Below are 57,147 nucleotides of genomic sequence, written 5' to 3' on the forward strand. Positions count from 1 at the left end.
TCGAAGACGCCCAATCGACGCTGGACGATGCCAAGCGGGAGGAACTGCTGCGTTCGGCCGTGGCGCAGGTCCAGAAGGATGACGGTTACGTGCCGCTCTATCACGAGTTCGGCGTCTGGGGTGTCCGCAATGGCGTCCGCTACGAGGCCAATACCAACCTGACCAACATCTTCTATACCGCCCGTCCGGAATGAGGCGCGATATCGGCAAGGTCGGGATCCCAAACCGGCCTTGCCGCCAATTTCATGAAAGCAAGGCATAAGATGGGTGCTGAATTCAATGACGCTCTGACGTCGCAATACGACTATCGGGGGCTGCGGGACGCATTCGCACCCACGGCGATGTACCAGGCATTTCTCGATGTCGAACGCGCGGTCGCGCTGGCACAGGGGGAACTGCTGATGATCCCGGCGGCGTCGGCCAAGGTGATCGCCGACAATTGCCGGTGCGAGCTGCTCGACTTGCAGCGCCTCGACGCGGGTTATCGAACCACGCGTCACCCGCTGATGCCGCTCATCAACGAACTCGTCCGGCTCTCGGGACCTGAACACGGTGGCTACGTTCATTGGGGCATCACCACCCAGAACGTCATCCAGACCGGGCTGCTTTTGCTTGCCAAACGCGCCCAGGTCGTCATCGACGGGTTTCTCAACGATATCGTTCGTCATCTCGGCGGCCATGCCCGCGTCCATGCCAACACGATCATGGCCGGGCGCACCCATTATCGGCATGCCGTGCCGATCACCTTCGGTTTCAAGGTCGCCGTGTGGATCGAAGAATTCCTGCAGGCCATGGATCGGCTGAAAGAAGCGGAAGCACGGGCCTTCGCAGTCATGAGCGGTGGAGCGGTCGGCTGCTTCTCGGCGCTCGGCAGGCAGGGGCCGGTTTTCCAGTCACGGGTGGCGGCTCTGCTCGGCATGAGTGAAATGGCCATTCCCTCGCGGGCGATCCGCACGCATATCTGCGAATACGTCAATGCCCTGACGCTGATGGCGTCGATCTGCCACAAGATCGCGGAAGAGGTCTATCTGAGCTCGTCGGAGGAATATGGCGAGGTCAGCGAGGGCCGCGTGGAAGGCTCGATCGGCTCGTCCACCATGCCGCAAAAGATCAACCCGATCCTCTGCTACGGCATCATCGCCAACAGCAACAAGCTCTATTCCAGTGCCGGCATGCTCATGGCGAGCGCCCATCGCCCGTTCGAGTCGGATGGCAGCGCTAACCAGATGTTCGAGGACGGACTGGTCGAGGTGATCGCGGCCGTCTCCGAGATAGTCGTGCGTACGGAGCTTCTGGTGCGTGACCTGATCATCGATAAGGAGCGAATGCGGGTGAACCTGGACCTGTCCGGTGGCGCCATCTTCGGCGAGTTTGCCATGATGCAGCTGGGCGGCCTCATCGGCAAGCACAGGGGCCATGAACTCGTGCATGAGGCAGCCATGGCAGCTGCGAGCGGCGCTGCGCCGTTCATGGAAGAATTGGCGCGCCTGCCGGGCGGCGAAACGGTGCGCGCCGCCATAGAAGACCGTCTGGCGGCCGGCAGCGCGGGAGGAATCTGCGTCGAATACGCCTTGCATTTCGGTGCGCTTGTCCGGGATATCGGCAGCGGTCCCCTCCCGACACCCGAGCAGCGCCATATCAACGTCTATCTGAAGGCCGAAAGCTGATGCTGTCCTTCGTGCTGCAGCGGCTGTTCCAGAGCGTCATCGTCGTCCTGATCATGTCGATCGTCCTGTTCGTCGGCGTCCGCCTGATCGGTAATCCAGTGGATATCCTGATCTCGTCGGAGGCTTCCGAGGCCGACCGGGTGGCGGCCATCACAGCGCTTGGCCTCGACAAACCGCTCTGGGAACAATACGCAATCTTCCTCGGCAATGCCGTGCAAGGCGACTGGGGCGCATCCTTTGTCTATAAGGAACCGGTCGTGGGCATCCTGTTGCAGCGCCTGCCGGCCAGCCTGGAGCTCGGCCTCGTCGCCTTCATTCTTGCCGTCGGCATTTCCATTCCTGCCGGCCTTTATGCCGGGTTGCGGCCGCAATCGCTGCCCGGGCGCGGCATCATGGCCTTCTCATTGATCGGGGTCAGCATCCCGACCTTCTGGCAGGGCATGCTGTTGATCGTCGCATTCGGCATCGCCCTGCCGATCCTGCCCGTGGGCGATCGCGGTGAACTGGCAACCCATTTCGGCATCACCTCCAGCCTCTGGACGCTCGACGGCTGGTCGCATGTCATCATGCCGGCCTTCAGCCTGGCGCTCCTGAAAATGTCCCTGCTGATGCGCGTGACGCGGGCCGCGACCATGGAGATCTGTCGGCTCGACTTCGTCAAGTTCGCCTATGCCAAGGGCGTGCGAAGCAGGTCGGTGGTGGTCGGCCACATTCTCCGCAACGCGCTGGTGCCGCTCGTTACTGTGACCGGCATCGAACTCGGCAATCTGCTCGCCTATGGCGTCATCACCGAGACGGTGTTCTCCTGGCCGGGCTTGGGCAAGCTGCTCATCAATTCCATCAAAGTGCTCGACCGGCCGATGATCGTAGCCCAGCTTACCTATACGGCGCTGCTCTTTATCGCCATCAACTTCATCGTCGATATCCTGCACATGATCATCGATCCCCGCGTCAAATCCGTTCTGAGGCGGCGTGCGGCATGAGTATCGCGAGTTTTCAGGATTTCGCGCGGCGCTTTGCCGAAAGCCGTTCCGCTGTCATCAGTCTGACGGTGAGCCTCGTCTTCGTGTTCTGCGCCATCTTCGCGCCGTTACTTGCGCCGACCGACCCGTATGACCTGACGCATCTGCAGCTTTCCGACGCATTGAAGCCGACTGGCTCGAAGCGGATGCTTCCGGGAGAGGAGGTCCGCGTCAATATCCGCGTCAACAATGGAGCGATCACCGTCCAGCCTGCCTCACCGACGAAGACCCGGCTTTCTCTGGCGGCCTCTTCGTGCGGTCCGAACTGTCTGACTGTCAGCGTCGAACCCACGGCCGCCAGGCTCGGGAGCCTGCAGGTCCGCAACCTGCCGAACGGTGCGACGATCGAGGGTGCGAAGAAACATCCGATCCAGCCTTGGTGGACGATCGACGATCCCAAGAGCAGTGAGGTCAGGATCACCTCCGCGACCTCCTTGCCTGCAAGCTTCACGCTGCTCGCGATCGCCAAATCGCTCGATCAGGAAACCGATTTCGTCTTTCGGCTCGGCACGGACAATTTCGGCCGCGACATGCTCTCGGCCATCCTTTACGGCATCCGCATCAGCGTCGTGGTCGGGCTGGTGGCCGCGGGTGCGGCCATGGTGCTCGGGACCGCACTCGGCTTGTTCGCCGCCTGGCGGCGCGGGGTGACGGACGCCATCATCATGCGCGCCGTGGACTTCATGCTCGGCCTGCCGGCGCTGCTCATCGGCCTCGCGATCCTCGCCATTCTCGGCAATGGCGTCAGCAAGGTCGTGCTCGCCATCGTCATCGTGCAATGGTCCTATTATGCCCGCACGGCGCGCTCCTTCGCCATGAGCGAACTCGGCAAGGAATATGTCGAGGCGGCCCGCTGCCTGCGTCTTTCGCCGGTGCGCATCATGCTGCGCCACGTACTGCCGAACTGTATGCCGCAGATCATCGTGCTGTTTACCTTGAACATTGCCGCGGCGATATCGATGGAGTCCTCGCTGAGCTTCCTCGGCGTCGGCCTGCCCCTGACGCGGCCCTCGCTCGGCATGCTGATCGCCAGCGGCTATGAGTTCATCTTTTCGCAGAAATACTGGATCAGCATTTATCCCGGCGTCGTGCTCCTGGTGATGATCGTTGCCATGAACCTGCTCGGCGACCGTCTGCGCGATCTCAACAATCCGCGGCTCGACCGCTAGAGGAAAGCCGGACAGTGAGCGACACTTTTTTCTTCCAGGTCGATGGCCTCAATACCTGGTTCTTCACCCGCAAGGGCACCATCAAGTCGGTACGTGATATTTCCTTCGAAGTCGCCCGCGGCGAGGTTCTCGGCATCGTTGGCGAATCCGGGTCTGGCAAATCGGTGACGGGGATGTCGATCATGGGCCAGATCGACGAGCCCGGTCGCATCATATCGGGTTCGATCAGCCTCGACGGCCAGGAACTGACCGGCCTCGATTTCGAGGAAATGCGCCATTATCGCGGCAACCGCATCGCCATGGTCTTCCAAAACCCGCTGATGACGCTGAACCCGCTGATGCGGGTGCGCGACCAGATGTACGAGGCGATCAGCGCCCATGAAAGCGTACCCCGCAAGGAAATGTACGATCGCTGCATTGAGGCGCTGCGATCAGTCGGCATCCCATCGCCCGAAGAACGGCTCAACGCCTATCCACACGAGATGTCGGGCGGCATGCGCCAGCGTGTGGTGATCGCCATTGCGCTTCTTCTCGGGCCGGACCTGATCATTGCCGACGAACCGACCACGGCGCTCGACGTGACGATCCAGGCGCAGATTATCTACCAGATCCGCCGCCAGATCGACGAGCGAGGGCTCGGCATGATCTGGATAACTCACGATCTTTCGACGCTTTCCGAACTCGCCGATCGGATCATGGTCATGTATGCCGGCGCCATGATGGAGATCGGCACGACCGAGGAGATCATCGGCGCCGCCCGTCATCCCTATACCCGAAAGCTGCTCGAGTCAGTTCCCTCCCGCAACGCGCCGGGAGAAAAACTGAAGCAGATCCCCGGCAACATGCCATCCCTTCTGACGCTCGGCGAAGGCTGTCCGTTCGCGAACCGCTGCGAGCGCATGACGGACATCTGCCGCCAGCCGGTGCAGGCGAGGCAATTGTCTGAGACGCACCGCATCTGGTGCTATCACCCATTCGAGGATTGATGCCGTGAACGAGATGATTTTCGAAGCAAAAGACCTGTCGCGCAGCTTTGCCGTCGGAAGCTCACCGTTACAGGACTTCGCGGACCATTTCCTGCGCAACCGGCAGCCGGCCGTCCTGCGCGCGGTGGACAATGTTTCGATGACGTTGAACGAGGGCGAGACGCTAGGCGTCGTCGGCGAGTCCGGCTGCGGCAAGTCGACGCTCGCCCGGATGATCGCCGGGATTCTTCCAGCCTCTTCGGGTGAACGGCGCTTTCGCGGCGAAGATTACGACAGCTTCCTGAGGCGCAAGCGGGACGCGCTGAAAGTCCAGATGGTTTTCCAGGACCCGATGTCCTCACTCAATCCGCGCCTGCGCGTCGGGGAGATCGTCGGCGAAGCGGCGGTCCTGCACGGACTGGTGCCGCGCTCGCGTGTGAAGGATTATGTGGTCGACATCCTTGCGCGCGTCGGCCTCCCGGCGGACAGCGTCGGCCGCTACCCTCATCAATTTTCCGGCGGCCAGCGTCAGCGCGTCGGCATCGCCCGGGCGCTGGCTGTGAAGCCCGACATGCTGATCTGTGATGAGGCGGTGGCCGCGCTCGACGTGTCTGTTCAGGCGCAGATCATCAATCTTCTGCTGGACATTAGGCGTGATAGCGGCCTGGCGATGATCTTCATCAGCCATGACCTCGGCGTCATCCGCCATCTCTGCGATCGCGTGGCCGTCATGTATCTTGGTCGCGTGGTGGAGCTTGCCAAAACGTCGGAACTTTTCGCATCGCCGACGCATCCCTATACGCGCATGCTGCTGGACGGGATGCCGAAAATCTCGGCGCAACGCCGGCGGTTCATGCCGATCCAGGGCGAGATACCCTCTCCGCTCAATCCGCCATCCGGCTGTCACTTCCATCCGCGTTGTCCGATGGTGACCGACCATTGCCATCGGATCCGGCCCGAGTTGCGAGAAATCGAACCCGGGCATGTCCATGCGTGCCTAAATGTGGAGCCGCATTCCAAGAGATTGTAAACAGAGAAGCTTGCCGCGCAGGGCTTGCGATCGGAGGTGACGATCGAAGAAGCAAAACGCTTTGCCATGCCAGCACTTCGGAAAAGAACACCCTGATCGATGATATCGACTCTCCCGGGCTGCCAAGCCGGCATGGAATGGGTGAACAGGCAACCGCAAGCAGGCTCAAAGCTTCGTCGGCCGAACGCTCATAAAGATTGACGCTCCACCTTGCTTGTCGACACTCCACACATCGAATGACGCTACCGCCGGATTGTCGCCCATTCCAAGTGATCCCACGGGCATACCCGGTACTGCGAGGCCAAGGATATCCGGAACATCGTTGAGCAGTCTCTCAACGGCTTCCAGCGGGACATGCCCCTCGATGAAGTATTTGCCGATGATCGCCGTATGGCAGCCTTCCAGATTTTTCGGCACTCGGTATCTCCGCTTTACCGAGTCAAGATCGTCGACCTCCTGAACGTCGACGGCGATATCGGCCTGCGTTATGGCGTTAGCCCACGCGCCGCAACAGCCGCAGGTCGGGTCTTTATAGACCGTCATTCTCGTTTGCGACGCGCGCGCTGGGGCCGTGCTGGCAACTGCGACGGTCGCGACTGCGGAGCATATGAATTGTCTCCTGTTCATGCGGTAACTCCTTCTATTTGTGGTCCTTGGGGATGGTGAGGCTGTTCAACCCGGGCTTCCGGAAGACGCCAGCCCTTGACCAGGGCATAGACTGCGGGAATGACGACGAGCGTTAGGATGGTCGACGAAACCATTCCACCGATCATTGGAACAGCAATTCGCTGCATGATTTCCGAGCCGGTCCCGGTACTCCAGAGGATCGGGATCAAACCAGCCATGATGGCGACAACCGTCATCATCTTTGGCCTCACTCGTTCGACCGCGCCGACCATGATTGCGTCTCGGAGGTCTGCTTTCGTCAGAGGCCTCCCCTCGGTCAAGCAGACCTCGCGTCTCTCCTTGAGGGCGTGATCGAGGTAGATGAGCATGATCACCCCAGTTTCGGCGGCGACGCCCGCCAGAGCAATGAATCCGACCGCGACTGCAACAGATGCATTGAAACCAAGCCACCACATCAGCCATATGCCGCCAACCAACGCGAATGGCAGGGAGAGCATGACGATGAATGTCTCGGTCAGAGCCCGGAAATTCAGGTAGAGAAGCAGGAAGATAAGCGCCAAGGTCAGCGGAACGACCACGGATAGTCTTGCTTTGGCGCGTTCCAGATATTCGAATTGGCCACTCCAGGCTACCGAATAGCCGGGTGGCATTTCCACGCTTCTATCGACTGCCTCGCGTGCCTCCGCGACGTAGCCGCCGAGGTCCCTTCCGGCGATGTCGACGAAGATGTAGACGGCCAGCTGACCGTTCTCCGTGCGGATGCTCGTCGCGCCCCGGCTCAGGCCGATCTGGGCGACCTGCCCAAGGGGGACCGATCCTCCTCCCGGGATGGCGACTTGCACCTCACGCGCAATCGCCTGCGGATCGCTCCTAAAGGCACGGGGGTAGCGCACCGCCACTCCGTATCGTTCGCGACCTTCCACCGTGGAGGTCACTACTTCTGAACCGAGCGCCATGCCGACGACGTCCTGCACGTCGTCTACCGTCAGTCCGTACCGTCCAAGCGCGATCCGGTCTGGGACGATATCCAGGTAGTAGCCGCCGATGACCCTTTCCGCGTAGGCACTGGACGTTCCCGGGACCGTCTTCAGGACCGTCTCGATGTCGCGCGCGACCCGCTCCATCTCCTTCAGGTCTGTCCCGAAAACTTTAACTCCCACGGGTGTCCTGATGCCCGTCGAGAGCATGTCGATCCGGGCACGGATCGGCATCGTCCAGGCGTTTGAGACTCCTGGAAACTGCAGTGCAGCATCCATTTCCAGCTTCAGGTTGTCTATCGTCACTCCCGGCCGCCATTCCGATTTCGGCTTCAGCGTGATGATTGTCTCGAACATTTCCGTGGGCGCGGGATCGGTTGCGGTCAGCGCCCGCCCGGCTTTGCCGAAAACCGTCTCGACCTCGGGAAACGACTTGATGATCCTGTCCTGGGTTTGCATCAGTTCCGCTGCCTTGGTGACAGACAGGCCGGGCAATGTCGTCGGCATGTACATCAGCGTGCCCTCGTTCAAGGTGGGCATAAACTCGGTTCCAACCTGTCGGGCGGGCCAAACTGTTGCTGCAAGTGCCGCAATAGCCAAGAGGATGGTCAGAACCTTCGCTCGCAGTACCCCCTTTATGACCGGGCGGTAGGCCCAGATCAGGAATCGATTGAGCGGGTTACGATGTTCAGGGATGATCCTCCCCCGGACGAATATGACCATGAGAGCTGGCACAAGCGTCACCGAAAGCAGCGCGGCCGCCGCCATTGCGAAAGTCTTTGTGAAGGCAAGTGGCCCGAACAAGCGTCCTTCCTGGGATTCGAGAGTGAAGATCGGCAGAAACGACACCGTGATGATCAGCAAGCTAAAGAACAGGGCCGGGCCAACCTCGCTTGCCGCTTCGATGATGACTAGCGATCTCTTCTTGTCGGGTGGCGCGCGTTCGAGATGCTTATGTGCATTCTCGATCATGACGATGGCTGCATCGATCATCGCGCCGATGGCGATGGCGATCCCGCCCAGGCTCATGATGTTGGCCCCGATGTCGAGTGCCCGCATCGCTACGAAGGCCATGAGAATGCCGACCGGCAGCATGATGATCGCAACAAGCGCGCTCCTGACGTGAAGCAGGAAAGCGACCGTTACCAGGGCAACGACGATGGACTCCTCGACAAGCGTTCCTTTCAAGGTTTCGATAGCCGCCTCGATCAGCTGTGATCGGTCGTAGACCGGTATGATCTGTGTGCCCTCAGGGAGGCTTTTTCTTACGTTCGCCAGGCTTTCTTTGACGCCCTCGATGACCGTCAACGCGTTCGACCCGAAACGCTGGAGGACGATCCCACTCGCAACTTCGCCTTCGCCGTTCAGTTCGGTGATGCCCCTTCGCTCGTCCGGAACGGTCTCGACTCTCGCAACGTCTCTGAGCCGAAGTGGAGCGCCTCCCTCCGATATCAGGGCGATGTTTTCGATATCAGCGATGCCCTTCAAATAACCCTTGCCTCGGACCATGAACTCGAACTCAGACAGTTCGACGGTACGTCCACCAACATCTCGGTTGCTGGCGCGAACCGCGTCGGTAATCTGTTTGAGCGTGATGTTTTGAGCCCGAAGCCGGATGGGATCGACAACCACCGAATATTGCTTCACGAACCCGCCGACGCTGGCTACCTCGGAAACGCCATCGGCCCTCGCGACACCAAAACGAACGACCCAATCCTGAAGCGACCGCAGTTCCGCAAGCGAAAGCTCCTTTGCTACCAGCGCATACTGATAGACCCAGCCAACACCGGTTGCGTCGGGACCAAGGCTTGGTGCGACTCCGTTCGGCAGACGGCTGGTGGCGGTATTCAGATATTCCAGGACACGGCTTCGAGCCCAGTAAGGATCGGTACCATCTTCGAAAATGACGTAGACGAACGATACGCCGAAGAACGAGAAACCACGCACCACCTTTGAGCGCGGGACGGTCAACATAGACGTGGTGAGAGGATAGGTAACCTGATCCTCAACGACCTGCGGAGCTTGTCCAGGGTAATCGGTGTAAACGATAACCTGGACATCCGACAGATCGGGTATCGCGTCCAGCGGAAGGGTTCGGATCGAATAGATACCCGCCGCTACCGCCAAGGCGGCACCAACGAAGATCAACACAAGGTTCCTGGAAGACCAGGCAATCACCCCGGCGATCATGGCTTGGTCTCCTGTGGAGTAACGGCGTTAAGGGCTGACGTGAGGTTGCCCTCCGCATCGAGCAGAAAATTCCCGGAGCTGACGACCGTATCCCCTGGCGCTATCCCTTCCTTGATTTCTGTTAAGTCGGCACCCCGAGCACCAAGTTTCACGTCCCGCGCTTCGAAACGCCCCTCGCCTTTGTCGAGGAAGACGATCTGGCGGCTGCCGGTATCAATAATGGAGGAACTGGGTACCGCGACGACCGGAGCCGCCCCGCCGACGTCGATCTCCACCTCCGCGAACATGTCGGCAAGCAGACTACCGTCGGAGTTGGGCACTTCTATTCGAATCTTCGCCGTTCTGGTCTGTGCTTGAAGGCCGGGATAAACCAGCCCGACTTTTCCTTGAACCTCCCGCCCGGGAAAATTTGGAAAGCTGACTCTAGCAGGCTGATTGATCTTGACTGCCGAAAGATCGTACTCAGGCACGTCGGCAATGACCCAGATCGACGAGTTGTCAACGATCCTGAACAGCGCGTCTCCGGCTTCGGCCATCATGCCTGGGAGCGCAGGACGTTCGAGAATAACCCCGTCAATGGGGGAGACATATTGTAGCGACCTTGGAACAGACCGCTCCCTCGCGATGCCCTTGATCGTTTCGTCCGGCACGCCGAGATTGCGCAGCTGAAGCCCGACCCCATTGCCGAGATCACCACCGATCCCGTTCCTGATGGATGCGGCAAACTCGGCTGCTGCGCGCGCGATTTCGCCCGAGTAAAAGGAAAATAGCCGGTCACCTTTTTTGATCTGGTCGCCGGTCGTTACATTGGCAACTTCATCGATGAACGCGTCAGTCCGCATGGAGACGACCTGGATGCGCCTTTCATCGAACTGAACAACGCCTGGGACCCTGATCTTCTGTTCAATCGCTTGCCGTTCAACCTTGGCGGTCCTGACGCCGGACCTTTGGAGCTTCCCAAGCGGTACGCGCAACTCGCCCGGTTCCGGTTGCTCGCCTGCGTAGACCGGAAGGTAGTCCATTCCCATCGAATCCTTCTTGGGGACCGGCGATGTGTCGGGCAGCCCCATCGGGTTTCGGTAGTACAAGACCTTCCGTTGACCCACCGCCTCAGCTTTTTCTGGTTCGGGTCGAACGGGATCGAAGGTGATGTCCTCGCTTTCCCGGACTTCCAGAAACGGTCGGCCGTCCGACGTCTGCTTTGGACCAGGAGAGTATTCCGGCACACCATCCGGATGCCGATAGTAGATCACTTTGCCGGTTGGCGCTTTGTGTTGGGCTAAGGACGCGGTGGGTATCGGAAAGAACTGAGCCAGATAATCCCGTCCCACTCCGCGATCCCCGGCCGCATAGCTTCCTGCCCCAACGGCAGCAATCACCGTTGTGACGAGAATGAACGTGCCCCGCTTCATGGCTGTGCCTGCACGACGAGTTCGCCCTGAACAGTCTCGGGCTCGCCTTGAACCTTCATCGCGAGCTTGAACCGCCAGCCGCCTTCCATGGAAAGGTTTGCCTTGAAGCGGTAGATGCCGGGCTCTTCTAAAGACAGTGGCTCTACGCGGGTGGTCATGGCCTCCATACCCTCTGGAGCCATATCCAGTCGCGTTGCGAAGATGACGGCGTTGGAAACTGGCTTGTCTGTGCGTTTGTCGGTCAACCGCACGGCGATGACGGCATCAGGTCCCTGGCCAACAGCCGCCTTGACAAGCTGAAGTTCGTAGTCTGCCGCGCCGGCGTACGCGGCCACGGGAAAGCTGAGAGCGAGCGCCATGGCGACTCGAAACGTCGTTTGATGGGAATGAACCATTGATGTCTCACCAGAGCGTACGCTGAGCGCCGCTCCTCAATACGGAAAACAAGCAGCTCCGTTCAGGAGTGCCGGTTCAAAGAGATTGGGGTGAGATCAGGCCTTCGGGGGACGCGCAGGCGGTTCGGGTGTCGCCGAACGATGCTGGTTTTCCCTCGGAGGCGGGAAAGAAAGGCTGCTGAGGCGCAAGGAGACAGACCAACTCACGCTTGCGCCGAAATTACCCAGCAGGTTGGTCGAGCAGATCAATGCAAGCGGGCACGGCTTTCCGCAATCCGCCTTCTGTACTGGCTGCTCTTCGGGGCAGCACGGCATGTCGCCGTCCATAACCATCTCAACTTGCGATACGGAAGCCGTCATTGCCGCCGTGGCCGTGCCGATGCTGGCTGGGGCTACGAGTAGCCCCAGGACAGAAAACAGCAGAAGGAAGCGCCGGAACGCGTTGATTGCGACCATGCGTAGATGTTCGCATAGAGCGAGCAAACTGTGAAGAGGACTATTTCTTCCGCTGCCGCGACGGAGTATCGCAGATTTTTCTTAGTGCCTCTTGACCCTCCCATGCGGTCCGCTGCATTTTTTCGAACAGCTCCTGCGCGAGTTCCAGTTGCGACGGTGTCAGAGCGAGCTCCTGCCTCATTGCCAGAACATGACTGGGCCCAATCGGAACCTCAAGTGGTTGACGATAAAGGGATGAGCTACCCGCCGCTCGGCTTCGGGTACCGTCGACATTCAAGCGCCAGCACACCTCCATCGGGCTTTCGTGCAGCTATCGGTAACGACGAACTGGGTGGGATTATCGCCGAACTCGGACAGTGCACATCTTCCGCTCCCGTTTCCCAGTGGAAGACGCGGGCGCGAATTGAGCAATCGGCTCGGGAGCATCATGAGATGGTTGATCTTCTGCAGGCGCGCGACAAGACACATCCGACAAAGCGTATTCACCAACCTCCTTCCCCGCCTGCTCAACCCGGAAGAAGCATAATGCGGTGGATTGTTTCCCGGGCGATGCGGGCTTCGCTGTAGAGGAGCGGCACGTATTCGCCTTTCGACCAAATACTAGCCAGGTCCCCGTAATGACGCGAACGGGGATCGCCGGACTGGCCGGGTGTGTTGATGCAAACGCTGTTGTCCCAGTCGCCGACATCCATGACGAGGCGGACCGAGGCGCCGGCGTTGACGCCGAAATCGCCCATCCGATAGCCTGCATGCATGGGCGTCGAACGGCTGCCGCCGACGGGCAGCGGGCCGACATTCCAGTCGGTGGCATCTTCGGTCTTGATGCGGCTGGTCGCGTGTTCGAAGAGCGCGCGGTGCAGGTCGCCCCAGCGCCAGGCTTCCGGCTCGGCACCGAGCCTGTTTTCGCAATCTGCAAAGCCGCCGGAAAGCGTCGATAGCAGCATGGCGTCGCGTTCGGCGGCATCCCAGTGCGTGCCGGGTTCGCTGAGCAGCACCAGCATGCGGTCGACATCGCCGGGCAGCAGCAACTGGCGGACGGTCGGGTTCGGTGCGAACCTTGCCAGCAGTGCCGGCCGCAGGTGCTTCATCCACCAGACTTCGAAGAGCGCTGCCGCCGCACTCCCCGCTTCGAGACGATAATCCCAGCCGTTGAAAAGCTCTGTGGCATGTTCCTGCCGGTCATCCAGCGTTTGGCGGCTGGCAGCTTGTTGAAGCACGGCGCAGATGGTCGCAGCCGGCCGGGAATACACATCGGTCTGCAAAGCCATCGAGGCTTTCAACGTATGTTTGGGATCGACGCGCAGGACCGACTTGATGCGCTGGGCACGGCTGACCTCCGCCCATTCGTGGCCGATCGATGGAGCGCTTGGGTCGCGGTCGGCCGGCAGGTTCATCTCGTTGGCCGAGGCAACGAAACCTTCGGAGGGATTGTACTTGCGCGGAAGCTCCCCGGCGGACAGGAAACCGTCCCATTCGTGGGAGCTGTCGCCGGGCACGGGCAAAAGGCCTTCCCAATTTCGTCGCACCGGCGTGAAGCCGGCGGTGAACCAGCCGATATTGCCGTCAACATCTGCACTGACGTGATTGACCGAAGGCGTGCCCCAGGATCCGAGCGTCTGCGAAAATGCCTGGACGGAGCCGCTGCGCATATAGGACAGGCTGCCGAGATAGGCGGCCGAACCGGGCGCCAGCCAGACAGTGCGCATGGCGATCACCTGGCGGATCTTCCGGTTCTCGTGGAGGATCGGGCCGTGGCGGGTGAACGAAAGCGTCAGGGTCTGGTCGGGATAGCCCTTGACCGGGAAACTCTCCTCGATGCGGGTGATCTTCTCCCAGCCATCGGCGTAACGATACTGTTCCGGATCGCCGTCCTTGGTCTCGTAGACATAGACGTCTTCCTGGTCCGCGCCGAAGATGGTGAGGCCGAAGGCGGTGCGGTCGTTATGGCCGAGCGAGACACCGGGCGCGGTCGGTTCGCCGGTGCCGATGACATTGAGGCCGGGAGCCTCGAGATGGACGAGATAACGCAACGACGGCACGGCATGGGCTCGGTGCGGATCGGTTGCAAGGATGGGCCGGCCGGTCTCGGTGCGGGAGCCGTGGACCGCCCAATTGTTGGACCCCTCCTCCGCGATCGCCTGGACGATATCGCCGAGATCGGTGACCTCGGTCCATTTCCAGACATCGTCGAGCGTTGCGGCAAGCCTTGCCTTGTCGAAGGTGACGGCGGCTGTGGCGAGCTTGAACAGACGCGTCGCGACGAGCGGGATATCGGCGAGTGAAATCCCCTCCTCCGGCGTCGGCGAGACCGGGGGATCGAGCTCGAAGCGCAGCAGGTCGGTCTCTGCGTCCGCAAGCGCCATGATGTTGGCGCGCAGGATTTCCGAAATGCCGTTACGGGTCAGCGCATGGCTGCGGATTCGCACCACGTCCGCCGGCTGCCAGCGTGACGGCCTGGTGCCGAAAACAGCGAATTCTGGCGGCAAGCGAGCCGGCTCCGCCTCGCAAAGCGCGACATAGGCATTGATGCCGGCGGCAAAGGCGGTGCAGATCGCCTGCGTGTCCGGCGCGTAGGACGTCCATTCGGGGGCCATGTCTCCGCGATAGAGAAAATGCCGGGCGGCGTGGTCCTGCGCCAGGTAACCGGGGCCGAAGTCGGCGGCGAGAAGACCGAGGCCGCGCTTGCGCCACAGGTCAAGCTGCCACAGCCGGTCCCGGGCGGCATTGAAACCCTGGACGAAGAACAGGTCCTTTTCGCTCGCCGCCTTGATATGCGGGATGCCCCAGCGGTCGATGCGGATTTCTGCCTGGACATCGAGGCCAGCCAGCCGGAGGGTTTCGTGTGCCTGGGCGTCAGTCATGTCAGTCTCTCATGCGCGATGGCTTCTTAGGCGTGGTGACAAGCGACGCGCGCGCCATCGGCACGCGGCGTCAGTTCCGGCCGCTCTTTCGAGCAGATTTCGGTCGCCAGCGGGCAGCGCGTATGGAATGCGCAGCCGGACGGGATGTTTGAAGGACTTGGCAGTTCGCCGCTGAGGATAAAGCGCTGCTTGGCGCGCTGCACCTCCGGGTCGGCTTCCGGCACGGCCGACATCAGCGCCTTGGTATAGGGATGTTTCGGATTGGCGAAGAAGGTGTCGCGATCGGCCATCTCGACGAAGCGGCCGAGATACATGACGACGACCCGGTCGCAGATATGCCGCACCACGCCGAGGTCATGGCTGACGAAGAGATAGGAAACGCCGGTGCGCTTCTGCAGCGCCACCAGCAGGTTGAGGATCTGGGCGCGAACAGAAACGTCGAGCGCCGAGACCGGCTCATCGCAGATCAGCAGATCCGGCTCCAGCGCCAAGGCTCTTGCGATCACCACGCGCTGCCGCTGGCCGCCGGAAAACTGGTGCGGGTAGCGGTCCGCGTGTTCGGGCCGCAGGCCCACCTGCTGCAGCAGCGTCGCGACCCGTTCCTTCAGTGCCCTCCCCCTGGCGACGCCGCGCACGATCAGCGGCTCGCCGATCGTCGCGCCAACGGTCGAGCGCGGATCGAGAGACAGCGCCGGATCCTGAAAAATCATCTGCACCTTGCGGCGGATGTCGTTGAGCTCGCGGCGATTGGCGCCGACCACTTCGTCGCCGCTGATCCGCACGCTTCCCGAAATGGGAGCCTGCAGGCCGACAATGGTATTGGAAAGCGTCGACTTGCCGCAGCCGGATTCGCCGACCAGCGCCACCGTCTCGCCGCGGGCGATATCGAGGTCGACGCCATTGACGGCCTTGACCACCGGGCCCGACTTGCCGAGCAGTCCGCCGCGGCCGCCGAAATGGACCGCGACGTCGTGGATTTCGAGTGCGTTCTGTTGCTCGCTCATGCCGCCACCTCGCGGATTTCCGCCATGCGGTCGATATGCCAGCAGGCGGAACGATGGCCTCCGCCGCAATCGAAAAGCGGTGGCTGTTCGGTGCGACACTTGTCGGTCGCCAGCGGACAGCGTTCGGTGAAACGGCAACCCACGCCGAATTCGTTCGGCGTGGGTACCGTCCCCTCGATGGTCGCGAGGTCCGCCTTCGGCGCATCATCGAGCTTAGGCACGCTGGCAAGCAGCAGGGCTGTGTACGGATGCTTCGGCTGCCGGAAGAGATCGTGCACCGGCGCGATTTCAGCGATGCGGCCGGCATACATGACCGCCACGTCGTCGGCGATGTCGGCAACCACGCCCATGTCGTGGGTGATCAGCACGATCGCGGTGCCGCGGTCGGCGACCAGCTTCTTCATCAGGTCGAGGATCTGCGCCTGGATGGTCACGTCGAGCGCGGTGGTCGGCTCGTCGGCGACCAGCACGCGCGGGCCGCAGATCAGCGCGATCGAGATCATGATGCGCTGGCACATGCCGCCGGAGAGTTCGAACGGATATTGATCCAGCCGCCGGGTCGGGTCGGGAATGCCGACATCGACCAGCATCTGCCGCGCCTTCTCATAGGCTTCCGCTTTAGATACGCTATGGTGGACCCGGTAGGCCTCGGCAATCTGCGAACCGACCGTCGTCAGCGGGTCGAGCGAAGCACTCGGTTCCTGGAAGATGATCGAGATGTCTTTTCCCCGTGCCTTGCGGAACTGCCGTTCCGAGAGGGCTGCAAGGTCGGTGTTTTCGAGCATGATCCGGCCGGCGGTGCGTCTCGCAGCCGGCGGCAGCAGGCCGAGCATTGCATAGGAGGTCAGCGACTTGCCGCAGCCGGACTCGCCCACCAGCGCCATGACCTTGCCGGGCGCGACGGTGAAGGAGATGTCGTCGACGACGTTGGCGCCACCGATATCGATGGTCAGCCTGTCGACGGAAAGCAGCGGATTGGCGGCGGCGTCCATCATTTCTCCTCAGCCTGCCGTCTTCGCCCGTTCGGGGCGCTTGTAATTGCCGATCGAATTGCCGCCATCGACGCTGATCACGGCGCCGGTGATGAAGGCGGCCTTGTCCGAGCAGAGATAGGCGATCGCGCCCGGCGCATCCTCGGGGCCACTGGCGCGGCCGAGCGGAATGTTCTTCAGCATGTTGCTGACGTATTCGTCGGAAAGCTCGCTGACTTCGCTGCCCGGCGCGAAGCCCGGCTCGACGACATTGACGCGGATACCGTATTCGGCGAGCTCCATAGCAAACCCCTTAGACAGGCGTTCGATGGCTGTCTTCGACGTGCAATAGGGGACGGAATTCTGGTTCATCTTGCGGGCGGCACCCGAGGAGATGTTGACGATCGAGCCGGCCTTGCCCTCCGCGATCATCAGCCTGGCGAACTCGCGTGACAGCACGAAAGGCGCACGCAGGTTGACGCCGAAGACGCGGTCCCAGTCGGAGAATTCCATCTCCAACAGGCTGAAACGGGTATAGATGCCGGCGTTGTTGACGAGAATGTCGGGCGCCTTCCATTCGCGCTTCACGAGATCGACGAGTTCGAGCATCGAGACGTCGCTGATCAGCTCGGTCGCATGCAGCAGCACTTTGGAGCGGTCGAGCCCGAGCTCGGAGACCGCCTTTTCCAGCCCGTCCATGCGGACGTCGCTGAGGCAGAGCGTGGCGCCTTGCGCGGCGAAATAGGCGGCGATCCAGCGGCCGAAAATCCCGGCGGCGCCGGTGATGACGATGGTCTTGTTTTCGAATTCCATGACTTAAAACCTCAACGCGCCAAAAGACTCAACGGGTACGGGAACGTGGGTCGAGCTGGTCTCGCAACCAGTCGCCAAGCACGTTGACGGAAAAGACGAGCAGGAAGAGACAGGCGCCCGGAAAGGCGACGATCCACCAGGCCCGCTCGATGTATTGACGACCGACGCTCATAATCGAGCCCCAGCTCGAGGCCGGCGGCTGGATGCCGAGGCCGAGGAAGGAAAGGCCCGCTTCCATCAGGATCATCAGGCCGAACTCGGCGGTGGCAACGATCAGCACCGGGCCGGCGATATTCGGCAGGATATGATGGAAGAGAATGCGTGTCGCCCCTGCCCCCGCAAGCTCGGAGGCCTTGATGAACGGCAGGTTCGCCACCTGCAGTGTCTGGGCATAGGCGACGCGGGTATAACGCGGCCAGCGGGTCAGGCCGAGCACCAGGACCAGTTTCAGGAAGCCCGGGCCGAGTACCGCGACGGTGAGCACCGCCAGCAGGATCGCCGGGATCGACATCATGATGTCGACGAGGCGCATGATCAGGATCTCGATCTTGCCGCGGAACCAGCCGGCGATCATGCCGAGCGTGACGCCGACCAGCGACGAGACGACCACCGACAGCACCGCGACCGACAGCGAGACCCCTGCCCCATAGAGCGTGCGAGACAGCAGATCGCGGCCGAGGTCGTCGGTACCGAGCCAGTAGGTGATGCCGCGTATCTCGAAGCCCGGCGGTTTCAGGCGGCCGAGCAGGTTCTGCCGGTTGGGATCGGCTGGCGCCACCCAGGGCGCGAAGATCGCCAGCAGCACGATCACCAGGAAGATGACCGATACGACGATGACCGAGAGAGGGACCCGGCGAAGGCGCTGGCTAAGGGCGAGGACGGCGGTGCTCAAAGCCTTCTCCTTATCGGACCAGACGGATGCGCGGATCGACGAGCGCGTAGACGAAATCCGCGATCACGCTGGTCAGCACATAAACGAAGGAAATCAGCAGCACGATCACCTGGACGACCAGGAAGTCGCGCGACTGGATGGATTGGATGGCGAGCTGGCCGATGCCCGGCCAGGCGAATACCGTCTCGACGATGACAGCACCGGCAAGCAGGTTGCCGATTTCGAGTGCGGCAATAGTGATGACCGGGATCGCGGCATTGCGCAGCACATGGCGGAACACAACGGAGCCGAGCGACAGGCCGCGGGCGCGCCCTGCCCTGACATAATCCTTGCCGAGTTCGTCGATGATCGAAATGCGGGTCATGCGGGCAAAGGTCGACATCGAGATCGCGCCGAGCGCTAGCGACGGCATGACCAGCGAGGCGAAATCGCCGGAGCCGGAGGTCGGCAGCCAGCGCAGCGTCACGCCGAAGAGGAAGATCAGCACGATGCCGGAGAGGAAGGTCGGCACGCTCTGGCCGGTGACCACGATCGCCGTCAGAAGCCGTTCGAGCCAGCCGCCGCGCCTGGTCGCCATGATGATGCCAGCCGGAATGCCCATGCCAATCGCCACCACCAGCGCGCCGGCGGCAAGCATCGCCGTATAGGGCACACGCGAAACGACGATATCGAATGCCGGCACCCGCTGAACGACGGAAATGCCGAAGTCAAAATGCGCAAGGCCGCCCAGATATTCGAGATATTGCACCCAGATCGGCCGGTCGAAACCGAGTTGGCTGCGCAACTGGGCGATCATCTCGGCCGATGCGTCCTGCGGCACCAGCAACAGGGTGGGGTCGCCCGAGAGATGCATAACGACGAAGACGATGGTGAGAACGCCGAAGATCGCAATGATCGCCTGTATCAAACGCTCGACGGCGTATCTCAACATGATCTCGTTACCTGTCTTTTACTGCTGCCAGCTCATGTCCATGACGAACATGGCTTCATTGGCGGTCGGCTGCCACTTCAGCTTTTTGGCGGCTCCGTAGAGCGCATAGGCCTGATAGAGGCCCATGCCCGGAACGTCGTCCTTCAGGACTTGGTAGGCCTGTTCGTAGAGCTTCAGACGCTCCTTCTGGTCGAGGATGACGCGTGCCTTGTCTACCGCTTCATCGAACTTCGGGTTCGAGTACTTTGCCCAGATGCTGCCGGTGCGGAACAGCGGGAAGATCACGCCATCGACGTCCTGGCAGGCGCAGGACCAGGCGCCGAAGGCAAGACCGCCGGCATTGGCGGGATCGCCCTGGCGGCGCTTCAGGAAGGTCGCCTGGTCGCTGGACGAGATCTCCACCTTGAGGCCGGCTTCGTTGACCATCTGCTGAATGGCTTCGACGGTGGCGCGGCTATAAGCGGGAGAGGTCAGGAATTCGACGGTCGCGCCTTCCGCGCCGGCGGCCTTCACCAGTTCCTTCGCCTTGTCGAGGTTGTATTCATAACCCTTGATCTTGTCGGTGTAGCCGAAGACCGGCTCGGCGCCGAGGACTTCGACCGGCTTGCCGTATCCTTCGAGCAGCGCCTCGACGAGCGCCTGGCGGTCGATCGCATAGGCAATCGCCTGGCGGACGCGGACGTCCTTGGTAACGCCGCCCTGGGCATTGATGAAGAGATAGCCGATGCGCTCGGTCGGAACCGACAGGACCTGCGAATTGCTGTCGCTCTTGATGCTTTCGGCCTGATCCGGCGGCACGTCGCGGACGAGGTCGGCCTTGCCGGTCTTGAGGTCGGCGATACGGGTCGAGACGTCCGGAACGGTGCGGAAGACCACCTTCTGGAACGGCGGCTTGGCGCGCCAGTAGCTGCCATAGGCCTCGAGCTCGGTCTGCACGCCCTTCTGCCACTTTGCCATCCTGTAGGGGCCGGAGCCGAGCGGCTTCAGGTTGAATTCCTGGTCGCCGACCTTCTCGACATAGGCCTTGGGCACAATCGAAAGCTTGACCAGCTGGGCGAGCAGCGCTGGATAGGGTGACTTGGTGGTCATCTTGACGACGGTCGGGCTCACCGCCTCGGCCTTGGCGATCTGGTCGAACTGCGAAAGCTGCGGGCTCTTCAGCTTCGGGTCGATGATGCGGTTGATAGAAAACGCAACATCCTCAGCTGTCAGTTTCGTACCGTCCTGGAAGGTCACGTCGTCGCGGATCTGAAATTCGATCGTCTTGTCGTCGAGGTATTTCCAGGACTTGGCGATCTGCGGGACGATCTCGCCCTTCACATCGCGCGTCAGCAAGTTGTCGAAGATATTGCGGTAGATCGAATAACTGTCGGTGTTCCACTGCAGATGCGGATCAAGCGTGGCCGCATCGTTCGGCAGGTCGATGGTCAGCGTTTCCTTGGTTTGCGCAAGCGCAGTCGACGCGGTGAGCGCCAGTAGCACGGCGGCTATGGATGCGAATTTGGCAGACATTCCCTTACCCTCATTGTTGTTGCTGCTGTATTCAAGAACTGTTTACGCCGCCTTCGCGCCGGTCTTGAGCCCGGCCTCGTCGGCACAGTAGCGCGCCAGTTCCGCATGGGTGCAGAACCAGACGTCGCCCTTCGACTTGGCGAGCCGAATGATCTCTTCCAGAATGAAGATGCGTGAACGGTGCCCGATATGATGCGGGTGCATGGTGAGCTGGAACAGCCCGCCCTCTTCCCAGGCGACTTCGAGCTCGCGGGCGAAGATGTCGAAAACCATGGCCGGGCCGCCGTAAGGTCGCGCGCCGGTCATCCGGTCCATCGCCACGTAAGGTGCGTCGTCGCGGATCCACTCGACGGGGATCTCGACCACGCCGGTCGGCTCGCCGTCCTCCAGAAGCTCGTAAGGCTCCTCGTCGGCCATCAGCGAGGAATCGTAGAGCAGGCCCATCTCGCGGGCGATCTTCAGCGTATAGGGGCTGAAATCCCAGGACGCGGTGCGCATGCCGACGGGGCGGATGCCGGACAGGCGTTCGAGCGTGTCGGAGGCGCGTAGCGCCAGGTCGCGTTCGGTCACCTCGTCAAGGCGGGAATTGAATTCGTGGATCCAGCTATGGATTCCGAGCTCGTGGCCGGCAGAGACGACGGTCTTCACTTCCTCAGCGTTGATCATCGCCGAGACGGCCGGCATGAAGAAGGAGGCGGGAACGGAGTACTTTTCCAGAAAGCGCAGAATGCGCGGCATGCCGGAGCGTGCACCATACTGGCCCTGACTCATCTTGCCAAAGGATATGCCGCCATTCTTCAGTTCCATCGTCTCGTGATCGGAATCGAAGGACAATGCGACTGCCATGCGTGCGCCGTTTTTCCATTTCGCAGGCTTAAGGGAACGCCCGGCGCGTACCTTCTGAACCTTCTGCTGCCAGACACTATCCGGCCAGGTCCAGGGTTCGGAGACATCATTTTGCTTATTCGGCGCATTCATGAGATCGTTCATCCTATCAGCGCGACACTCGAAAATGCGAGTGGCTGCTTTCTAGGCAGAATTGTTATGAGCCGATCCGATAACCATCAATGGGGGTTTCGTTCACATATATGAACTCCGAAATCAAAAGCGCCGGCCGGATTCTCGATCTGCTGGAATATATGGCCTCCCGGCGGGAGGCGGTGCCGCTCACCCAGATCGTGCGCGATCTTTCTTTCCCCAAAAGCAGCGCGCACGGCCTCGTCCAGACGTTGGCTGCCCGTGGCCACGTGGTCCGGGACGATGCCGGCCGCTATATGCTGGTCGAGGCGAGCCGGCACGGCTTTCCGTTCAGGCGCCATGAAGAGCCGCTGGTCGTGGTGGCAAAACCGTTCATGGAAAAGCTGCGCGACGAGTCCGGCGAGACCATCCTGCTGGCGACGATGAACGCCCATTGCGACATCAGGCGGCTGGCGAAATGCGTCAGCCGCCATCGTGTACGCTACGACGTCAACCTCGATGCGGCGATCGCAGCCTATTGCACCGCGACCGGTCGCGTGTTGCTCGCCTTCACGCCGAAGGAGGCGCTGGAACACTATCTTTCCCGTGTCCAACTGCTCTCCTATACCCGCTACACCGTCACCGATATCGAGCGCATTCGCGAGATGCTCGTGAAGATCCGCCGGGATGGCTATGCACTGAACGACCAGGAATTCGTCACCGGCTCGACCGGCATTGCCGCGCCGATCTTCGATGGCAACGGCGCGGTCGTCGCCGCCCTCAATCTCGGCGTTCCGACGGTGCGCTACAACGAGCAGCGCGAGGGCTTTCTGCTGATGGTCCGCAGTGCAGCCGACGATATCAGCCGGGCGCTTGGCTACCGCCGCTGAGGCTCATTCCTGACGCGGATGATGGAACCGATGCGGCTGCGGCGTGATTTGGAAAGCTACACTCTTTCCTGCCGGCATTTTGGAACAAACTGCGTCGGCCTGCAATCTTGAAGCGGCTATATCCTTCTTGACGACACGGATCCGGAGTTTTCAATGGCCGCTCCTTGCTTTTGGCCCAGCGTGGGCAGCGGATCGCCGGAAGAACAGGCAGGTTTCCGCGAAATACTCTATAACTGAGAGGCGACCCAAGCGGCCGCTTGATCGGGCCGGCTTTGAAGTCCCGATCGCTGCAGAAACAACAATTCAAGGGAGCTGAAACATGAGCCTTCGTATCAACGACATAGCACCGGATTTCACCGCCGAGACCACCCAGGGCACGATCCATTTCCACGACTGGATCGGCAGCGGCTGGGCCGTGCTGTTTTCCCATCCGAAGAACTTCACGCCGGTCTGCACGACCGAGCTCGGCGCCATGGCCGGCCTTGAGGGCGAATTCAAAAAGCGCGGCGTCAAGATCATTGGCATCTCCGTCGATCCGGTCGAAAGCCACGGCAAGTGGAAGGACGACATCAAGACGGCGACCGGTTTCGAGGTGGAATATCCGCTGATCGGCGACCGCGACCTCAAGGTCGCCAAGCTCTACGACATGCTGCCGGCCGCAGCCGGCGAAAGTTCGGAGGGCCGCACGCCTGCCGACAATGCGACGGTGCGCTCGGTCTACGTGATCGGCCCGGACAAGAAGATCAAGCTGATCCTCACCTATCCGATGACCACCGGCCGCAACTTCAACGAGATCCTGCGGGCGATCGACTCGATCCAGCTCACTGCCAAGCACCAGGTAGCGACGCCGGCCAACTGGAAGCAGGGTGAGGATGTGATCATCACCGCCGCCGTTTCCAACGAGGATGCAATCACCCGCTTCGGTTCGTTCGATACGGTCCTGCCCTATCTGCGCAAGACCAAGCAGCCCACGGCCTGATATCGGCTGGTCTGTTCAAACATAAAAAGGCCGGCGGAGCGGATCGCTTCGCCGGCCTTTTCGCGTAGTCCGGATAACGGCCTCCGAAGGCCGGTCTCAATAGACGGGATACATGCCCCAGAAGAAGCTCTCCGAATGTTCGCGATCGGGATCGCGAAGTTCCTCACGATCCTTTTCGAAGGTCTTGCGTTCAGTGCTGTCCACACCCGCCCTGCCCGGCGCGCGCCGGGCCAGTCCGAACAGATCAAATCCAAACAGGGATAAGCCACAAGCGATCATCGTCAGCCTCCAGTCGGTTGAGCGTAATATCTCCCCACTTTCAGGCCAAATACCGTTTCGGTCAATGTAGTCTATCAAAACCCTATACTAATTCGTTGACACATTTGAAATTGTTATGTCCAAAATGTGGCAGTCGACGAAATAGCGATCCCAGCTCGCTTGCGGTTGCGTTCCCTCAGGCAAAGAAGCGGTTGGCCGGCCGCGGCAGGCCGAGATGTTCGCGCAGCGTCGATCCTTCATAGTCGTGGCGGAAGATGCCGCGGCGCTGCAATTCCGGAATGACCCTTTGCGTCACGTCGTCCAGACCCTGCGGCAGGTAGGGGAAAACGACAGTAAATCCGTCGCTCGCCTCTTCCGAAAGCCAGGCCTGCATCTCGTCGGCGATGGTTTCCGGGGTTCCGACAAAGGCGAGGCCCGAATAACCGCCGTAACGCTGGGCAAGCTGGCGCACCGTCAGTTTTTCCTGCTCGGCGAGTTTGAGGACCTGGGCGCGGCCGGACTTGCTGGCGTTGGTCTCCGGAATTTCCGGCAACGGACCGTCCGGATCGAAACCGGAAGCATCGTGGCCAAGCGCGATCGACAGCGAGGCGATGGCGCTATCGTAATGCACCAGGCTGTCGAGTTTCGCCCGCTTCGCCTTCGCTTCCTCGATGGTATCGCCGACAACGATGAAGGCAGCCGGCAGGATCTTCAGATGGTCGGGGTTGCGCGAGGCGGCGACCATGCGGCCCTTGATATCCGCATAAAGCGCCTTGGAGGCTGCGAGATCGCGTGGCGAACAGAAGACCAGTTCGGCGGTCTCGGCTGCGAGCTGGCGTCCCGGTTCCGATTGCCCGGCCTGCACGATCACCGGCCAGCCTTGCACCGGCCGGGCGATATTGAGCGGCCCGCGTACGCTGAGTTCCTCACCCTTGTGGTCCAGCACGTGCATCTTCTCCGGATCAAAGAAGATGCCGCTTTGCCGATCGCGGATGAAGGCGTCGTCCGCAAAACTGTCCCAAAGTCCGGTGACGACGTCGTAAAACTCGCGCGCCCGCTTGTAGCGCTCGCCGTGCTCCACATGCTCGTCGAGACCGAAATTGCGGGCGGAATCCGGATTGGACGTGGTGACGATGTTCCATGCGGCGCGGCCGTTGCTGATATGGTCAAGCGAGGCGAACCGGCGGGCCACATGATAGGGCTCGTCGAAGGTTGTCGAGGCGGTCGCCGCAAGGCCGATCTTCTCGGTGACCGCGGCAAGCGCCGACAGCAGCGTGAACGGCTCGAACGACGTCACTGTGTGACTGCGCTTCAGCGCTTCGACCGGCATGTTCAACACCGCCAAGTGATCGGCCATGAAGAACGCGTCGAACTTGGCTGCCTCCAGCTTCTGAATGAAGGACTTGATATGCCCGAAATTGAAATTGGCGTCCGCATAGGCGCCGGGATAACGCCAGGCACCGGTATGCAGGCTGACGGGACGCATGAAGGCGGTAAGGTGTAGTGATCTTGCCATGGGACGACGCTCTGCTGAGGGGAAAAACGGGCTCGTTTCCTTAAACTAGGCATTCCTGTTCGGCGCGCTAAGGAAAGTTGTTGCGTTGATCCCCTCGCCCCGGAGAAATTCTCTCCCCTTCCGCTCAACTTGGCGTGACAATCCGCAAATCTCTCGGTGCGGCCGCCAAAAAGAGAAAATTCACGTCGTTCGGCCCGTGCAATTGAAGCTTTATTCCTTCTCACCGACTCCGTGACGTGGCTGAATGACGGGCTTGATCCGGGAGGCGCACATGAGCAGGGTTTTCCATTTGGCAGGAAAGATCAGAGCAGTGGCTCCATATCTCGCGACCGAGGACCAGGCGATCGAGGTGGCGACGGGGCTTTCGGCGCGCATCGCCGAAGGTTCGAGTCTTCGCGACCGGGAGCGGCTACTGCCGCATGACGAGATGGAACTGGTCGCCCGGTCGGGGTTGCTCGGCATCACCGTGCCCGCCGAATATGGCGGCGCCGACATTTCCAATGCTTTCCTGGCGGAGGTGATCGCCATTCTGTCCGAGGCCGATGCATCGGTGGGTCAGATCCCCCAGAACCATTTTTCCATTCTCGAAGCCCTGCGCCTTTCCGGCAGCGAGGAGCAGAAGAAATATTTCTTCGCGCGGGCGCTGGCCGGCGAACATTTCGGCAATGCCCTTGCCGAGTCCGGAACGAAGGCGGCCGGCGACATCGAGACCCGGCTGGTGGCGGATGGGCTCGGCTATCGCATCACCGGCCGCAAATATTATTCGACCGGCGCGCTGTTTGCCGATTGGGTGGCGGTCTTCGGTCTCGATCCCGAAGGAAAAGCAGTCATGGCGATCGTGCCGCGCGATGCCGAAGGACTGACGATCGTCGACGATTGGGACGGGTTCGGCCAGCGCACCACGGCCAGCGGCACCGTGCTGATCGACAACGTCTACGTTTCTCCGGATTCAGTCATCAGCTACTATCGGAGTTTCGAACGGCATGCGCCACTCGGCTCGCTTGGCCAGCTGCTGCATGCCGCCGTCGACCTGGGGATTGCACGCGCCGCCTTTGCCGACATGGTCGGCTTCGTGCGCAGCAAATCCCGAGGCATCCGCAATGTCGGCATCGAGACGGCAAGTGCCGATCCGCTGACCATTGCGCGGACCGGCTCGATCGCCGTGAAGCTGGAGGCGGCAAGCGCGGTTCTCGAGCGCGCCGGTCGCAAGGTCGATGTCGCCCAGATCAACCCGTCCTCGGAGACGGCGATCGAGGCCTCGCTTTCCGTCGCCGCCGCAAAGATCCTGACCACCGAAGCCGCGCTCGACGCCACCAACGGCCTGTTCGAACTTGCCGGAACTTCCGCGACCAAGGAAGACCTGAACCTCGACCGGCATTGGCGCAATGCCCGCACCCATACGGTGCACGATCCGGTGCGCTGGAAACATCACGCGATCGGCGATTTTCACCTGAATGGCAACGTCCCGCGGCCGAATGGACAATTCTAAGCCCTGTCGCCGGGTGTGCATCAGCTTGCGGCCGCGGCACTCGATCTATTTGCTGCCGGCCTGAGCGTCGTCGATAAGGCCGCTCGAGCGCTTGGCGACCATCTGCTCCAGCGTCATGTTGTCGAGTACCGAGGCGATCGCATCGCGCACTTCCGTCATCGAATGGCGGATCTGGCAATCTTCCGGATGGTCGCAATCGTCGCAAGGCTCGAACGCCGTCTTGCTGGCGCAGCGGATGGGCGCGAGCGGACCATCGAGGATGCGGACGGCCTGGCCGACATAGATCTGCGACGCGGGCTTGGACAGCGCATAACCACCGCCGGGCCCTTTTTTCGAGCGTAACATACCGCCCTTGCGCAGCTCCAGGAGGATAGCATCGAGGAATTTCTTGGAAATATTGTTCTGTTGGGCGATGTCGCTGACGAAGGCGGTCTTGCCGGGCTCAAGCTGTGCAAGGTGGACAAGCGCCTTGAGCCCGTATTTTCCCTTTTTCGTAAGCATCGAGGATCGAAATTCCGCCTGACTGGTGTCCTTCCCGGCGAGATCGCCGAAGGTGTGACACCGATACAGGACCGGCACCAAAGGTTCAACGTCGGTTTGCTCGTCTGCCCTATTCTGCCGAAAGATCGCGCAATGTCCGCGGCAGCGTATTCATGCACTCGGCTCCCGTTTCGGTGATCAGGAACTGATCCTCGATCATCAGCGCGCCGATGCCCCGCCCGTAGAACGGCGTCTCCAGCGCCACCACCATGTTCGGCTGGATGATCTCCGGATTGCCGGCGGAGAAGAACGGCCATTCCTCGATGCCGACGCTGCCGCCGACCGAATGGCCGAAATGGCCACGATCATATTCTGCAAAGCCGTCCTTGCGCATCGAGGCGAGCATGGCCGCATGCAAAGCGCCGAACGTATTGCCGGGACGAAGTTCACCGAGCCCGGCTGCGAAAGCGTTTTCCAGCGCCTTGAAGATTTCGCGCGACAGTGGCGATGCACGGCCATGGGTGAAGGTGCGTGCGCCGTCCGAGGAGTAGCCGTCGACCAGCGTTCCGACATCGGCCTTGATCAGCGCGCCCGGCGTCACGACCGCCGACATGTCCGAAAGATCGGCGCCGACCGAGATGAAGTTCCAGTGGCCGCTCAGCCCGAAGCCGCCTTCCGCCGCGGCTTCCTGGGCGCCTGACTTCCAGGCGGAGGAGAGTTCGGTGAGCGACGCGCCGGGTTTCACCACCGCTGCCATCCGCACGAGGCCGGCTTCCGCTGCTTTTGCGGCACGACGCAGCCGCTCGATCTCACGCGGCGTCTTGACGGATCGCAGGCGGCGCAGCACGTCCGAGCCATCGGTCCAGGTCACCGCCGGCAAAGCCAGTTTCAGGGCCTCGAAATCGGCGGTCGGCATGAATTCCAGGTCGGCGCCGATCCGTGCCCGATCAAGGCCACGCTCGTTCAGCAGATCGCCCAGCAGGCCAAAACAGGCGGACCGATCGAACGTTTCCGGCCGGGGTCCGGAAGACCCGAGCCGGCGATAGGCGGCGTTGATCTGCTCGACGCTCTCGGCGCCCGTCAGATCGAGCATGTCGATCCAGACGCGATGGGTGCGCAGGTCCACGTCTGGCGCAGCCTTGCGGATCGAGCCGGCGGCGTGGTCGCTGGCGATTGCGGCGAGACCAATCGAGGCATCGGCCGGCACAAGCGCAATTGCGGCACCCGCCCTGCCCCACATGGTCGCGACACCGGCCGGCGCGCCGACCGCATACCGAAAGGCTTCAGGCTGGAAGATTACCAGGGCGTCGAGGCCGGCTTGCACCATCAGGCGCTCTGCATGGCGGCGGTCGATATCACTCATCGCATTCTCCAGATCCGTCTTTTCCCCAAGGCCTTAGCCGGCCGCCGACCAAATCGCCAGCCGTTGGAACAAGATTCCTGAAAGCTACCATGGCAGCGAAGAGCATTTCCCACCTGTGCCCAAAATCCCCCTCCACCACCCTTCCCGCTGAAAGCGACTGAGATATTCTCCGGCCGGTATTACAATGGCTGAAGACGGCCAGCATGATCCCTTTCCTGTTCCAAGGAGTTTCCGATGTCCGTTTCCCGCTTCGCCTCCGCCCCTGAAACTGCGTCCATGACGGTCGATCTTCTGCACCAGCGTTATGGATCGGATCAGCCGGCGGCGGCGGCAGAGTGGAACACGGCGCTCGAGGCGATCCTTTCGCACCGCTCCGTTCGCACCTATCTGCCGAAACCGGTGCCTGAAAGCGTGCTGCAGCTGATCGTCGCGGCGGCCCAGTCGGCGCCGACCTCCTCCAGCCTGCAGGCTTGGAGCGTCGTCGCGGTCGAGGACCCCGAGCGGCGGAAAAAGCTTGCCGAACTCGCCTCGCCCAATCCGCAGATCATCTCCGCGCCGCTCTTTCTCGTGTGGATCGCCGATCTCTCGCGGTTGAGGAAAATCACCACAAAACAGGGCAGGACCGGTGAAGGTCTCGATTACCTGGAAAGTTTCCTGCTGGCGACGATCGATGCGTCGCTGGCCGCCCAGAATGCACTGGTAGCACTGGAATCGCTCGGCCTCGGCTCCTGCTATATCGGCGGCATCCGTAACCATCCGGCCGAGGTTGGCGAAATCCTCGGCCTGCCGCCGGAAGCCTTCGCGGTGTTCGGGATGACCGTCGGTTATCCCGATTCAGCCGTCGAGACGGAGGTGAAGCCGCGCCTGCCACAGTCCCTCGTGCTTCATCGCGAGCAATATCAGGCAGCACCGCCGGAAGCGGATCTTGCCACCTACGATGACACGATGCGGTCCTTTCAGACCGGTCAGGGCATGGCGGTGCGCGGCTGGACCAGCGTCGTCGCCAGCCGCATTGCCGACGCGCCGGCCTTGAAAGGCCGGCACGTGCTGCTCGATGTGGTACGACGGATGGGTTTCAAGGTGAAATAGCGGGCGAGGCAGGCGTCAATCCACGATCGGGACGATCTGGGCCGGGTCGATCTGCAGCCAGGCTGGAGCGCCGACCTGGAAGACATCGGCCGGCGGCGCCGCGACGCGGAACTGGAGCCCGCTGTCCTTCGGCTGGAAGACGTAGTCCCAGGTCTCGCCGAGGAACGCGGACTGCCGAACCAAGCCCTCGAGGTTGATGGCCTTGTCCCTGGGAGCCTCCTTCGCCGAAAGCTTCAACGCCTGCGGCCGGATGGAGACGGTGACCGGTCCGGAGCCCTTTACTTCCTCACCGATCAGGGCGAGCGGCACGCTGAAGCCGGCAAAGTCGATCATCTGGTTGCCGCAATTGCCCGAGAGGAAATTGGTGCGGCCGATGAAGCTCGCCACGAACCGTGTCTTCGGCCGGCTGTAGAGCGCGTATGGGGTGTCGATCTGTTCGAGGCGGCCGTTGTTCATCACCGCGATGCGGTCGGAGGTCACCATCGCCTCGCCCTGGTCGTGGGTGACGTAGACCGAGGTGATCTTGAACTCGTCATGCATGCGCTTGATCTCGAAACGCATCTCTTCGCGCAGGTTTGCGTCGAGATTGGAGAGCGGCTCGTCGAGCAGCAGAACCGCCGGGCGGATGACGACGGCGCGGGCGAGCGCCACGCGCTGCTGCTGGCCGCCCGAGAGTTCGGCCGGATAGCGGTCGGCGAGATGGCTCATCCGCACGGTTTCCAGCACCGCGCCGACGCGTTTCCTGACTTCGTCGGAGGGCAATTTCCGCAGGTTGAGGCCGAAGGCGACGTTCTGCGAGACGGTCATGTTCGGCCAGATCGCGTAGGACTGGAAGATCATCGACATGCCGCGCTTTTCCGGGGGCACGGAGCCGGAAGGCGCCGAGAGGATCTTGCCGTCGAGCTCGATCGAACCGGAGGTCGGGTCGATGAAGCCGGCGATCATCCGAAGCGTCGTCGTCTTGCCGCAGCCGGAAGGACCGAGCAGCGAGACGAATTCGCCGGGCTTGATATGCAGGTCGAAATCGAGAACCGCATCGACCGCACCGAAACGGCGGCCGAGTTTCCTGAGGACAAGTCCGTCCATTAGCTTCTCCTCAACATGAAGTCGCGGCCGAGATATTTCATCCCGAGGGCGACGACTGCGACAATGATGATCAACAACAAAGAGCCCAGCGCCGCGAGCTTTTCGAGCTCGCCCTCCTCGCTGAGATCGAGCAGCACGACGGAAACGACGCGCGTGGTGGGACCGACCAGAAAGATGGCGGTCGAGAGTTCCTGTGCGGCTGGCACGAAGATCAGCAGCCATCCACCGGCGAGCGTGCGCTTCAGGAGCGGCCCGACCACATGCCGGAGCGCCGTCACCCGCCCGCCGCCGAGAATGCGCACCGCTTCCTCCATTTCCGGATGGATGCTGCGCACGCCGGCCGAGCTGGTGGTGAAGGCGATCGGCAGGAAACGGGTGATGAAGGCAAGCGCCATGATCGTGTAGGTGCCATAAAGCGCGATCGGCGGCAGGGCGTAAGCCGCATAAAAGCCGATGGCGAGCACGATGCCGGGCACGACATAGGGCGAGACCGCCAGAAAAGCGAGCAGGCCCGAGAAAGGGATCAGCCTGCGCTGGACGATATAGGCGATGAACAGCGCCAGCGTGATCGCCACCGTCGCCGCCACGATGCCGAGACCGATGCTGCCTACCAGCGCCTTCTGCGAACTCGAATGTTCAAAGAGCACATAGTGGAAATTTGCAAGCGTCAGGTTGCTGAACGAGAAGCCCGTGGTCCAGGAGTCGGAAAAGGCGGCGAGAAGCAGCACGAACAGCGGCATCAGCACCGAGAGCGCAACAACGCAGAAGCAATAGGCAAACAGCACCCAGCGCCACCTGCCGAGCTTGACGATACGGCGCTCGCCGCCCTTGCCGCTGACCGAGACATAACCCTTGCGGCGCAGGATCAGCTTCTGCAGCCCAAGCATTGCGGCGGTGATCAGCAGCAGCGGGATCGAATAGGCGGCTGCCACCTGGATCCGCAGCGGGAACGAGAAGAATTCCGTGAGCTGGATCACCACGACCGGATAGCGCGCCGGGATCGAGATCAGCGCCGGCACCCCGTAGAGCGCGATCGCGCCCAGGAAGGACAGAAGAGCTGCGCCGATGATCGCCGGCATGACCAGTGGGAACGTCACCTTCATCGCCGTCCTGAACGGTCCGGCGCCGAGGATGTTGGCGGCATCCTCCATCTCGGAATTGATCATCTCGAAAGCCGAGCTCACCAGCACGAAGACGAGGAAAAACCCGCCGATCGCGGTGACCAGCACCAGGCCGCCGAAGGAGAAGATATTGACCAGCGGTTCGGTCGAACCGGAAAGGCTGTGCCAGACGCGGTTGATCCAGCCGGTATTGGGGCCGGCGAGCAGGATCCATCCGACGCCGGCGAGATAGGGCGGCATAATGAAGGCGCCAAACACGCTGTAGCGCACGAAATTGCGGCCCGGCATGTCGGTGCGGGTGCAGGCCCAGGCAAGCGGCACCCCGAAGGCCAGTTTCAGCACCACGACCACGGCGCCCATCTTCAGCGTATTGGTGAGCGCCGTGATGTGGCGTTCCTTGCCATAGGCCTCGACATAGTTGTGAAGCGTCCAGCCGCCGGTCTTGGCGTCGGTGAAGCTGGAGACAACGAGGGTCCACATCGGCGCTACGATCAGCACGACCAGAATGCCGGCCAGGAAAAGCCAGAGCAGATTGGCCGGCTGCAGCCGCTGGTGCCAGGGCACACGCACCTTCACCGGCCGGTCTTGCGACCAGGTGGAGGCCGCGGGATGGGAAACACTCGTCATGATCGGCGCTCGCTTTGTCACTGGAGGCGTCGGAAACAGGTCACGCCAGCGGGCGTGATGGGCGGAGGCCAGCAGATGCCGGCCTCCCGGTTACGGTTCAGATTCCGAACGTGTCGCGGAATTTTTCCTGGACCTCGGGCAGCTTCCTGATGCCGTCGGCCGTCGCGATCGACTTCGTCTTGTAGCTGCTGAGCGGACGCATGCCGTCTGCCAGCGGCACACCGGCCCGAAGCGGGTAACGGTAGTCCTTGGCGAAATATTCGGCGATCTCCGGCCCGAGCAGGAAGTTCTCGAACAGTCTCGCGGCGTTGGGATGCGGCGCATCCTTCAAGATGGCGGTTGCCGAAGGCGGCAGCAGCGCGCCGTCGGTCGGATAGACGACACCGATCGGTACCTTTTTGAGCATCGAGTCCGACAGGATCAGCGGCAGCGGCGCCAGCGCCACCTTGCGTTCACCCGAGGCGACGAGGTTATGACCGTCGGCCACGGAACGGCCGATCTGGGGCTTGTTTTTTTCGATATTCTTGAAGAAGTCCCAGCCGTAGAGATCGTTCATCAGCACCGTCCACAGCCCGACGCTGCCGGAAAAGCTCGGATGGCCGATGGCGACCTGGCCCTTCCACTTCGGATCGGCAAGATCCGTCCAGTTCTTCGGGGCTTCCGCCTCGGTCACCAGCTTGGTGTTGTAGGCGATGACAAGAGGCGAGACGCCCGACGTGATCCAATAATTTTCCTTGTCGGCGAGCGCCCGAAGCTCCGGCACCATGTCCTTGAGGTTTTCAGGGGCGAACTGGGCAAGCGCGCCCTGTTCCTTCAACTGCGCCATCTGGCCATCGTCATTGGTCGACATCAGGTCGCCCTGGACGGCCTTGGCCTGCAGTTCCTGCACGAGGCGCTGGAAGATGACCTGGCCGGAGGCGCGCACGACGTTGCACTCGACGCCGGCATACTTCTTCTTGAACAGGCCGCACATGCCGTCGGCGAACTCGGTGGTCGTCTGCGAGACGTACCAGGTGACCGAACCTTCCTTCTTGGCGGCGTCGTAGAGCTGCTTTTCGCTGGCCGTCATTTCAGCCGCACCGGCAAGACCGGCCGCCAGCAAGAATGCCGGAACCAGGCCGGCCACATAGGTAATGGCATGCTTCATGATCTTTCCTCCCTTTGATCCGGCTCGTGCCGGACATAAAGCTCGACCCTCCCGAGCTTAAAATTTCATGCGTTCGTTCCGTCCCGCTCGATCCCTGTGGCGATGTTCCTCATCATTCGCCGGGGATCAGATGGCGCTCCACCGGGCGCATCAACGCCAGGAAGTCGCTGAAATATTCGCCCTGGATGACGACGTGGTTGCGCATCGCATCACGGGCGCGGGCGTCGTCTCGGTCCCGGATCGCTGCAAGCACCTCCTCGTGCTCGGACAGCGAACTGTTGACGCGCCCGGGCACCCGCAGCTGCAGGCGCCGATAGGGCTTCAGCCGCCGCTGCAGCGCATGGGCGTTCTCGGCGAGGAACCCGTTGCCGCTCGCCTCGTAGATCAGCCGGTGGAATTCCGCATTGGCATAATAGTAGTCGTCGGAATTGCCGGCCTGCTGAGCCGCGGCGCAGGCGGCTTGCGCCCCTTCGAGCAGTTTCAGCTGTTCCGGGCGGATGCGGCGGGCGGCAAGCCGGGCGCACATCGCCTCGAGTTCACCCATCACCTCGAACATTTCGACAAGCTCGGTGATCGTCAGCTGGGTGACGAAGGCGCCGCGATTGGGCACCATCTTGACGAGGCCCATGGTGCTGAGCTGGATCAGCGCCTCGCGCACCGGCGTGCGCGACACCTGATGGCGGGTCGCAAGCCCTGCCTCGTCGAGCCGGTCGCCGGGGGAATAGAATCCGGTGACGATGTCCTGCTCGATCGCATCGCGAACGCTCGGTTTGCCCTGCTTGCCTTTGATCTGGACGTTCATGGGCCTATCCTGCCGATGCGGCCGCCGCAAAACGCGGCTCCGCCTGTTGGGTATTGCCGTGCCGTTCTGCGAGATAACGCACGGCGGAAATCGCGGCCGTCACGCCGTCACCGGCGGAGGCTGCCAGATGCGCGACAGAGCGCGTGCGGATATCGCCGGCCGCGAAAATGCCCGGAACCGACGTCTGCATGTCGAGATCGACAACGATCCGGCCATCCGCCGCGAGCGTGACCGATTGGCCGAGGAATGTGCTATTGGGTTCGAGCCCGACATAAACGAAGACGCCGTGACAGGGGAGATCGCTCTCTGTGCCGGTCGACAGATCGCGGACGGTTATGGCACTGACGCCGCCGTCACCGCGGATCGCGGTGACGATCGTGTTGGGCCTTACTTCGATATTGGAGGCTTCCCGCGCTTTCGCCTGCAGGGCGGCGGAGGCAGTGAGACGTGAACCGTGATGGATAATGGTGATGCGGGCGGCATGCGGGACGAGCGCCAAAGCCTCATCCAGCGCCGAATCTCCGCCGCCGATGATGCACACGTCCTTGCCGCGCATCAGCGGCCCGTCGCAGGAAGCGCAGTGGGACACGCCGCGGCCTTCGAATTCCGCTTCGCCCGGAATGCCGAGCGTGCGCTTGGCGGAGCCTGCGGCGACGATCACTGCGCCTGCCGTGAGATCGAGATCGGCGCCGGCGATGCGGAAACCGGTATCCGTCTTCGAAACTGTCTCGATCGTATCAAGCGCGAATTCGACGCCTGCCTCGTCCGCCTGTATCTGCAGCATCGGGCCGAGTTCGAACCCGGACATGCCTTCGGCAGGCCCCGGAAAATTGTCGATGCGATCGACATTGATCACCTGGCCGCCGGCGCCGAGCATGTCGACGATCATCGTGCGCGCACCGTGGCGGGCGGCGGCGATAGCTGCGTTGAGCCCCGCAACGCCTGCTCCGATCACCGCGATGTCGTAATCGTTCGGGCTCATCGTCAGCGCCAATCGTCGACGGAAACGGTGGTGCGGTAATGCGCGCCGTAAATCTGCCAGTAGCCGTTGGACTCGCCGCCGACGACCACGACATTGATGTCCTGCGGGCGGAAGATATGGATGAGCTCGTCCTTGCCGACCTTCAGCTTGCCCGCCATCGGCTCCTCGCCGAAGGTGGCGCGGGGATAGATATAATTCTGGACGAGCTGCAGGTCCCAGTAACGGCCGGCTGGCATCTGCGCCGTCTCGTAGATGAAGTCGAGCAGATCCTGCTTGTTCACGAAGCCGCCGCGATCGATGAACTGCCGGGCGCAGATCGGGTCGAGCACCAGGGTCGGCGCGGTGATCGCATCGGTGCCGAGCAGCATGTCGCGGACGTGCTCGCGCCAATATTCTTTGCGCAGGCCGAGGCTGAACGTCGTGGAACGACAGCCGTGGAAGAGGCTGACGGTGCTCGCCTTGGCGTCGAAACCCTTCTGCACATGCAGTGGCTCCCACGGGCTGCGCTCCTCGTTTTCCGCAAAGGTGAGGTTGTTGTAGGTATAGTTGTTGCCGAGCGAGCCCATGAAGGTTTCGCCGACGACCGAGCCGCCCTGCAGGTTCTGCGACAAAAGCCCGAAGGCGCGACCGATCGTGGCATTGGCATGGCTATATGGGCCGAGCGCTCCGACGCCGCAGTTCATGCCGATCTCGTTGCGAGCAGGCCCGTTGACGACGGCCATCGCCGCCGCCGAAGAAGAGGTCGATCCGCGCGCGGAGACCTGAGCCGCCGCCAGCGCCAGGATGACCGGAAAATATTCGGGCGACGCGCCGGCCATGACGGCGTTCACGGCGACCTTCTCGACCGTGTATTCCCACAGGCCGCGATTGGTAGTCGGCTGCATATGGCCGACGACCTCGTCCGGCTTGCGGGAGGTCGCGGCCAGCATGTCGGCGACGCGGGCGTCGGTCGGCAGGATGATCGGCAGCTTGTCGGTCCAGTTGTTACGCAAAAAGGCGACGTGGAGATTGTCTTCCGTATCCGGCTCAATCAGGCGCGGCGTGCTGCGCTCGAACTGCGTATCCTCGGCACCCGCCGAAAGGCCGACGGTCAGGGCCTCGATGATTTCCTTCATCACCGGCTTGCCGCTGATCGGATCGATGCCTTCCACATAGGCGCGCAGCTCTTCCGGTGTCTTTCCCATCACCGGCTGCGGCACGAAGACCAGCGGCTGCTGCGAAAGCCCGCCCATTTTGGCGACGGAGCGGACCACCTTGTCGAATTTTTCGGTATGGATCGCCGCGGTCGGCACGCCGTATTTGGTTTCGAGCGTGATCGCGTGGGTGGTGACGGCCGGTGCGCAGGTGCTGCAATGGCCGACGCCGATAATCACGGCATGGCCGCTCGCCTTGATCTCTTCCCAGAGCTGCGGGTCATCCTTGGAATAGGTGTTCGCCATCTGGCGAATCCGTACGTCCACGGACGGCATATTGCGTGCAAACCAGGCCTCGACCTCCTTCAGGAGCTCGACGGAATCGTCAAAGCGGCTGTCGACGAGATAGACGACCTTGCCGTCGAGGCTGGCGGGCCGATCGGCCGGCTGCTTGCGGCTGACCTTCGGCGGATAACCCATCGGGTTGTGGACGGTGACGAGCGGCTGAGCGCTCTGCGGCTTTCCCTGTTGCAACATCCCATTTCCTCCCGAAATGATCCGTGCTCGTATGCAATTCATAGTCCACGCGTATACATCAGCCGTCAAGTCCTAAAATCGTTGCTGCCTATTTTGCAGCCACTGCAGGCTCGAAAATTCCGGAAAACCGATCGCGAAGTATATTCTTCTGAACCTTGCCCATCGTGTTTCGCGGCAGTTCGGCCATGAACGCCACTTTTTTCGGGCGTTTATAGCCCGCCAGACGGCCGTCGAGCGCCCTGATGACCTCCTGTTCGGTCAATTGGGCACCTGATTTCAGGACGACCGCGGCGATGATGCCCTCACCGAAGTCCGGATGGCTGACACCGAAGACGGCGCTTTCGATAACGCCCGGCATGGCGTCGATCTCCATCTCCACCTCTTTCGGGTATACATTATAGCCACCGGTGATGATGAGGTCCTTGCCGCGCCCGACGATATGCAGATAACCGTCCGCATCCACCTTGCCGAGGTCGCCGGTGATGAAGAAGCCGTCCTTGCGGAATTCCGCGGCGGTCTTTTCCGGCATACGCCAGTAGCCCGAAAACACGTTCGGGCCGCGCACCTCGATCATGCCGATCTCTTCCGTACCGAGGGAAGTGCCCGTTTCGGGGTCAGTAATCCGCACCTCGACGCCCGGCAGCGGGAAACCGACCGTGCCGGCGACACGCCGACCGTCATAGGGGTTCGAGGTGTTCATGTTGGTCTCGGTCATGCCGTAACGCTCGAGGATGGCGTGACCGGTGCGCGCCTGCCATTCCGCGTGGGTTTCGGCCAGAAGCGGCGCCGATCCGGAAACGAAGAGGCGCATATGGGCGGTGCTGTCCCTGTCGAGCCCCGAATGCTGCAGCAGGCGGGTATAGAAGGTCGGCACGCCCATCAGCACGGTCGCCTTCGGCAATGCCTCCATGATCTTGTTCGGATCGAATTTCGCGTGGAAAATCATCGAGGCGCGCGAGGCGAGCACGACGTTGGTGGCGACGAAAAGCCCGTGCGTGTGGAAGATCGGCAGCGCGTGGATCAGCACGTCCTTGTCCGTGAAGCACCAGCTTTCGACCAGCGACGTGGCGTTTGACAGGAGATTGTCATGGCTGAGCATGGCGCCCTTGGAGCGCCCCGTCGTGCCGGACGTATAGAGGATCGCGGCGATATCCGCCCCGCCTCGCTCTGAGGTTTCGGTTATCGGCGTGGCGATGGCGGCGGCATCGGTCAGCGTCCCCTTGCCTGCTAGGTCGAGCGTCAGGATCTTCGCGCCGGCCGCGTTGGCGATCGGCTGCAGCGCCTCGAATTTCGAGGGATCGCAGACGAAGATCGAGGGCTCGGCGTCGGTGAGGAAATATTCGATTTCCACCGGCGTATAGGCGATGTTGAGCGGCAGGTAGATGCCCCCTGCCCTGACCGTCGCCAGATACAGCGCCAGTGCCGCGACCGACTTTTCCGCCTGGACGGCGACCCGGTCGCCCGGCTGCAGGCCGGCTTCGAGAAGGGCTCTGGCAAGCCGCGCGCAGTGATCGGCGAAGGCGCGGTAGCTCATGGCGCCGACCGTCTCGTCCGTCAGGAGCAGCCGGTCCTCCCGGTCGAGCCCGCCGAGCAGCGCGTCGTAGAGATTACCAGCCATCAAAACACCTCCTGGGAAACCGGTTGGGCCAGTTTGCGCAGCGCCGGCGTCGCTGCGATATGGCCGTTTTCGGCATAAGCCTCATGGTTCTTCTCGATTTCGCCGAGCCGGTAGCGATAGTTGACCATCAGGCCGTAGGACTGGCGCATGCCCTTCGGCGATCGGTCGCCGAGAAAATTGAGCCGCTCGGCCTGCGCGCCGTTGCCGAGATGGAACCGCGCCACCGGATCCACCGGCCGCCCATTGCCGCGCCGGACGTTCAACAGGTAGTGCGCCCCGAGCGGCAGCATGGCGCGCTGGATCTGGTCTAGTTCGTGCTCGCCGACCGCGGCCCAATCACCTTCAAGTCTGGCGATAAGCCGCTGCTTTTCTTGGGCGATTTCTTCGCTGTCGATTACGCGGCTTTCGCCGCGCAGCCAGGCACCGAAGCCCGGGATGGGGGATAGGGTGACGAAATTTTCGAGCCGCGGAAGGTCGCGTTTCAGATCGTTCACCACCTGCTTGATGAGGAAATTGCCGAGCGAAATGCCGGCAAGGCCGCGCTGGCAGTTGGAAATCGAATAGAAGACGGCCGTCGTCGCCTGCTGCACTTCCAGAGGCTGGCGGTCGCGGGCGAGAAGCGCATCGACCGAAGCCGGCAGATGGTCGGTCAGCGCCACCTCGACGAAGATCAGCGGCTCGTCTTCCAGTTGCGGGTGGAAGAAGCCGAAGCAACGGCGGTCGGCCGGCGCCAATCGCCGGCGCAGATCGTCCCAGCCGTCAATATCGTGCACGGCTTCATAGCGGATCAGCGCCTCGAGGATATTGGCGGGCGTGGTCCAGTCGATCGATCGCAACATCAGGAAGCCCCGGTTGAACCATGAGGAGAAGAGATGGCAGAAATCGAGGTCGACCGGCTGCAGTGCCGGTTCCTTGGACAGCATGTCCATCAGATGTTCGCGCATCTCGACCAGCATCGCCGTGCCGCGCTTGGCGAAATTGATGCGGCGGAAAAGCTCCTGCCGGCGCGGTTCGGCCGCCTCGTGCAGCCTGGCAATGTTCTCTGCGCTCGGCTCGGTGTTATAGGCTGCGGCCGCCGCATCGAGGGCCGTGCGGTCGGGGCCGAAACGATCCAGAAGCGCGTGCATGAATACGTCGCGGTCCGCGGCACTTGCCTGGCGGTAGGCTTCGAGGAAGGCTTCGGCCAGAATGGCGCCGGAGACTTCGCCGCGGCGCGACAGGATCATCTCGGCAAGGCCGGTGAGATCGCGGTTCTGCACGGGCGGCGATGACAGGCCGAACAAGGCCCGGCCGCGGCCGGACAAGGACTGGATCAGCTCGCCGATAAACGGTGGAGCGTCCCACCAGCCGAAAACTGGATCCCTGCTGCTCATCTCTTTTCTCCTACCCATTCATTGCATACAGCAAATAGAGGATCGTATGCAAGTCAAGGCATGAGACTTGGCGCCTTCAGCGTCATTCCATTGCGAGGATCAGGTTGCGCACGACAGGGTAGATTTCCTTCTCCCATCGGCGTCCGCTGAAGACCCCATAATGCCCGACATTGGCCTGCAGATGGTGGCGGCGCAGATGCGGCCGCAGCGAGCGACAGAGGTCGTGCGCGGCCGAAGTCTGGCCGAGCCCGCAGATATCGTCGCGTCCGCCCTCGACGGTCAGAAGCGCCGTGGCGTGGATATGGCTCGGATCCACCTTGCGGCCATGATGGGTGTAGGTGCCGCTCGCCAGCTCCGCCCTCTGGAACACCCGGTCGATGGTCTCGATGTAGAATTCCTCGGTCATGTCGAGCACCGCGAAATATTCGTCGTAGAAATGCTTGATCTTGTTCGCCTCAGCCGTCTCGCCCTTGGCGAGGTGCCCGTAGAGCTTGCGATGCGCCTCCACATGGCGCTCCATGTTCATGCTCATGAAGGCGACGAGCTGAAGGAAACCGGGATAGACGCGCCGTCCGCTGCCCGGAAACCCCATCGGAACCCCGGTGATCAACTCGCTCTTGAACCACGCCAGCGGCTTCGAGACCGCAAGTTCGTTGACCTTGGTCGGGCTCTCGCGGGTATCGACCGGTCCGGCCATCAGCGTCATGGTGCGCGGGGTCGCCGGGTTTTTCGCCTCCGACATCACCGCGACGGCAACCAGCGCCTGGACACAGGGCTGGCAGACGGCGAGGATATGCCCGCGCGGACCAATCTCTTCCAGGAAACGGATGATGTAATCGACATAATCGTCCATGCCGAAACGGCCGGCGGATGTGGAGACGTCCCGCGCATTGGCCCAGTCGGTGACATAGACGTCATGGTCCTTCAGCAAGGTCTGGACCGTGCCGCGCAGCAGAGTCGCGAAATGGCCCGACAGCGGCGCGACCACCAGCACCCGCGGGCGGGGCGTATCGATGTCGGCGACGAAATGCAGGAGGCGGCCGAAGGGCAGGTCGAGCGCTGTTTCCACGGCGATCGGCACGTCGCGATTGCCGATCGTGACCGAGGTGATCTCGAACTCCGGCCGCTCGTGGGTGATCTTGAAGCGCGACATCAGTTCGAGTGCTGCGGCAGCATGCCGGCCCATTTCGCCTGCCGTCCCGAAGAACAGGGCCGAGGACATCAGTTGCAGGCGTCGGGCCATATCCCGCATCGGGGCGAGGAGGTCATCATGAAATTGATAGGCCTGATAGAGCATGAACGGACCCCCGCGCCGCTAAAATGCGGCAGTGCAAAAATGCTAGTGCAATATGTCTCGCGATGCGAGAAGATTGTCATCGGACGCACGGTTGTCCGGCAGGAGTTTTGAGCGATGGCACAAGCGACACTGACGATTTCGTCGAAAAACTATTCCTCGTGGTCGCTTCGCGGATGGCTTCTCTGCCGCATGGCAGGCCTCGATTTCGAGGAAGTGCTGGTCGAGATGAACGACGATGCGCGCCAGGAACTGCTGCTCCTGTCGCCCTCCGTGCTGGTGCCGCGGCTGACTCACGACGACGTCATCGTCTGGGATACGCTGGCGATTGCCGAATACCTGAACGAAATCACGCCGGATGCCGGTCTCTGGCCGGCCGACATCGCCGACCGCGCCCGCTGTCGTGCGGTCTCGGGTGAAATGCATTCGGGCTTCCACAATCTCCGTTCCGCCCTGCCGATGAACCTCAAGGCGCGGCATGAGCGGTTCAAGATCTTTTCGGGCGCCCGGCCGGATGTCGAGCGGGTCAAGACGATCTGGACCGAGTGCCTGGAGGCGAGCGGCGGCCCGTGGCTGTTCGGTAAGAAACCAACGGTGGCGGATGCCATGTATGCGCCGGTCTGCAGCCGTTTCCGCACCTACGCGGTCGAGCTTGAACCGAAGCTTGCAGCTTACGCCGACGCTGTCCTCGCCTGGCCGCTGATGCTCGAATGGATCGAAGGGGCGCTTGCGGAACCGGACGAAATCGTCGAGTTGGAAGTGGAATTCTAGACCGCGAAAGACATATCAGGACATTATGAGCTCGAAACCTTACGATCCCGGCGAAGACGGTGCGGAAATGTCTTTTCGCGAGAAGATGTCCTATTCCGATTACCTGCATCTCGAAAAGGTGCTCGACGCGCAAGAGCCGATCTCGGCGGCGCATGACGAACTGCTGTTCATCATCCAGCACCAGACATCCGAATTGTGGATGAAGCTTGCGATCCACGAGATCACCTCGGCGATCGAAGCCATCCGCAACGACGATCCGCAGCCGGCCTTCAAGATGCTCACCCGCGTCGCCCGCATCTTCGAACAGCTCAACAATGCCTGGGACGTGCTGCGCACCATGACGCCCAGCGAATATACGGAATTCCGCGCCTCGCTCGGCCAGTCTTCCGGTTTCCAGTCCTATCAGTATCGGGCGATCGAGTTCCTTGCCGGCAACCGCAACGTGGCGATGCTCGGGCCGCATGCGCATCGGCCCGATATCATCGAGAAGCTGGAGGGCATCCTCGCCCGCCCGAGCCTTTACGACGAGGCGCTGATGCTGCTTTCCCGGCGCGGGTTCGATATCGGCGAAGACGCGACAAGAACCGACTGGCGCACAAAACGCACCGAGAACGAGCAGGTGCTGGGGGCCTGGAAACAGGTCTATAGCGCGCCCGGCACCTATTGGGAGCTTTACGAACTCGCCGAAAAGCTGGTCGACTTCGAGGACTATTTCCGCCGCTGGCGATTCAATCATGTCACCACGGTGGAACGGGTGATCGGCTTCAAGCGTGGCACCGGCGGCACATCGGGAACGTCGTATCTTAAGAAGATGCTGGAGGTCGAACTGTTTCCCGAACTCTGGCGGGTGCGCACTGTCCTATAGCTGCACGAAGCTGGAAGCTGCCGGTTGGTGATCTTCTCGAGCCGAGTTATGCTGGCCCAAACGCGAGGAGCCGATGCGCGCGAAGGGACGAGACGGATTTCGGATGTTTCAATGCGGCATAGCCGGCGTGCAGGCGGTCGTGGCCCGCTCCGACCACCATTTTGCCCGTCACACTCATGACCAGTACGGCATCGGCGTGATCGAGAGCGGAGCCCAGAGGTCCGCAAGCGGACGCGGTCCGGTGGAAGCCGGACCGGGCGACGTCATCACCGTCAACCCCGGCGAAGTACATGACGGCGCGCCGATCGGCGACGAGGGCCGTTTGTGGCAGATGCTCTATTTCGATCCGGATGTGATAGCCGGCGCGGTCGCGGATATCCGCCAGGGCCGGCCTGGCGAGTTCGAATTTGCCGATCCGGTGCTGCGGCAACCCCCGCAGGCCGCGAGGATGCGGCAGCTCTTCACGGCGATGACCGCCGAGCAAGCCGGCGCCGAACTCCGCGGCCAGGAATTGCTGCTGACGCTGTTGGCCGAGGTGATGCGGGAGGTGCCGGAGCCGAAACCGATACCGCGAGGGATCCGAGCAGCGCGCGAGCGGATCGATGACGATCCGGCCAGAGCGGTCAGCCTTGCCGACCTGGCAGGCCTCGCCGGCGTCAGCCAATTCCAGCTCTTGCGCGCTTTCGACAAGGCGACCGGGTTCACTCCGCATGCCTACCTGATCCAGCGGCGCATCCAGCTGGCGCGAAAACTGATCGCAGGCGGGACGGGACTTGCGGAGGCGGCGCTGGCTAGCGGTTTTGCCGACCAGAGCCACATGACCCGCATCTTCACCCGCAGTTTCGGGATTTCCCCACGCCTCTACGCGGTTGCGGTGCGTTGATCGCAGACGTACGGCAGCTTTCGCGGAGGAAGACGGATGACGCTTGCCCTCTGTTGCGGGAATGTTAGGCTCCGTGTTCCGGATATCAACCTGACGTCGGGAGGGCTCAGACCATGTCCGCATGCTTCAGATATATCGTCAACGATGTAAAGGCGGCGATCGATTTCTACACCACACACCTCGGCTTCAAGCTCGAGATGCACCCTGCCCCGCCTTTTGCGGAAATTTCGCGTGGCGACATGCATCTCTATCTGTCCCAGCCGAACCCGCGGGGTGGCGGCGGTGCGCCAATGCCGACTGGAGAGCAGCAGGCACCCGGCGGCTGGAACCGCATTCATCTCACCGTCGACGATCTGGATGGGATGGTTGAGCGGTTGAAACTGGCCGGCTGCGGCTTCCGCAACGAGATCATCCAGGGGACGGGCGGCAAGCAGATTTTACTGGAGGATCCGTCCGGAAACCTGATCGAACTGTTCGAACCGAACACGCCCGCTTATCGCGCGCCCGGCTCAAGTACCAAGACCGCCGGCGGCTGATGAACTCAGGACAGCGCCAGATCGAAGACGTGGTGATGGATGTGGCCGTCGAACATGTCCAATAGCCCCTTGGTCATGTCCCGGCTTTGGTAACGCACCGGCGATTCGAGCGCCGCAGCCAGCGCCTCGCGGCTTTCGTACATGGTCGACAGCACCATCGGGTAGGACGGTGCGCCTTCGTCACGCTCGATATTGTAGAGCACGCGCACTTCCTTGATGCCCGGAAAAGCGAGCCACATCGGCATCAGCTTCTCGGCCACATAGGTCTTGAACGCCTCTTCCCGACCGGCATGAATCATGCCTTCGAAAAAGGCCTGACGGATGATCATCTCGTTTCTCCGGCTCACTTTTGCGCTGCGCAATTCCGAACGGAAATCCGCTTCACACTTTTCCTGGAATTGCTCAATTGACGGTGGTCGGCGGCTTCTCGCCGGCGAAATGCGCGGCGATGTTGGCAAGCACCAGCTCGCCCATGGCGACGCGGGTCTCGACCGTGGCGCTGCCCTGGTGCGGCATCAGCACCGTGTTCGGCGCGGTGAAGAAATCCTCGCGGATGCGCGGTTCGTCGAGATAGACGTCGAGACCGGCTGCACCGATCGTGCCGTCATTGAGGGCGGCCAGCAGCGCGTTCTCATCGACAACGCTGCCGCGGGCGATATTGATCAGGATACCTTTCGGTCCCAGCGCCTTCAGAACCTCGGCATTGACGATGTCCTTCGTCTGCGCATTCGCCGCGACGATGACGCACAGCACGTCGCTGTCTTGCGCCAAGGCCACCGGTGAGGCACAGGACTTCCACGTCGTGTCATTGACCGGCGAGCGGTTCCAGAAGCGCACGTCCATGCCGAAGGCTTCGGCGCGGCGGCCGAAGGCCTTGCCGATCTGGCCGAGACCGAGGATGCCGACACGCTTGCCCTTCGGGCTGTTGCCGAGCGGGAAGTTTTCCTTGCCCCATTTGCCGGCACGCACGAATGTGTCGCCCTTGGCGATGTGGCGCAGCACGCCGAGCATCAGCGCGATGCCCATGTCGGCGACGTCATCGGTCAAGACGCCGGGCGTGGTGGTGACGTCGATATTGCGGCTGCGGGTGAATTTGAGGTCGACCTTGTCGGTGCCGACGCCGTTGATGGCGATGACGCCGAGCAACGGCAGCTTCTCGATCCATTCGTTGGAAAGGCCAGTACTGCCGCCGGTCGCGACGGCGCGGATGTTCGGCAATGCTGCTTCCAGCGTTGCCTTCTGCGCCGGGTCATACAGCCGATGCACTGTATAGGCGGCGTTGAGCCGGTCTTCGATGAACTGCATCATCGGTTCCACAAGCAGGATATCGGGTTTCACGTCCGGAACTCCTTAAATTTCAATAGTTGACAGCAGTCTCAGGAGATCTGTCCGAGGAAGATCTTCAGGCGCTCGTTCTTGGGATTGCCGAAGAATTCTCCCGGAGCGGCGGTTTCGAGGATTTCGCCGCGGTCCATGAAGATCACCCGGTCGGCGACCTGGCGGGCGAAGCCCATTTCGTGGGTGACGCAGAGCATGGTCATCCCCTCTTTGGCAAGGTCAATCATGGTGTCGAGGACTTCCTTGACCATTTCCGGATCGAGCGCCGAGGTCGGCTCGTCGAACAGCATGATCTTCGGGTTCATGCAGAGCGCCCGGGCGATCGCCACGCGCTGCTGCTGGCCGCCGGAAAGCTGGGCGGGATATTTTTCCGCCTGCTCGGGAATGCGCACCCGCTCCAGGTATTTGCGGGCGATCTTCTCCGCCTCGATCTTGGAAATGCCGCGCACCTTCATCGGTGCCAGCGTGCAGTTCTCCAGAACCGTCATATGCGGGAAGAGGTTGAACTGCTGGAAGACCATGCCGGTCTCCTGGCGGACGATATCGACATTCTTAGCCCCGGCGGTCAGGTCATGGCCATCGACGACGATTTTGCCCTTCTGGATCGTCTCCAACTGGTTGATGCAGCGGATCAGCGTCGACTTGCCGGAGCCGGAAGGACCGCAGATGACGATCCGCTCTCCCCGGTTGACCGACAATTCGACGTCCTTCAGCGCGTGAAAGCCGCCGTACCACTTGTTGACGCCTTCCATGCGCACAGCCAGGTCGGAAGCTCCGCGCACGTCTGGTGCCGATGCGTTTGCATTACCCTCAGTCATTGCGAGGAACTCCCTTTCGATGCTTGGTTCGGGCGTAGTTCTGGTCTTACTTGGCGTTGGCGACGAAGTCCGGCAGCGGAGCGCCGAGCCACTTTTCATGGATCTTGCCGAGTTCGCCATTGGCCTTGACCTTGGCGATGAAGGCGTTGACCGCCGTCAGCAGCTCGGTCGAGCCCTTGCGGACAGCGATGCCCTGAACCTGCTGGCTGAGCTGCAGCTTCTGGGTGAAACGGCCGGGAGCTGCCTTTTCGATCTGGGCGGCAACGACATTCGAGACGCCGATCAGCTGAACCTGGCCGGACAGCAGGGCCTGCACGGCGCTGGCATCGTCATCGAAACGCTGGATCTTGGCATCCTTCGGCGCGATCTTGGTGACGCCGGTATCCTGCGTCGAGGCGCGGGCGACACCGATCGTCTTGCCTGACAGGTCTTCCGGCTTGGAGACCTCGGTCGCCTTGGCGCCGAACACGCCGATCGAGATGCCGGCATAGGGCTGCGAGAAGTCGACGCTCTTGGCGCGTTCCTCGGTGACGCCGAGCGAGGCGACAAGCAGATCGACCTGGTTGCTCTGCAGATAGGGAATGCGGTTCGGGCCGGTGACCGGAACGATCTGCACCTTCACACCGAATTCCTTGGCGAGCAGCTTTGCCACGTCGGCGTCATAACCGTCCGGCTCGTTCGAGGTGTTCATGATGCCGAAGGGCGGAAAGTCGACCAGCATGCCGATCTTGACGGTGCCTGCGGACTTGATGCTTTCGACGGTCTGCGCCGATGCGGTGGAGGCGCCTGCGCCCATCATCAGGCCTGCGCCGATGACGGCCATAACCATGCGTCTAGAAATGTTCATTTTCCTACCCTTTTCTGTTGTGCCGGCTTTCCTCCCTCCGGCTCGGGTCCCGTCAACGTGCCGTTGCGCGGGAGAATCTGAGTTCCATGCGTCGTGCCAGCACCGAAAGCGGCCAGCAGAGGACGAAATAGACCGCGGCCACCGTGCCGAACACCATGAACGGGCTGAATGTCGCATTGTTGATGATCTGGCCTTGGCGGGTGAGCTCGGTAAATCCGATGATCGCCGCAAGCGAGGTGCCCTTGATCAGTTGCACCAGGAAGCCGACCGTCGGCGCCACCGCGATCTTTAAGGCCTGCGGCAGGACGATGTAGCGCATCCGGTTGTAGTAGCGCAGGCCGAGCGCAGTCGCGGCTTCCCGCTGGCCGGGCGGCACCGCCTCGATGCAGCCGCGCCAGATTTCGCCGAGGAAGGCGCTGGCATGCAGAGTGAGCGCGACGGTTGCTGCAAGCCAAGGATTGATGGCGAAACCGAGGATGTTCATGCCAAAGAACACCAGGAAAAGCTGCATCAAGAGCGGTGTTCCCTGGAAGACGCGGATGAAGCCGGTGGCGATCAGCCGCGGCAATTTCGCATCGGAGACGCGCAGAAGCGCGATTAGCAGGCCGCCGATACCCCCGCCCGCGAAGGCAATCGCCGACAGTGCGATCGTCCATTGCGCGGCAAGCACGATGATCCAGAACTCGTTGATGCCGAAGGGTCTGATCAATGGCATGGCCAGGCTCCTATCGGCTCAACGGATATTTGAAGGCGGCCTTCTCGATCATCGAGAAGATCGTCGAGAACCCGACCGACATGACGAGATACATGATCGTGATGACGATGTAGACTTCGAAGCTCGCGAAGGTCTGTGACTGCAGATTGTTGCCGGCGGCGGCAAGGTCGTCGGCCGAAATCGCCGAGACGACGCTGGAGGTCAGCATCAGGTAGATGAACTGGCTGGTCAGCGACGGATAGACGGTGCGCAGCGCCGGCTTCATGATGATGTAGCGGAAGATCTGCAGCTTCGAGAGGCCGAGCGCCGTGCCGGCTTCGATCTGCCCCTTCTGGATCGACTCGATGCCGGCGCGGATGATTTCCGTGCCGTAGGCGCCGAAATTGACGACCAGCGCCACGAGCGCCGCACTGTTCGGGGTCAGAAAAATCCCGAGCGACGGCAGGCCGAAGAAGATGAAGAAGATCTGTACCAGGAACGGCGTGTTGCGGATGATCTCGATATAGGCATCGATGACCCAGCGCAGCGGCGCAATACCAGACGTCTTGCCCGCGGCACAGGCGATCGAGACGATCAGGCCGATGATCATCGCCGCCACCGAAAGCTGGATCGTCAGCCAGGCGCCGAGCAAAAGCTGGTCGAAACCCGCAAATACGGGCTCGAAATTGAAATTGTACAACTTGGGACCTCCCCAATGATGTCGAAAGAACCCCACTCCTCTGTGGCGCCTTTCAATTTAGATCGATCTAAAAGCTTTTGGTCCGCACGTCAACCGGAAGCTGGCGGATTGTTGTCAGGCGAAATGGCGATCGGCCCGCAGGACTGGCGGATATGCAAAATCGTTTCATTCACGACCCTCCGAGCCGGGCGAACGGGATCGGTCAGCCGGTCGAGGAGAAGTCTGGCGGCATTCGCGCCGATGGTCACCGGTGCGGTGGAAACGGAGGTAAGCCTCGGCCGCATCGCCTCCGCGTCCGTCACGTCGTCAAAGCCGATCAGCGAAAAATTCTCGCCGACCTTCAGGCCCCGGTCGTAGAGACCGGCGGAAAGGCCGAGTGCGATCACGTCGTTGAAGCAAATCACCGCCGTCGGCTGTTCGCGCTCGTCGAACAGGAGATGCGCCGCGTCGGCGATTTCGCCGATCTGGTTCGGCACACGCACGATCATGCTCGGATCGAGCCCGCGCGACTGCATGGCGTCGCGAAACCCTTCGACGCGCTCGCGATAGGCGGAATGGATCGGCCCCTGGACGGCGAACGCGATCGTCCGATGGCCGAGCGAGGCCAGATAATCAACCGCCTGGCGCATGCCGGCCGCATAATCGGCCCCGGCATAGTCGACCTCTTCGGAGATCTGGCGGAGCACCTGCACCAGCGGCAGGTCCCATTCGGCGAGCTGGTGAAGGAATGCAGGCGCGGTGCCGGCCGCCGGGCAGACGATGACGCCATCGACGCCGTGCTCGCGCATGCGCCGCATCACCATGTCCTGCCGTTCGACAAGATCGCCGCTATTGGCAAGGATCACCACCATGCCGGCCGAATCGATTCCGGCCTCGATGCCGGAGAGCAGTTCGGCGAAGAACGGGTTCGTCAGATTGGGGACGATGACGCCGACGGTGTGGCTGCGCTCGGCCCTCAGCCGAGCGGCCCCCATGTTGTAGACATAGCCGAGCTCGCGCATCGCCTCCTCGACCCGCGCTCGCGTCTCGGTGCCGACCAGCGGGCTCTTGCGGATGACAAGCGAGGCGGTGGCGCGGGACACATTGGCGCGCCGCGCTACGTCGAGAAGCGTCACACGACTTTTCTTTTTGTCTTCGAGTGGCATGGATATCACTTAGCAGAGGTGAAATCCGAATACCAGTGAACGGCATAGACAAAGAAAACAATAGGTTAGGCAGGGACTTCCTCGCTTTCCTTTTGCGTTACCGCCCAAGTTGCACCGGAGGCAGCCTATAGCTTTCTGCCGCAGATCGCCCATGCTCTCACCTTCAGCGGGATGGACCCGTCCTCTGCCATCGGCAGACTTTCCTGGAGCTTTTCCCGCAGCTTTTCTCTTTCGGCCGTCTTCAGGTTGGCGCAGTAACCGGGCGCTGGGCCTGCACCCAGCGTGAATGGATGCCAGAAGTCGTCGAAATTTTGGAAGCGTGTGGGCGCTTCGATCTTCGTCGCCTCCACGTGGGAAAGCCCGGCTCGGTGAGCGAGATCGGTTAGTCCCTCAAGTGTGCAGAAGGGGAAGCGTCGATCTTCGGTAAGGTCGCGTGCGCTCGGGTCAAGTGCTGTCGCAGCCGTCCAGAAGGCGCGCATGAATTCCACTCCACCGCCTGGATAATCCCAGACGTAGAAGGCTATGGTGGCTTTGGTGCGCGCAGTCCGCTGCATTTCCAGAAGCGCCTTTTCGCGGTCTGGTATGAAGTTCAAAGCCAGGCCTGAGACGATCATGTCCCTGGTGCCCGATGGAATTGACAGGGCCTCGCCATTGCCGATCTGAAATTCCACGCGCGGATCGGCGATAGTCGAGCGAGCCTTCTCCAGAAACCCTTCGGACGGATCGACGGCGATGAGGGATTTCGGATTGGTATCGGAAAGGATGCGGGCGCTCAATGCGCCTGTCCCACAGCCGACCTCCAGCCAATCAAGATCATCGTCGGGTTCAAGCCACTCGATGAAGCGCGGCGCAATCTGCCTACTCCAACGTCCCATGTAGATTTCGTAACTGTCGCCCGCCTGCCATGCGTCGTGACGTGAAGCGCCTGCCATCGTGTCCACCCGGGGATCGTGGATATCCGCCTATTCATATCATTCTGGGGTGAAGGTTGCACCCCGCCCAGGCTCCTTCTAAGTCGCCGTCGATGCCGTCTGCCATCTGCCTGCCCTACTGCGCAGCAGCGAGCAGGCCTTCCATCTCCATCAGGAAGGCGAATTCGCCGGCAAGCCCCGGCGAACAGACGACCACCGGCCCGCCCCGCGAAAGCAATTCCTCGAGCGGCGGCACGGCGATCGTCGCACCGGCTTCCGCGGCGATCAACACGCCGGCGAGCATGTCCCAGGAAGAAAGGTGTCGTTCGTAATAGAGGTCTGACACGCCTTCGGCGACGCGGACGAGGCCGATGGCGGCCGCGCCCATGCGCCGGTAGTCGATTCCGCGCTCGTAAAGCCTGCGCGAGACGCTGATGTAGTCTTCGAAATCGGTGCGGCGCGAATGGCCGAGAATGGCGATCGCGTGGTTGGGATCGCTGGTCTTGGCCGCCGTGATCGGCTTTCCTTCCTTGAGGGCGCCCTCACCCCGGATCGCATGGAAAACCCGGTCCTGTGCGGCGTCATAGATCACGCCGAGCAGGATTTCGCCGCCGGAGACGAAGGCGATCGAGACGCCCCAGTGCCGAAAGCCGCGGATGAAATTGGTGGTGCCGTCGATCGGGTCGACCACCCAGGTGCCGCGTTCTCCGGAATGTCCACCGCCTTCTTCGCCCATGAAGGAATCGTCGGGGAATTCGCCAAGCAGGGATGCGCGGATCGCTTCTTCGGCCCGCTTGTCGGCAACGGTGACGAAATCCTGCAGGCCCTTGTTCTCGACACCGAGCGTTTCTGGAAGAGCCTCGGCGCGGAAGGCGGCGGCCTCCATGCCGACCCGGCGGGCGACCTCGATTGCGGTCCTTTCGCGCGATTGCAGGGAGGAGAGATCGAATGCAGATGCCATTTATGCACTTCTTCTTTTGATCAGCGTCACCGGCGTGAACTCCACCCTAGCCACGGCGTCCGGTTCGGACATCCGGCTGGTCAGGAGATCGATCACCTGTTCCGCCTGTACGTCGCAGGGCTGTACGAAGGTGGTGAGGTCGTAAGCCGACCAGCTTGCCTGGGGGATGTCGTCATGGCCGATCACCTTGACGGAGCCGTAGCTCCGGCCGGCCTTGGCGAGCCCGTCGAGGACACCGCAGGCCATGTAGTCGTTGACCGAAAACACCCCGTCTATCCCCATGTCGATCAGCGATCGCGCCGCCTCGTGCCCATGGGCGTAATCATTGATGGCGACCGGGATCAGCGGCGCATCGAGCCCGAGCATCTGGCAGCGACTCTGAAAAGCCTCAGCACGCCGGCGCGACGAATAGGAAACAGTCGTGCCGGCGATGACGGCGAGCTTCTTGGCGCCTGATTCGACGAGGTGGTCGACGGCCATGTAACCCGACATCCGGTCGTCGGAGACGACCCGGTCGACGAAGGGAAAATCCTCGCCCTTGTTGACCAGCACGATCGGCACGCCCTCGATCGCACATTCCTCGAAGATGTGCGAGGGCGGCGCGTCCGAGGTGATGATGACGCCGGAAACGGCGTAATGCAGCAATTGGCCGATGACGGTCGCGCTATCGGCCTCCTTGGAGGTCGGCAACAGGATCGGCCGGTAATTGCGGGCGATCAGCGCGCGGGCCAGGTTTTCGAGCTGCTGTGTGCGGAACGGATTGTCGAGGCCGGCCGCCACCAGGCCGACGAAATCGGACCGCTTGTTGGTGAGGCTGCGGGCGAGATAGTTGACCCGATAGCCGAGTTCCTTGGCCGCCTGATAGACCTTCTGCCGGGTTTTTTCCGAAACACTGGCATCGGGGGTGAAGGCACGCGACACGGCGGCGCGGGAAACGCCGGCCGCCCGGGCGACGTCGAAGGAGGTGACGCGGCGGGGCTCGCGGGAAACGCCGCTCGTTTCCCTTGGTCGCATCAGGTCCGGCAGGTCGGTGCAGATGCCGAGCATCGGCAAGACCATGATATCCTTCAGGACATCCGGTCGCTCCTCGTGCCAGAGCACGAGCTCCTTGCCCTCGGCAAAAGCCCTGTCGATCAGTTCCTCGGTCACGAATTCCTGCGGCGTCTCGCTCGCCTTTTCCCAGCACAGATGCAGGATGTCGGCGGCCGCCGCCTCCCCTGCCGCATGCGGATCGTGGCCGACACGGATCAGCACCGAAAGCGCATAATCGCAGCCCATCTCGCGCAGCTCGCGCACCTGGGCGACATCGAAGGAGCCGAGGCAGGCGAAACGCTGGTCCATGTCCTTCAGGTGCTGCCAGCAGAGCGGACCGGTGCCCGGCCGCTTCAGCTCGACGTAAAGGCCACAACCGGTCTCCCGGCCGAGTGCGGCGACTTCCGTGAAACTCGGCACATCCGGCACCGCCTCGCGCAGCTCTGCAAAACTCATCTGCGAGATAAACAGGTCCCGCTGGAAGACGCGTTGCAGATGGTCGTCATGGGAAACGACGACCACGCCGTCCGACGTCATCTGGGTGTCGAGTTCCCACATTTCGGCGCCGAGTTCGGCAGCGCGGCGGAAGGCCGTGAGCGTGTTTTCCCGTTCATGGCCGCTCGCGCCGCGATGGCCGATGCAGAATGGCAGCCGGCCCTTCCCTCCCGGCCAGCCGAATTTGTCGAAGAAGGCGGAAAAGTCGTGCATCAAAGCCTCCGTCACAATCTCTGTCCGTCTTCGGCGAAAACGAAGGTCGAGGCGCTGTCGAGGTTCCAGCGCACGCTGTCACCCGGCTTCACGTCGTCGCGCACCGGCTGGATCGAGCGCAGCACGGAACCGTCTGGCAGCACGACGTCGTAGAGGTTTTCGCGGCCTTGCGTTTCCGCAAATACGACCTTGCCTTCGACCGGTGTACCTGCTGCTGTCCCGAAATGCTCCGGACGGACGCCGAGGCTGAGCGCGGTTCCGTCGGGAACGCCGGCCAGGGTAGCGAGCGGCAGGCGCAAGCCGCTTCCGCCAAGCACGAAAGCCCCCTGCTGAGCCTGGCCCTTGAGGAAGGAGATCGGCGGATTGCCGAGGAAACTGGCGACAAAGGACGTCCGAGGGTTCTTGTACATATCCGACGGGGTGGCGATCTGGACGATCTCGCCCGATTTCATGATGGCGATGCGGTCGCACATCGACATCGCCTCGACCTGGTCATGGGTGACGAGGATGGCGGTAATGCCGGTTTCCTTCTGCAGCCGCCGGATTTCCGAGCGCATTTCGAGCCGGAGCTTGGCGTCGAGATTGGCGAGCGGTTCGTCGAGGAGCAGCACGTCGGGGCGGCGGATCAAGGCGCGGGCGAGTGCCACGCGCTGCTGCTGGCCGCCGGAAAGCTGCGCCGGGCGCCGCCCAAGGAGATCGCCGATATGGACAAGTGCCGCGATATCCGCGACCTGCTGTTTGATGTCGGCGGAGGCAACCCGCTTCACCATCAGCGGGAAGCCGATATTTTCCTCCACCGTCATATGCGGATAAAGCGCATAGGACTGGAAGACGACGCCGACATTGCGCTCCTGGCTCGGCAGATGGGTGACATCCCGGTCGCCGAACAGGATGCGGCCCGAGGTCGGCCGATGAATGCCGCAGACGGCAAACAACGTCGTCGACTTGCCGCAGCCGGAAGGCCCGAGCAGCGCCAGCATTTCGCCGGAACCCACTTCGAGATCCATGTCTTCGATGACCTTGGTGGAGCCGAAACTCTTGGAAAACTTGTCGAGCAATATACGCATCAGCCCTTGGTGCCTCCGCCATAGATGTTCATGAGATGCTTCTGGAAGAAGACATAGAGGATCAGCACCGGCACGACGTAGAAGACGCCGACGGCCTTGAAGGTGCCGAAATCGAAGTTGTTGTCGTCGATGATCAGGCCCGCCAGATAGACCGACAGGACCTGCGCCTTCGCGCCCGGCGCCAGCACCTGCGGCATGATGAACTCGCTCCAGCCGGTGAGGAAGGAAAAGAGGCCAAGTGCCATCACTGCCGGCTTGATCTGCGGCAGCACGAGCCGGCGCCAGACCGTGAAGCGCGAGGCGCCGTCGACGGTGCCGGCCATCTCGATTTCCCAGGGCACGGTGTCGTAGAACCCCTTCATCAGCCAGATGCCGAGCGGAAGTTCGACCGCGGCCTTTACCAGGATCACCCCGATCAGCGAATTGTAGAGGCCGATCCACTGCAGCACGATGAAAATGGCGATGATCAGCGTCACCGACGGAAAGGCGTGCAGCACCATGACGCCGGCGAGGAAAAAGCCGCGCGCCGGCACGTTGAGGCGCGACAGCACGTAACCCGCCATCGACGAGACCGTGAGGATGACGCCGGTGATGCAGCTTGCGAAGATGAAGGTATTGAGCGTGACGAGCCAGATGTTCGGCTTGCCGGCCTTGGTCTCCCAGAGGAAGCTCCAGTGGCGCAGCGTGAACTCGTTCGGGATCAGCGAACCGACTTCCGTGTCGCTGATCGTGTCGATGAAGAGATAGGCATACATCACCAGGAGTGGCAGGCTGAAAAGGCCGAGCAGCAGGATCACCGGGAGGCTCGAGAAATTCGCCGAGGTCGTGTTGGACGAGATTTGCGGTTTTTCGGCCATGCTCAATCCTCGATCAGCGGCTTGGAGATCAGCGTATCGTAACGGAAGATGCGCAGGTAGATGAGCGACAGGATGATGCCGACAACCACCAGCACCAGGGCCATGGCGGCGCCCAGCCCGTATTCCAGATTGCCGGTATAGTTGTTGAGCGCTGTGTGGTAGGCGGCGAGCGACCAGACTTCGGTCGCCCGCCCCGGCCCGCCGCGGGTCGAGAGGAGAATTTCGTTGAAGGAGGCGAGAAGCGACAGGGTCTGGTAGCAGGTGACGAACAGGATCGGCCAGCGAAGCTGCGGCAGGATGACGTGGCGGACCTGTTGCCAGCGGCTGGCGCCATCCACCTCGCTTGCATGGAACTGCGTCTGCGGGATCGCCTTGATGGCCGACGAGAAGACCAGCATGCCCATCGAGGCCCCGATGAAGCCGTTGATCAGGATCACGAAGAACCAGGCGTTATAGGCACTGTCGAGCAGGTAGTTTTTCGCCGGATAACCGAACTGGCCCATGAACATCGAGATGAAGCCGCTGTCCCAGGTCAGCCATTTCCACATCAACACGTAGATGACGACCGGCGTGATGCGCGGCAGCAGCCAGATGGCGCGGAAGATGGATGCGGTCGAAGCCGGCATGTAGTGGGTCGTGATGGCGAGGAAGAGCGCGTAGCTGACGTTGAACAAGAGCAGCGTCACCGAGACGTAGAAGGCGGTGTTGAGGAAGATCTGCGCCATGTCCGGCGAGTTGCCGATGATCCTGAAGTTTTCCGTCGTCCACACCCAGCCGGTATAGGTGGCGGTGGCGACCGTCGCCTGTTCGGCCGGCGTCAAAGCGAAACCCAGCTTCTTGAGGCTCGCCATCAGTCCGTCGCGGGTCTCGAACCGGGTATTCAGAACCGAACGGTTGAAGAGGTCGGAAATCTGCTTGACCTCACGGGTCGAGGGCCGGTCCTTCAGCGCCTTGATCATGCGTTCGGCCTCGCGGCGCGAGGGAAAGACCTCGCCCATGTGGCTGGTGCGCAGTTCAGTGCTGAAACCTGCCTTGAGCTTCAGGGCCTCCAGCGCTGCAAGCCCCTCCTCGTCGATGACGAAACGTGGTTCGGCAATGCCGCCCGCAAGGTCCGGCATGTCTGCCTTCAGGCGGTTGATGGCGCCTTGCGTGACCTGCCAGGCGCCGCCGGAAATGCCGGTCGCGGTGGTCATGTTGGTCATGGCGAAGATGGCGGTCAGGACGACCGGCATCAGGAAGAACAGGAAGATCATGACCGCGGCAGGCGCGATCATCACCAGTCCGAGCGTTCGGGACGTTCGCATGGGTGAAGCCTTGGGAGACGGATGGGGTGTGGGCGGCGGAGCGATCGCCGCCCACAGTTCGAGGCGAGGAGTTTC

The 57,147-nt window shown here is 61.9% G+C and carries 52 protein-coding genes and 1 pseudogene (1 of these 53 only partly in view); 14 read left to right on the forward strand and 39 right to left on the reverse strand.

Going from position 1 to position 57,147, the window contains the following annotated elements:
* The 6 genes from ACSQ3G_RS26190 to ACSQ3G_RS26215 form a co-directional block, all read left to right on the forward strand.
* Positions 1-194: the 3' portion of an ABC transporter substrate-binding protein gene (locus tag ACSQ3G_RS26190; RefSeq protein WP_436112311.1), read on the forward strand. The gene continues 1,414 nt to the left of window position 1, outside the view; the window shows 194 of its 1,608 coding nt (coding positions 1,415-1,608); its start codon lies beyond the left edge, outside the window; its stop codon occupies positions 192-194.
* Between the two features lie 69 nt (positions 195-263).
* On the forward strand, positions 264-1,667 hold the full coding sequence (locus ACSQ3G_RS26195; RefSeq protein ID WP_436112312.1) for a lyase family protein: 1,404 nt from the start codon (positions 264-266) through the stop codon (positions 1,665-1,667).
* Positions 1,667-2,650: an ABC transporter permease gene (locus ACSQ3G_RS26200; protein WP_105436638.1), complete on the forward strand. Its 984-nt coding sequence runs from the start codon at positions 1,667-1,669 to the stop codon at positions 2,648-2,650. Before ACSQ3G_RS26195 ends, ACSQ3G_RS26200 begins: the two co-directional genes overlap by 1 nt.
* Positions 2,647-3,858 carry an ABC transporter permease gene (locus tag ACSQ3G_RS26205; RefSeq protein ID WP_436112313.1) on the forward strand — a complete coding sequence of 404 codons (1,212 nt, stop codon included), beginning with the start codon at positions 2,647-2,649 and terminating at the stop codon, positions 3,856-3,858. The genes ACSQ3G_RS26200 and ACSQ3G_RS26205 overlap by 4 nt, the downstream gene beginning before the upstream one ends.
* 14 nt (positions 3,859-3,872) lie before the next feature.
* Positions 3,873-4,844, forward strand: coding sequence for an ABC transporter ATP-binding protein (locus tag ACSQ3G_RS26210; RefSeq protein ID WP_436112314.1), 972 nt, complete (start codon positions 3,873-3,875; stop codon positions 4,842-4,844).
* Between the two features lie 13 nt (positions 4,845-4,857).
* A complete protein-coding gene (locus ACSQ3G_RS26215) occupies positions 4,858-5,853 on the forward strand; it encodes an ABC transporter ATP-binding protein (protein WP_436113194.1) in 996 nt (331 codons plus the stop codon).
* A 165-nt stretch (positions 5,854-6,018) separates the two neighbouring features.
* Here ACSQ3G_RS26215 and ACSQ3G_RS26220 read toward each other — a convergent pair whose 3' ends face one another.
* The 13 genes from ACSQ3G_RS26220 to ACSQ3G_RS26280 all read right to left on the reverse strand — a co-directional run bounded on the left by ACSQ3G_RS26220 (position 6,019) and on the right by ACSQ3G_RS26280 (position 21,872).
* Complete coding sequence (locus ACSQ3G_RS26220; RefSeq protein WP_436112315.1) at positions 6,019-6,480, reverse strand: DUF411 domain-containing protein; 462 nt, start codon at positions 6,478-6,480, stop codon at positions 6,019-6,021.
* Positions 6,477-9,647: an efflux RND transporter permease subunit gene (locus tag ACSQ3G_RS26225; protein ID WP_436112316.1), complete on the reverse strand. Its 3,171-nt coding sequence runs from the start codon at positions 9,645-9,647 to the stop codon at positions 6,477-6,479. The genes ACSQ3G_RS26220 and ACSQ3G_RS26225 overlap by 4 nt, the downstream gene beginning before the upstream one ends.
* Positions 9,644-11,059: an efflux RND transporter periplasmic adaptor subunit gene (locus ACSQ3G_RS26230; protein ID WP_436112317.1), complete on the reverse strand. Its 1,416-nt coding sequence runs from the start codon at positions 11,057-11,059 to the stop codon at positions 9,644-9,646. Before ACSQ3G_RS26230 ends, ACSQ3G_RS26225 begins: the two co-directional genes overlap by 4 nt.
* Positions 11,056-11,418 (reverse strand): FixH family protein, encoded by a 363-nt coding sequence (locus ACSQ3G_RS26235; protein WP_436112318.1) that lies wholly within the window; start codon positions 11,416-11,418, stop codon positions 11,056-11,058. The genes ACSQ3G_RS26230 and ACSQ3G_RS26235 overlap by 4 nt, the downstream gene beginning before the upstream one ends.
* 132 nt (positions 11,419-11,550) lie before the next feature.
* A complete protein-coding gene (locus tag ACSQ3G_RS26240; RefSeq protein WP_436112319.1) occupies positions 11,551-11,910 on the reverse strand; it encodes a hypothetical protein in 360 nt (119 codons plus the stop codon).
* Between the two features lie 506 nt (positions 11,911-12,416).
* A complete protein-coding gene (locus ACSQ3G_RS26245; protein WP_436112320.1) occupies positions 12,417-14,771 on the reverse strand; it encodes a penicillin acylase family protein in 2,355 nt (784 codons plus the stop codon).
* Between the two features lie 26 nt (positions 14,772-14,797).
* Positions 14,798-15,775 (reverse strand): ABC transporter ATP-binding protein, encoded by a 978-nt coding sequence (locus ACSQ3G_RS26250; RefSeq protein ID WP_436112321.1) that lies wholly within the window; start codon positions 15,773-15,775, stop codon positions 14,798-14,800.
* The gene (locus ACSQ3G_RS26255) at positions 15,772-16,770 is read right to left on the reverse strand and encodes an ABC transporter ATP-binding protein (RefSeq protein ID WP_436112322.1); all 999 of its coding nucleotides are present in this window, start codon (positions 16,768-16,770) and stop codon (positions 15,772-15,774) included. The genes ACSQ3G_RS26250 and ACSQ3G_RS26255 overlap by 4 nt, the downstream gene beginning before the upstream one ends.
* A gap of 6 nt (positions 16,771-16,776) precedes the next feature.
* The gene (locus ACSQ3G_RS26260; RefSeq protein ID WP_436112323.1) at positions 16,777-17,559 is read right to left on the reverse strand and encodes an SDR family NAD(P)-dependent oxidoreductase; all 783 of its coding nucleotides are present in this window, start codon (positions 17,557-17,559) and stop codon (positions 16,777-16,779) included.
* Positions 17,560-17,587: 28 nt separating this feature from the next.
* Entirely contained in the window at positions 17,588-18,451 is an 864-nt protein-coding gene (locus ACSQ3G_RS26265) for an ABC transporter permease (protein WP_436112324.1), read from the reverse strand.
* 10 nt (positions 18,452-18,461) lie between these two features.
* A complete protein-coding gene (locus ACSQ3G_RS26270) occupies positions 18,462-19,382 on the reverse strand; it encodes an ABC transporter permease (RefSeq protein WP_105420535.1) in 921 nt (306 codons plus the stop codon).
* Between the two features lie 18 nt (positions 19,383-19,400).
* Positions 19,401-20,894: an ABC transporter substrate-binding protein gene (locus tag ACSQ3G_RS26275; RefSeq protein ID WP_436112325.1), complete on the reverse strand. Its 1,494-nt coding sequence runs from the start codon at positions 20,892-20,894 to the stop codon at positions 19,401-19,403.
* 42 nt (positions 20,895-20,936) lie between these two features.
* Positions 20,937-21,872, reverse strand: coding sequence for a polysaccharide deacetylase family protein (locus ACSQ3G_RS26280; protein WP_436112326.1), 936 nt, complete (start codon positions 21,870-21,872; stop codon positions 20,937-20,939).
* A gap of 110 nt (positions 21,873-21,982) precedes the next feature.
* Between ACSQ3G_RS26280 and ACSQ3G_RS26285 the strand changes: the two genes are divergently transcribed.
* Positions 21,983-22,741 carry an IclR family transcriptional regulator gene (locus tag ACSQ3G_RS26285; protein ID WP_436112327.1) on the forward strand — a complete coding sequence of 253 codons (759 nt, stop codon included), beginning with the start codon at positions 21,983-21,985 and terminating at the stop codon, positions 22,739-22,741.
* A gap of 319 nt (positions 22,742-23,060) precedes the next feature.
* Positions 23,061-23,720: a peroxiredoxin gene (locus tag ACSQ3G_RS26290; protein ID WP_037083730.1), complete on the forward strand. Its 660-nt coding sequence runs from the start codon at positions 23,061-23,063 to the stop codon at positions 23,718-23,720.
* 454 nt (positions 23,721-24,174) lie between these two features.
* Here the strand turns inward: ACSQ3G_RS26290 and ACSQ3G_RS26295 are convergent, their stop codons facing one another.
* Complete coding sequence (locus ACSQ3G_RS26295; protein WP_436112328.1) at positions 24,175-25,494, reverse strand: LLM class flavin-dependent oxidoreductase; 1,320 nt, start codon at positions 25,492-25,494, stop codon at positions 24,175-24,177.
* Positions 25,495-25,765: 271 nt separating this feature from the next.
* On the opposite strand from ACSQ3G_RS26295, the gene ACSQ3G_RS26300 reads away from it, so the two are divergent.
* Positions 25,766-26,983, forward strand: coding sequence for an SfnB family sulfur acquisition oxidoreductase (locus tag ACSQ3G_RS26300; RefSeq protein WP_436112329.1), 1,218 nt, complete (start codon positions 25,766-25,768; stop codon positions 26,981-26,983).
* A 45-nt stretch (positions 26,984-27,028) separates the two neighbouring features.
* Here the strand turns inward: ACSQ3G_RS26300 and ACSQ3G_RS26305 are convergent, their stop codons facing one another.
* A complete protein-coding gene (locus ACSQ3G_RS26305) occupies positions 27,029-27,484 on the reverse strand; it encodes an RrF2 family transcriptional regulator (RefSeq protein ID WP_436112330.1) in 456 nt (151 codons plus the stop codon).
* 109 nt (positions 27,485-27,593) lie between these two features.
* Positions 27,594-28,826: a M24 family metallopeptidase gene (locus ACSQ3G_RS26310; protein ID WP_436112331.1), complete on the reverse strand. Its 1,233-nt coding sequence runs from the start codon at positions 28,824-28,826 to the stop codon at positions 27,594-27,596.
* 234 nt (positions 28,827-29,060) lie between these two features.
* Here ACSQ3G_RS26310 and ACSQ3G_RS26315 point away from each other — a divergent pair, with 234 nt between their 5' ends.
* Entirely contained in the window at positions 29,061-29,915 is an 855-nt protein-coding gene (locus tag ACSQ3G_RS26315; RefSeq protein WP_436112332.1) for an NADPH-dependent oxidoreductase, read from the forward strand.
* A gap of 15 nt (positions 29,916-29,930) precedes the next feature.
* Here ACSQ3G_RS26315 and ACSQ3G_RS26320 read toward each other — a convergent pair whose 3' ends face one another.
* The 9 genes from ACSQ3G_RS26320 to ACSQ3G_RS26360 all read right to left on the reverse strand — a co-directional run bounded on the left by ACSQ3G_RS26320 (position 29,931) and on the right by ACSQ3G_RS26360 (position 41,638).
* Positions 29,931-31,001, reverse strand: a complete 1,071-nt coding sequence (locus ACSQ3G_RS26320) for an ABC transporter ATP-binding protein (RefSeq protein ID WP_436112333.1) — start codon at positions 30,999-31,001, stop codon at positions 29,931-29,933.
* Positions 31,001-32,749: an ABC transporter permease gene (locus tag ACSQ3G_RS26325; RefSeq protein ID WP_436112334.1), complete on the reverse strand. Its 1,749-nt coding sequence runs from the start codon at positions 32,747-32,749 to the stop codon at positions 31,001-31,003. The genes ACSQ3G_RS26320 and ACSQ3G_RS26325 overlap by 1 nt, the downstream gene beginning before the upstream one ends.
* A gap of 97 nt (positions 32,750-32,846) precedes the next feature.
* Entirely contained in the window at positions 32,847-33,896 is a 1,050-nt protein-coding gene (locus ACSQ3G_RS26330; RefSeq protein ID WP_436112335.1) for an ABC transporter substrate-binding protein, read from the reverse strand.
* Between the two features lie 112 nt (positions 33,897-34,008).
* On the reverse strand, positions 34,009-34,698 hold the full coding sequence (locus ACSQ3G_RS26335; protein WP_436112336.1) for a GntR family transcriptional regulator: 690 nt from the start codon (positions 34,696-34,698) through the stop codon (positions 34,009-34,011).
* A gap of 4 nt (positions 34,699-34,702) precedes the next feature.
* Positions 34,703-35,680, reverse strand: a complete 978-nt coding sequence (locus ACSQ3G_RS26340) for an NAD(P)/FAD-dependent oxidoreductase (RefSeq protein ID WP_436112337.1) — start codon at positions 35,678-35,680, stop codon at positions 34,703-34,705.
* A 2-nt stretch (positions 35,681-35,682) separates the two neighbouring features.
* Entirely contained in the window at positions 35,683-37,350 is a 1,668-nt protein-coding gene (locus ACSQ3G_RS26345) for a UGSC family (seleno)protein (protein ID WP_436112338.1), read from the reverse strand.
* Between the two features lie 88 nt (positions 37,351-37,438).
* Entirely contained in the window at positions 37,439-38,968 is a 1,530-nt protein-coding gene (locus ACSQ3G_RS26350; protein WP_436112339.1) for a malonate--CoA ligase, read from the reverse strand.
* The gene (locus ACSQ3G_RS26355) at positions 38,968-40,341 is read right to left on the reverse strand and encodes a malonyl-CoA decarboxylase (RefSeq protein ID WP_436112340.1); all 1,374 of its coding nucleotides are present in this window, start codon (positions 40,339-40,341) and stop codon (positions 38,968-38,970) included. The genes ACSQ3G_RS26350 and ACSQ3G_RS26355 overlap by 1 nt, the downstream gene beginning before the upstream one ends.
* Before the next feature lie 82 nt (positions 40,342-40,423).
* A complete protein-coding gene (locus tag ACSQ3G_RS26360; RefSeq protein WP_436112341.1) occupies positions 40,424-41,638 on the reverse strand; it encodes a polyhydroxyalkanoate depolymerase in 1,215 nt (404 codons plus the stop codon).
* Between the two features lie 114 nt (positions 41,639-41,752).
* On the opposite strand from ACSQ3G_RS26360, the gene ACSQ3G_RS26365 reads away from it, so the two are divergent.
* From ACSQ3G_RS26365 to ACSQ3G_RS26380, 4 genes are all read left to right on the forward strand, one after another.
* The gene (locus ACSQ3G_RS26365) at positions 41,753-42,406 is read left to right on the forward strand and encodes a glutathione S-transferase (protein WP_436112342.1); all 654 of its coding nucleotides are present in this window, start codon (positions 41,753-41,755) and stop codon (positions 42,404-42,406) included.
* 25 nt (positions 42,407-42,431) lie between these two features.
* A complete protein-coding gene (gene kynA / locus ACSQ3G_RS26370; RefSeq protein WP_436112343.1) occupies positions 42,432-43,271 on the forward strand; it encodes a tryptophan 2,3-dioxygenase in 840 nt (279 codons plus the stop codon).
* Between the two features lie 103 nt (positions 43,272-43,374).
* Positions 43,375-44,154 (forward strand): AraC family transcriptional regulator, encoded by a 780-nt coding sequence (locus ACSQ3G_RS26375; RefSeq protein ID WP_436112344.1) that lies wholly within the window; start codon positions 43,375-43,377, stop codon positions 44,152-44,154.
* A 113-nt stretch (positions 44,155-44,267) separates the two neighbouring features.
* Positions 44,268-44,690, forward strand: a complete 423-nt coding sequence (locus ACSQ3G_RS26380; protein ID WP_436112345.1) for a VOC family protein — start codon at positions 44,268-44,270, stop codon at positions 44,688-44,690.
* A gap of 5 nt (positions 44,691-44,695) precedes the next feature.
* Here the strand turns inward: ACSQ3G_RS26380 and ACSQ3G_RS26385 are convergent, their stop codons facing one another.
* The 14 genes and pseudogenes from ACSQ3G_RS26385 to ACSQ3G_RS26450 form a co-directional block, all read right to left on the reverse strand.
* Complete coding sequence (locus ACSQ3G_RS26385) at positions 44,696-45,019, reverse strand: hypothetical protein (protein ID WP_436112346.1); 324 nt, start codon at positions 45,017-45,019, stop codon at positions 44,696-44,698.
* Positions 45,020-45,092: 73 nt separating this feature from the next.
* The gene (locus tag ACSQ3G_RS26390) at positions 45,093-45,998 is read right to left on the reverse strand and encodes a 2-hydroxyacid dehydrogenase (RefSeq protein WP_436113195.1); all 906 of its coding nucleotides are present in this window, start codon (positions 45,996-45,998) and stop codon (positions 45,093-45,095) included.
* Positions 45,999-46,066: 68 nt separating this feature from the next.
* Positions 46,067-46,846, reverse strand: coding sequence for an amino acid ABC transporter ATP-binding protein (locus ACSQ3G_RS26395; protein WP_436112347.1), 780 nt, complete (start codon positions 46,844-46,846; stop codon positions 46,067-46,069).
* Positions 46,847-46,892: 46 nt separating this feature from the next.
* Entirely contained in the window at positions 46,893-47,693 is an 801-nt protein-coding gene (locus tag ACSQ3G_RS26400; RefSeq protein WP_436112348.1) for a transporter substrate-binding domain-containing protein, read from the reverse strand.
* Positions 47,694-47,745: 52 nt separating this feature from the next.
* Complete coding sequence (locus ACSQ3G_RS26405) at positions 47,746-48,402, reverse strand: amino acid ABC transporter permease (protein WP_105404968.1); 657 nt, start codon at positions 48,400-48,402, stop codon at positions 47,746-47,748.
* Positions 48,403-48,418: 16 nt separating this feature from the next.
* Complete coding sequence (locus ACSQ3G_RS26410; RefSeq protein ID WP_041363762.1) at positions 48,419-49,087, reverse strand: amino acid ABC transporter permease; 669 nt, start codon at positions 49,085-49,087, stop codon at positions 48,419-48,421.
* Positions 49,088-49,176: 89 nt separating this feature from the next.
* Positions 49,177-50,232, reverse strand: a complete 1,056-nt coding sequence (locus tag ACSQ3G_RS26415) for a LacI family DNA-binding transcriptional regulator (RefSeq protein WP_436112349.1) — start codon at positions 50,230-50,232, stop codon at positions 49,177-49,179.
* Between the two features lie 125 nt (positions 50,233-50,357).
* Positions 50,358-51,164 carry a class I SAM-dependent methyltransferase gene (locus ACSQ3G_RS26420; RefSeq protein WP_436112350.1) on the reverse strand — a complete coding sequence of 269 codons (807 nt, stop codon included), beginning with the start codon at positions 51,162-51,164 and terminating at the stop codon, positions 50,358-50,360.
* A 115-nt stretch (positions 51,165-51,279) separates the two neighbouring features.
* Positions 51,280-52,104 (reverse strand): inositol monophosphatase family protein, encoded by an 825-nt coding sequence (locus ACSQ3G_RS26425; RefSeq protein ID WP_436112351.1) that lies wholly within the window; start codon positions 52,102-52,104, stop codon positions 51,280-51,282.
* Complete coding sequence (locus ACSQ3G_RS26430; RefSeq protein ID WP_436113196.1) at positions 52,105-53,118, reverse strand: LacI family DNA-binding transcriptional regulator; 1,014 nt, start codon at positions 53,116-53,118, stop codon at positions 52,105-52,107.
* A pseudogene (locus ACSQ3G_RS26435) lies at positions 53,110-53,847 on the reverse strand (glycerophosphodiester phosphodiesterase); the annotation flags it as partial. The gene ACSQ3G_RS26430 and the pseudogene ACSQ3G_RS26435, both read right to left, overlap by 9 nt.
* An 8-nt stretch (positions 53,848-53,855) precedes the next feature.
* The gene (locus tag ACSQ3G_RS26440) at positions 53,856-54,911 is read right to left on the reverse strand and encodes an ABC transporter ATP-binding protein (protein ID WP_436112352.1); all 1,056 of its coding nucleotides are present in this window, start codon (positions 54,909-54,911) and stop codon (positions 53,856-53,858) included.
* Entirely contained in the window at positions 54,911-55,768 is an 858-nt protein-coding gene (locus ACSQ3G_RS26445; protein ID WP_436112353.1) for a carbohydrate ABC transporter permease, read from the reverse strand. The genes ACSQ3G_RS26440 and ACSQ3G_RS26445 overlap by 1 nt, the downstream gene beginning before the upstream one ends.
* Before the next feature lie 2 nt (positions 55,769-55,770).
* Entirely contained in the window at positions 55,771-57,072 is a 1,302-nt protein-coding gene (locus ACSQ3G_RS26450) for a carbohydrate ABC transporter permease (protein ID WP_436112354.1), read from the reverse strand.
* Between the last annotated feature and the right edge of the window lie 75 nt (positions 57,073-57,147).

Source organism: Neorhizobium tomejilense (assembly GCF_964254135.1).
Classification (GTDB): Bacteria; Pseudomonadota; Alphaproteobacteria; order Rhizobiales; family Rhizobiaceae; genus Neorhizobium; species Neorhizobium tomejilense.

Excerpts from the sequence above, each read along its gene's own strand:
- ACSQ3G_RS26195 (WP_436112312.1), top strand. The coding sequence starts at position 264 with ATGGGTGCTGAATTCAATGACGCTCTGACGTCGCAATACGACTATCGG.
- ACSQ3G_RS26200 (WP_105436638.1), top strand. The coding sequence starts at position 1,667 with ATGCTGTCCTTCGTGCTGCAGCGGCTGTTCCAGAGCGTCATCGTCGTC.
- ACSQ3G_RS26205 (WP_436112313.1), top strand. The coding sequence starts at position 2,647 with ATGAGTATCGCGAGTTTTCAGGATTTCGCGCGGCGCTTTGCCGAAAGC.
- ACSQ3G_RS26215 (WP_436113194.1), top strand. The coding sequence starts at position 4,858 with ATGATTTTCGAAGCAAAAGACCTGTCGCGCAGCTTTGCCGTCGGAAGC.
- ACSQ3G_RS26220 (WP_436112315.1), bottom strand. The coding sequence starts at position 6,480 with ATGAACAGGAGACAATTCATATGCTCCGCAGTCGCGACCGTCGCAGTT.
- ACSQ3G_RS26225 (WP_436112316.1), bottom strand. The coding sequence starts at position 9,647 with ATGATCGCCGGGGTGATTGCCTGGTCTTCCAGGAACCTTGTGTTGATC.
- ACSQ3G_RS26230 (WP_436112317.1), bottom strand. The coding sequence starts at position 11,059 with ATGAAGCGGGGCACGTTCATTCTCGTCACAACGGTGATTGCTGCCGTT.
- ACSQ3G_RS26235 (WP_436112318.1), bottom strand. The coding sequence starts at position 11,418 with ATGGCGCTCGCTCTCAGCTTTCCCGTGGCCGCGTACGCCGGCGCGGCA.
- ACSQ3G_RS26240 (WP_436112319.1), bottom strand. The coding sequence starts at position 11,910 with ATGGTCGCAATCAACGCGTTCCGGCGCTTCCTTCTGCTGTTTTCTGTC.
- ACSQ3G_RS26245 (WP_436112320.1), bottom strand. The coding sequence starts at position 14,771 with ATGACTGACGCCCAGGCACACGAAACCCTCCGGCTGGCTGGCCTCGAT.
- ACSQ3G_RS26250 (WP_436112321.1), bottom strand. The coding sequence starts at position 15,775 with ATGAGCGAGCAACAGAACGCACTCGAAATCCACGACGTCGCGGTCCAT.
- ACSQ3G_RS26255 (WP_436112322.1), bottom strand. The coding sequence starts at position 16,770 with ATGATGGACGCCGCCGCCAATCCGCTGCTTTCCGTCGACAGGCTGACC.
- ACSQ3G_RS26260 (WP_436112323.1), bottom strand. The coding sequence starts at position 17,559 with ATGGAATTCGAAAACAAGACCATCGTCATCACCGGCGCCGCCGGGATT.
- ACSQ3G_RS26270 (WP_105420535.1), bottom strand. The coding sequence starts at position 19,382 with ATGTTGAGATACGCCGTCGAGCGTTTGATACAGGCGATCATTGCGATC.
- ACSQ3G_RS26275 (WP_436112325.1), bottom strand. The coding sequence starts at position 20,894 with ATGTCTGCCAAATTCGCATCCATAGCCGCCGTGCTACTGGCGCTCACC.
- ACSQ3G_RS26280 (WP_436112326.1), bottom strand. The coding sequence starts at position 21,872 with ATGAATGCGCCGAATAAGCAAAATGATGTCTCCGAACCCTGGACCTGG.
- ACSQ3G_RS26285 (WP_436112327.1), top strand. The coding sequence starts at position 21,983 with ATGAACTCCGAAATCAAAAGCGCCGGCCGGATTCTCGATCTGCTGGAA.
- ACSQ3G_RS26290 (WP_037083730.1), top strand. The coding sequence starts at position 23,061 with ATGAGCCTTCGTATCAACGACATAGCACCGGATTTCACCGCCGAGACC.
- ACSQ3G_RS26295 (WP_436112328.1), bottom strand. The coding sequence starts at position 25,494 with ATGGCAAGATCACTACACCTTACCGCCTTCATGCGTCCCGTCAGCCTG.
- ACSQ3G_RS26300 (WP_436112329.1), top strand. The coding sequence starts at position 25,766 with ATGAGCAGGGTTTTCCATTTGGCAGGAAAGATCAGAGCAGTGGCTCCA.
- ACSQ3G_RS26305 (WP_436112330.1), bottom strand. The coding sequence starts at position 27,484 with ATGCTTACGAAAAAGGGAAAATACGGGCTCAAGGCGCTTGTCCACCTT.
- ACSQ3G_RS26310 (WP_436112331.1), bottom strand. The coding sequence starts at position 28,826 with ATGAGTGATATCGACCGCCGCCATGCAGAGCGCCTGATGGTGCAAGCC.
- ACSQ3G_RS26315 (WP_436112332.1), top strand. The coding sequence starts at position 29,061 with ATGTCCGTTTCCCGCTTCGCCTCCGCCCCTGAAACTGCGTCCATGACG.
- ACSQ3G_RS26320 (WP_436112333.1), bottom strand. The coding sequence starts at position 31,001 with ATGGACGGACTTGTCCTCAGGAAACTCGGCCGCCGTTTCGGTGCGGTC.
- ACSQ3G_RS26325 (WP_436112334.1), bottom strand. The coding sequence starts at position 32,749 with ATGACGAGTGTTTCCCATCCCGCGGCCTCCACCTGGTCGCAAGACCGG.
- ACSQ3G_RS26330 (WP_436112335.1), bottom strand. The coding sequence starts at position 33,896 with ATGAAGCATGCCATTACCTATGTGGCCGGCCTGGTTCCGGCATTCTTG.
- ACSQ3G_RS26335 (WP_436112336.1), bottom strand. The coding sequence starts at position 34,698 with ATGAACGTCCAGATCAAAGGCAAGCAGGGCAAACCGAGCGTTCGCGAT.
- ACSQ3G_RS26340 (WP_436112337.1), bottom strand. The coding sequence starts at position 35,680 with ATGAGCCCGAACGATTACGACATCGCGGTGATCGGAGCAGGCGTTGCG.
- ACSQ3G_RS26345 (WP_436112338.1), bottom strand. The coding sequence starts at position 37,350 with ATGTTGCAACAGGGAAAGCCGCAGAGCGCTCAGCCGCTCGTCACCGTC.
- ACSQ3G_RS26350 (WP_436112339.1), bottom strand. The coding sequence starts at position 38,968 with ATGGCTGGTAATCTCTACGACGCGCTGCTCGGCGGGCTCGACCGGGAG.
- ACSQ3G_RS26355 (WP_436112340.1), bottom strand. The coding sequence starts at position 40,341 with ATGAGCAGCAGGGATCCAGTTTTCGGCTGGTGGGACGCTCCACCGTTT.
- ACSQ3G_RS26360 (WP_436112341.1), bottom strand. The coding sequence starts at position 41,638 with ATGCTCTATCAGGCCTATCAATTTCATGATGACCTCCTCGCCCCGATG.
- ACSQ3G_RS26365 (WP_436112342.1), top strand. The coding sequence starts at position 41,753 with ATGGCACAAGCGACACTGACGATTTCGTCGAAAAACTATTCCTCGTGG.
- kynA (WP_436112343.1), top strand. The coding sequence starts at position 42,432 with ATGAGCTCGAAACCTTACGATCCCGGCGAAGACGGTGCGGAAATGTCT.
- ACSQ3G_RS26375 (WP_436112344.1), top strand. The coding sequence starts at position 43,375 with ATGTTTCAATGCGGCATAGCCGGCGTGCAGGCGGTCGTGGCCCGCTCC.
- ACSQ3G_RS26380 (WP_436112345.1), top strand. The coding sequence starts at position 44,268 with ATGTCCGCATGCTTCAGATATATCGTCAACGATGTAAAGGCGGCGATC.
- ACSQ3G_RS26385 (WP_436112346.1), bottom strand. The coding sequence starts at position 45,019 with ATGATCATCCGTCAGGCCTTTTTCGAAGGCATGATTCATGCCGGTCGG.
- ACSQ3G_RS26390 (WP_436113195.1), bottom strand. The coding sequence starts at position 45,998 with ATGATGCAGTTCATCGAAGACCGGCTCAACGCCGCCTATACAGTGCAT.
- ACSQ3G_RS26395 (WP_436112347.1), bottom strand. The coding sequence starts at position 46,846 with ATGACTGAGGGTAATGCAAACGCATCGGCACCAGACGTGCGCGGAGCT.
- ACSQ3G_RS26400 (WP_436112348.1), bottom strand. The coding sequence starts at position 47,693 with ATGAACATTTCTAGACGCATGGTTATGGCCGTCATCGGCGCAGGCCTG.
- ACSQ3G_RS26415 (WP_436112349.1), bottom strand. The coding sequence starts at position 50,232 with ATGCCACTCGAAGACAAAAAGAAAAGTCGTGTGACGCTTCTCGACGTA.
- ACSQ3G_RS26420 (WP_436112350.1), bottom strand. The coding sequence starts at position 51,164 with ATGGCAGGCGCTTCACGTCACGACGCATGGCAGGCGGGCGACAGTTAC.
- ACSQ3G_RS26425 (WP_436112351.1), bottom strand. The coding sequence starts at position 52,104 with ATGGCATCTGCATTCGATCTCTCCTCCCTGCAATCGCGCGAAAGGACC.
- ACSQ3G_RS26430 (WP_436113196.1), bottom strand. The coding sequence starts at position 53,118 with ATGCGACCAAGGGAAACGAGCGGCGTTTCCCGCGAGCCCCGCCGCGTC.
- ACSQ3G_RS26440 (WP_436112352.1), bottom strand. The coding sequence starts at position 54,911 with ATGCGTATATTGCTCGACAAGTTTTCCAAGAGTTTCGGCTCCACCAAG.
- ACSQ3G_RS26445 (WP_436112353.1), bottom strand. The coding sequence starts at position 55,768 with ATGGCCGAAAAACCGCAAATCTCGTCCAACACGACCTCGGCGAATTTC.
- ACSQ3G_RS26450 (WP_436112354.1), bottom strand. The coding sequence starts at position 57,072 with ATGCGAACGTCCCGAACGCTCGGACTGGTGATGATCGCGCCTGCCGCG.